Origin of the sequence: Allopusillimonas ginsengisoli (assembly GCF_004153455.1) — a bacterium.
GTDB classification, from domain to species: Bacteria; Pseudomonadota; Gammaproteobacteria; order Burkholderiales; family Burkholderiaceae_B; genus Allopusillimonas; species Allopusillimonas ginsengisoli.
In genome coordinates this window covers 624,501-669,692 of sequence record NZ_SDQE01000002.1, presented here as the reverse complement: position 1 = coordinate 669,692, position 45,192 = coordinate 624,501, and the positions used below count along the sequence as shown (strand labels likewise).

Annotated in this window: 38 protein-coding genes and 1 pseudogene (1 of these 39 cut by a window edge); 21 read left to right on the top strand and 18 right to left on the bottom strand. The window is 56.5% G+C overall.

Translation table 11 applies throughout. From position 1 onward, the window contains the following. Nucleotides 1-409: 409 nt before the first annotated feature. Nucleotides 410-1,954, top strand: coding sequence for a Fic family protein (locus tag ERE07_RS08145; RefSeq protein ID WP_130008276.1), 1,545 nt, complete (start codon nt 410-412; stop codon nt 1,952-1,954). A 263-nt stretch (nt 1,955-2,217) separates the two neighbouring features. Here ERE07_RS08145 and ERE07_RS22345 read toward each other — a convergent pair whose 3' ends face one another. Continuing rightward, a complete protein-coding gene (locus ERE07_RS22345; RefSeq protein ID WP_167670775.1) occupies nt 2,218-2,493 on the bottom strand; it encodes a LysE family transporter in 276 nt (91 codons plus the stop codon). Nucleotides 2,494-2,496: 3 nt separating this feature from the next. On the opposite strand from ERE07_RS22345, the gene ERE07_RS08135 reads away from it, so the two are divergent. Next, nucleotides 2,497-3,066: a DUF2799 domain-containing protein gene (locus ERE07_RS08135; RefSeq protein WP_130008274.1), complete on the top strand. Its 570-nt coding sequence runs from the start codon at nt 2,497-2,499 to the stop codon at nt 3,064-3,066. A gap of 12 nt (nt 3,067-3,078) precedes the next feature. On the opposite strand, the gene ERE07_RS08130 is transcribed toward ERE07_RS08135, so the two are convergent. The 5 genes from ERE07_RS08130 to ERE07_RS08110 all read right to left on the bottom strand — a co-directional run bounded on the left by ERE07_RS08130 (nt 3,079) and on the right by ERE07_RS08110 (nt 8,469). Further along, a complete protein-coding gene (locus tag ERE07_RS08130) occupies nt 3,079-4,842 on the bottom strand; it encodes a vWA domain-containing protein (protein WP_130008273.1) in 1,764 nt (587 codons plus the stop codon). A 28-nt stretch (nt 4,843-4,870) separates the two neighbouring features. Then, the gene (locus ERE07_RS08125; RefSeq protein ID WP_130008272.1) at nt 4,871-5,563 is read right to left on the bottom strand and encodes a hypothetical protein; all 693 of its coding nucleotides are present in this window, start codon (nt 5,561-5,563) and stop codon (nt 4,871-4,873) included. A 44-nt stretch (nt 5,564-5,607) separates the two neighbouring features. Continuing rightward, nucleotides 5,608-6,309 carry a hypothetical protein gene (locus ERE07_RS08120; RefSeq protein WP_130008271.1) on the bottom strand — a complete coding sequence of 234 codons (702 nt, stop codon included), beginning with the start codon at nt 6,307-6,309 and terminating at the stop codon, nt 5,608-5,610. Between the two features lie 190 nt (nt 6,310-6,499). Further along, the gene (locus tag ERE07_RS08115; RefSeq protein WP_130008270.1) at nt 6,500-7,471 is read right to left on the bottom strand and encodes a hypothetical protein; all 972 of its coding nucleotides are present in this window, start codon (nt 7,469-7,471) and stop codon (nt 6,500-6,502) included. Continuing rightward, entirely contained in the window at nt 7,468-8,469 is a 1,002-nt protein-coding gene (locus ERE07_RS08110) for a hypothetical protein (protein ID WP_130008269.1), read from the bottom strand. Before ERE07_RS08110 ends, ERE07_RS08115 begins: the two co-directional genes overlap by 4 nt. A 248-nt stretch (nt 8,470-8,717) precedes the next feature. Between ERE07_RS08110 and ERE07_RS08105 the strand changes: the two genes are divergently transcribed. From ERE07_RS08105 to ERE07_RS08090, 4 genes are all read left to right on the top strand, one after another. Beyond that, nucleotides 8,718-13,469 carry an autotransporter domain-containing protein gene (locus tag ERE07_RS08105; protein ID WP_167670785.1) on the top strand — a complete coding sequence of 1,584 codons (4,752 nt, stop codon included), beginning with the start codon at nt 8,718-8,720 and terminating at the stop codon, nt 13,467-13,469. Between the two features lie 118 nt (nt 13,470-13,587). Beyond that, nucleotides 13,588-14,130, top strand: coding sequence for a putative pterin-binding protein (locus ERE07_RS08100; RefSeq protein ID WP_245153537.1), 543 nt, complete (start codon nt 13,588-13,590; stop codon nt 14,128-14,130). Continuing rightward, a complete protein-coding gene (locus tag ERE07_RS08095; protein ID WP_130008267.1) occupies nt 14,127-15,950 on the top strand; it encodes a sensor histidine kinase in 1,824 nt (607 codons plus the stop codon). Before ERE07_RS08100 ends, ERE07_RS08095 begins: the two co-directional genes overlap by 4 nt. Further along, the gene (locus ERE07_RS08090; protein ID WP_130008266.1) at nt 15,947-16,609 is read left to right on the top strand and encodes a response regulator; all 663 of its coding nucleotides are present in this window, start codon (nt 15,947-15,949) and stop codon (nt 16,607-16,609) included. Before ERE07_RS08095 ends, ERE07_RS08090 begins: the two co-directional genes overlap by 4 nt. A gap of 34 nt (nt 16,610-16,643) precedes the next feature. Here ERE07_RS08090 and ERE07_RS08085 read toward each other — a convergent pair whose 3' ends face one another. Both ERE07_RS08085 and ERE07_RS21650 read right to left on the bottom strand, forming a co-directional pair. Next, on the bottom strand, nt 16,644-23,156 hold the full coding sequence (locus ERE07_RS08085) for an autotransporter domain-containing protein (protein ID WP_130008265.1): 6,513 nt from the start codon (nt 23,154-23,156) through the stop codon (nt 16,644-16,646). Between the two features lie 105 nt (nt 23,157-23,261). Then, nucleotides 23,262-23,408, bottom strand: coding sequence for a hypothetical protein (locus ERE07_RS21650; protein ID WP_167670774.1), 147 nt, complete (start codon nt 23,406-23,408; stop codon nt 23,262-23,264). A gap of 481 nt (nt 23,409-23,889) precedes the next feature. Between ERE07_RS21650 and ERE07_RS08080 the strand changes: the two genes are divergently transcribed. The 7 genes and pseudogenes from ERE07_RS08080 to ERE07_RS08050 form a co-directional block, all read left to right on the top strand. Next, nucleotides 23,890-24,423, top strand: a complete 534-nt coding sequence (locus tag ERE07_RS08080; RefSeq protein ID WP_130008326.1) for a JAB domain-containing protein — start codon at nt 23,890-23,892, stop codon at nt 24,421-24,423. Nucleotides 24,424-24,723: 300 nt separating this feature from the next. Further along, nucleotides 24,724-25,257 (top strand): hypothetical protein, encoded by a 534-nt coding sequence (locus ERE07_RS08075; RefSeq protein WP_130008264.1) that lies wholly within the window; start codon nt 24,724-24,726, stop codon nt 25,255-25,257. A gap of 212 nt (nt 25,258-25,469) precedes the next feature. Next, entirely contained in the window at nt 25,470-26,270 is an 801-nt protein-coding gene (locus ERE07_RS08070) for a hypothetical protein (RefSeq protein WP_130008263.1), read from the top strand. Between the two features lie 206 nt (nt 26,271-26,476). Beyond that, nucleotides 26,477-27,760: an ISL3 family transposase gene (locus ERE07_RS08065; protein WP_342366237.1), complete on the top strand. Its 1,284-nt coding sequence runs from the start codon at nt 26,477-26,479 to the stop codon at nt 27,758-27,760. A 303-nt stretch (nt 27,761-28,063) separates the two neighbouring features. Further along, nucleotides 28,064-28,345 carry a type II toxin-antitoxin system TacA family antitoxin gene (locus ERE07_RS08060; protein WP_130008261.1) on the top strand — a complete coding sequence of 94 codons (282 nt, stop codon included), beginning with the start codon at nt 28,064-28,066 and terminating at the stop codon, nt 28,343-28,345. A 5-nt stretch (nt 28,346-28,350) separates the two neighbouring features. Then, nucleotides 28,351-28,863 carry a GNAT family N-acetyltransferase gene (locus ERE07_RS08055; protein ID WP_425330959.1) on the top strand — a complete coding sequence of 171 codons (513 nt, stop codon included), beginning with the start codon at nt 28,351-28,353 and terminating at the stop codon, nt 28,861-28,863. A 157-nt stretch (nt 28,864-29,020) separates the two neighbouring features. Further along, nucleotides 29,021-29,215: pseudogene (locus ERE07_RS08050) on the top strand (IS3 family transposase); the annotation flags it as partial. A gap of 239 nt (nt 29,216-29,454) precedes the next feature. Here the strand turns inward: ERE07_RS08050 and ERE07_RS08045 are convergent. The 4 genes from ERE07_RS08045 to ERE07_RS08030 all read right to left on the bottom strand — a co-directional run bounded on the left by ERE07_RS08045 (nt 29,455) and on the right by ERE07_RS08030 (nt 32,606). Next, nucleotides 29,455-30,501, bottom strand: coding sequence for a nucleotidyl transferase AbiEii/AbiGii toxin family protein (locus tag ERE07_RS08045; RefSeq protein WP_130008259.1), 1,047 nt, complete (start codon nt 30,499-30,501; stop codon nt 29,455-29,457). After that, entirely contained in the window at nt 30,498-31,196 is a 699-nt protein-coding gene (locus ERE07_RS08040; RefSeq protein ID WP_130008258.1) for a DUF6088 family protein, read from the bottom strand. Before ERE07_RS08040 ends, ERE07_RS08045 begins: the two co-directional genes overlap by 4 nt. 118 nt (nt 31,197-31,314) lie before the next feature. Continuing rightward, nucleotides 31,315-31,566: a helix-turn-helix transcriptional regulator gene (locus ERE07_RS08035; RefSeq protein ID WP_129968255.1), complete on the bottom strand. Its 252-nt coding sequence runs from the start codon at nt 31,564-31,566 to the stop codon at nt 31,315-31,317. A gap of 677 nt (nt 31,567-32,243) precedes the next feature. Continuing rightward, a complete protein-coding gene (locus ERE07_RS08030) occupies nt 32,244-32,606 on the bottom strand; it encodes a helix-turn-helix domain-containing protein (protein WP_130008257.1) in 363 nt (120 codons plus the stop codon). A gap of 337 nt (nt 32,607-32,943) precedes the next feature. Between ERE07_RS08030 and ERE07_RS08025 the strand changes: the two genes are divergently transcribed. The 8 genes from ERE07_RS08025 to phnE (ERE07_RS07990) all read left to right on the top strand — a co-directional run bounded on the left by ERE07_RS08025 (nt 32,944) and on the right by phnE (ERE07_RS07990) (nt 40,858). Further along, complete coding sequence (locus tag ERE07_RS08025) at nt 32,944-33,438, top strand: MarR family winged helix-turn-helix transcriptional regulator (protein ID WP_130008256.1); 495 nt, start codon at nt 32,944-32,946, stop codon at nt 33,436-33,438. Between the two features lie 120 nt (nt 33,439-33,558). Further along, nucleotides 33,559-34,875 carry an NAD(P)-binding domain-containing protein gene (locus ERE07_RS08020; protein ID WP_130008255.1) on the top strand — a complete coding sequence of 439 codons (1,317 nt, stop codon included), beginning with the start codon at nt 33,559-33,561 and terminating at the stop codon, nt 34,873-34,875. A gap of 13 nt (nt 34,876-34,888) precedes the next feature. After that, a complete protein-coding gene (locus tag ERE07_RS08015; protein ID WP_130008254.1) occupies nt 34,889-36,010 on the top strand; it encodes an ArsO family NAD(P)H-dependent flavin-containing monooxygenase in 1,122 nt (373 codons plus the stop codon). Between the two features lie 13 nt (nt 36,011-36,023). Next, nucleotides 36,024-37,289: an MFS transporter gene (locus tag ERE07_RS08010; protein ID WP_245153536.1), complete on the top strand. Its 1,266-nt coding sequence runs from the start codon at nt 36,024-36,026 to the stop codon at nt 37,287-37,289. A gap of 112 nt (nt 37,290-37,401) precedes the next feature. Further along, the gene (phnD, locus tag ERE07_RS08005) at nt 37,402-38,406 is read left to right on the top strand and encodes a phosphate/phosphite/phosphonate ABC transporter substrate-binding protein (protein ID WP_130008253.1); all 1,005 of its coding nucleotides are present in this window, start codon (nt 37,402-37,404) and stop codon (nt 38,404-38,406) included. A gap of 12 nt (nt 38,407-38,418) precedes the next feature. Next, on the top strand, nt 38,419-39,249 hold the full coding sequence (gene phnC / locus ERE07_RS08000) for a phosphonate ABC transporter ATP-binding protein (RefSeq protein ID WP_130008252.1): 831 nt from the start codon (nt 38,419-38,421) through the stop codon (nt 39,247-39,249). A gap of 11 nt (nt 39,250-39,260) precedes the next feature. Then, nucleotides 39,261-40,073 (top strand): phosphonate ABC transporter, permease protein PhnE, encoded by an 813-nt coding sequence (gene phnE, locus ERE07_RS07995; protein WP_130008251.1) that lies wholly within the window; start codon nt 39,261-39,263, stop codon nt 40,071-40,073. Between the two features lie 35 nt (nt 40,074-40,108). Further along, entirely contained in the window at nt 40,109-40,858 is a 750-nt protein-coding gene (gene phnE, locus ERE07_RS07990; RefSeq protein ID WP_245153534.1) for a phosphonate ABC transporter, permease protein PhnE, read from the top strand. 57 nt (nt 40,859-40,915) lie between these two features. Here phnE (ERE07_RS07990) and chrA read toward each other — a convergent pair whose 3' ends face one another. From chrA to ERE07_RS07960, 6 genes are all read right to left on the bottom strand, one after another. Beyond that, nucleotides 40,916-42,121 carry a chromate efflux transporter gene (gene chrA / locus ERE07_RS07985; protein ID WP_130008249.1) on the bottom strand — a complete coding sequence of 402 codons (1,206 nt, stop codon included), beginning with the start codon at nt 42,119-42,121 and terminating at the stop codon, nt 40,916-40,918. A 42-nt stretch (nt 42,122-42,163) separates the two neighbouring features. Continuing rightward, complete coding sequence (locus ERE07_RS07980) at nt 42,164-43,450, bottom strand: arsenic transporter (protein ID WP_130008248.1); 1,287 nt, start codon at nt 43,448-43,450, stop codon at nt 42,164-42,166. 97 nt (nt 43,451-43,547) lie between these two features. Continuing rightward, a complete protein-coding gene (locus tag ERE07_RS07975) occupies nt 43,548-44,027 on the bottom strand; it encodes an arsenate reductase ArsC (RefSeq protein ID WP_130008247.1) in 480 nt (159 codons plus the stop codon). A gap of 104 nt (nt 44,028-44,131) precedes the next feature. Further along, entirely contained in the window at nt 44,132-44,653 is a 522-nt protein-coding gene (locus tag ERE07_RS07970) for an arsenate reductase ArsC (protein WP_130008246.1), read from the bottom strand. Between the two features lie 60 nt (nt 44,654-44,713). Further along, the gene (locus ERE07_RS07965) at nt 44,714-45,055 is read right to left on the bottom strand and encodes an ArsR/SmtB family transcription factor (protein WP_113933170.1); all 342 of its coding nucleotides are present in this window, start codon (nt 45,053-45,055) and stop codon (nt 44,714-44,716) included. Nucleotides 45,056-45,133: 78 nt separating this feature from the next. Next, nucleotides 45,134-45,192, bottom strand: partial view of a phosphate signaling complex PhoU family protein gene (locus ERE07_RS07960; protein WP_130008245.1) — the final stretch only. 634 nt of this gene lie beyond the right edge of the window; only the last 59 of its 693 coding nucleotides appear in the window; its start codon lies off the right edge, out of view — the gene reads right to left on this strand; its stop codon occupies nt 45,134-45,136.

The window sequence follows — 45,192 nt, the reverse complement described above, 5'->3', positions numbered from 1 at the left end:
ACCGGCTCAAACAACAACGCAAGGCCGGACACTTCCCGTCCATAGCTAAATAATCACTGGTTCAAATTTACTTTGCGCAATCCTGCGCGAAGTGGCTCAAATTCCAAATGCGTTTGACACCCGCTACCAGCTTGGTTTAGGTCGTGCTCCCTGGTAGGGCTTATGGGCCGTGAAATTGGGCGGTTGCTTGCTCGGCACTCCGGAAGCCATCAATGCCTGGGCCCGCCTGCCCCAGGCTCTAGGGCAAGTGCCCCATTGGTACTTTAGGATTTTATCGTTTTCGGCATAAATAGCCGGTTTGCTATCAAACTCAAGCAGGTGTTAGCATTTTTGCACCCACTGAATTATCATTTTCACGTATTATTCCTTCCTGAGTATCATTTTTTGGCTCTCATTAGGGAATTCGACAATGCAAGTAGGCTTCAAGGCACTCGCCGACCGCTACGGTATCGTACTTGCACAACCCCTGCGCGTCGAATCAGTGATCGGCACGACACGCGTGAGTCGCGAGAGCGACGGATATGTCGAGAACAAGTACCCCGCCAGCTACCAGCCAACGGATGACTTCACGGGACATTTCGAGTTTGGACTCAAGTACGAAGAAATTCATCTTGAGTTTTTCGCCCGTCTGTTTGCGGCTATTGGCCCGGAGTCCATCGAGGCCTGGTGCCGACAAGCGCCTTTCGGCCAATATGCCCGCCGCACCGGATTCCTGTACGAGTGGCTCACGGGGCGGCATCTGGATGTGCCAGATGTTACCAATGGCGGCTACGTCGATGCCATTTCGTCGCAGCAGTACCTGACCCGCGTTAAGCCACTGCGGATACGGCGCTGGCGCATCAACGACAACTTTCCTGGCGTGCCGGGGTTTTGCCCCATGGTTCGCCGTACCGAGGCCGTACAGGAAGCGCTGCAATTTGACTTGGATGCCGCACTGCGCGAGCTGAACCAGGCCTTTGGCGCCGACATCCTGATGCGCACGGCCAGTTGGCTGACGTTCAAGGAATCGCGTGCGAGCTTTCTCATCGAGAAAGAAGCAGACAAGGCCGACAGAATCCAGCGGTTTGCCCATGTGATCGCCAAGTACTGTGGCCATATCGAAGATCCGCTGAGCCATGACAGCCTGCACACCTTGCAAGCAGGTATTTTGGGCCATGATGCCGTCGGACTGGGCCTGCGGCGCTCACCCGTCTTCGTGGGGCAGGCGACCATGCACGAGGATATCGTGCACTACATTGCCCCGCAATATGAGACGCTGCCGCAACTGCTCGATGGTCTGAAAGCATTCGAGTTGGCAACACGGGGCGCCGAGCCATTGGCTCGAGCCGCGGTACTTGCCTTCGCGTTTGTTTATATACATCCCATGCGAGATGGCAATGGCCGGATCCATCGCTTCCTGATCAACGACACCCTGATCCGCGATAAGGCGGTACCGGATGGCGTGATCCTGCCGGTGTCGGCCACCATCACGAGTTCGATCGATTTTCGGGCGCGCTATGACCGTACGCTGGAAGTGTTTTCGCGGTCATTCATGCAACGCTACGCCACGTCCTACCGATTTGGTGAGCTCGTTGTCTACGAGGATGGTACCCAGAGCAATCTGGCCTTCGATAACTACGACGACGCGCAATTTGCATGGCGCTATCCCGACTTGACCGAACACGTCCTGTACACGGCGCAGGTCGTTGCGCATACGGTTCGCACCGAAATGGCGGATGAGGCCCGTGTGCTGACCATCTTTCAACGGGCTCAGGAGCGGCTCAAAGAGGTGCTGGAAATGTCGGATCAGGATGCGAGCCGCGTCATTCGCTCGCTCAAGGAAAACGGCTGGCAGGTATCTGGCAAGCTGAAGAAAGCGTATCCACAGCTGGACAACGCCCATCGGGCAGAACGTGTTGTGGAAGCTGTGCGCTCCGCATTCGAAGAACGGGCAGCGGGTGCCGACGAAGAGTGATGTTCGATTTCGCGCTGACTCCAGGCCCAGTATCCGGTTTAATCTGAATTAATGCAGGTAGGCCGATAGGCACGCTTTATCTCTTGCTGAAGATCAGCTAACTGTTTGTGCTTACTGAACTTGGTATCGAGCCAAATATCACCCCGCCTGGTGCTGGACAGGCATGCTGCTGCTTGCAACCTCATCCAGATAATCTGCCCAAATCTGCCTCAACTTTGATTTCACCCAAAGAATGTCATTAGCTTGTCCGCTATACAGCTCCATCAAGAAGCGGCAACTTTAACGGCCAAGCCAATGAGAAGGGCGCCAACCGCGCGATCAAACCATTGCAGATGACCGCGAAGCCACTTGATGACCTGAGGAGAAGAAAACATAGCGGCGACCAAGCTGAACCAAAGCAAGGATTCATTTACAAGAAAAGCCCATGACGCGAATATATGGTTAACGCTTGACAGGGCTTTCCCCCCTTCATTTGCAGGGTGCCTGCAAGCGGGATTTCTTATAGCATGGGGCAAGACCGATCTTGATGGCTTGCGCATCTCATGCATTCGTTTACACGTACACATTGCCGCTCATTCAGGGTGTTTGGGCTGAGCCTGGGCATCATGGCCCTCTTTGCCTTGTCGGGTTGCGCCACCATGTCCGAAGGCGAATGCCTGACCGCAAACTGGCTCGACCGAGGGTATAAGGATGGCCGCCGGGGTTATCCGGCATCGCGTGTGGTGGATCACCGCGAGGCTTGCTCCGGCGTGGGCGTCGCACCCGATATCACGCAATACCGCAAGGGATACAGCCAGGGTATTGCGCAATACTGTACGCCTGCCAATGCGGTTGCTGAAGGCAGGGCCGGGCGTTCTTACGGCCATGTTTGCCCGGCGAGGCTGGAAGGTCGATTTCTTACTTATTACCGCCAAGGGCGGGTTGCCTACGACGCGCAGCAGCGGGTGGAGCGACTCAATCGGCAATCTCGTGAGCTGCAGCGCGAGCTGGACGACGAAAAAGAGAAGGATGCGCGCCGGCGCTTGCGTAACGAGCTTCGGGATCTGGATCGTCGCCTGAGCCGGGCACGCGATGAACTGGCTGAGTTCGACCGACGCCTGCCTTATCGCTGAACGCTGGCCTGGTTAGCGCACTTTGATAATGGCTCGACCCAGCACGGCGCGTTGACTGACGTCCAGGTAGCGTACCTCGTAGTCGCCCGGCTCTTCCGGCATATTGAACTCAAGCGCCTTTGCCTCGTTGATCTTCTTGGCATCGATCCAGGTGAAGTCGGCCTGATCCTTCGAGGCCAGCGCCACGCGCTGATCCTTGCTGTCGGAACCGCCCGTCCAGGACATCGTGACGGCCTGGCTGGGCGAGGCCTGCGCCGGAACTGTCAGCACAGCGCCAGAGCTCAGCGCGGAATCGGCGGCAACGACTTCAAGGTTGTGTCGGGCCTGTACGCTGCCGTCTTGGTCGAGCACATAGCGAATTTCATACAAACCAGGCTGCCTGGGCGCTTTCAAACTGATTTTCAATCGGCTGTCGACGCGCTTCCTGCCGTCCAGCGTTTTGTCCGGAGAGCCAGCCGGGGCGATGACGACCATGTCACGAGGATTGATGGCCGTGGTCCAGGACACGTCCACAGCCGCGTCCGCCCGCACGACATCGGGTCCGGTGATGGCCTGTTGGGCCGTCGTCACTTCCGCTGGCGCAGTGGCCAATGTTTTGCCGCCCTGGCTGAGCACATAACGCACTTCGTACAGGCCGGGCTTGCCAGGAGCGGTCAGTTGTCCCTTCAGCGCACTGTCTACGCGGATATAGTTGGTGAGTTTGCCCTCGGGAGACCCAGCGGGCACGATCTGTACCCAGTCGCGGCTGTTCAGGGCCGATGTCCAGGAGACTTCGAAGCGGGCGCCGGCAGTAAGCTGACCGGGTGCGCTGATGCCCATTTCGGCTTCGACCACTTCCACCGGGGCACTGGCCAATGTCTTGCCGCCCTGACTGAGCACATAGCGTACCTCGTACAGACCGGGTTCACCGGGAGCGGTCAGTTGTCCCTTCAGCGCGTTCTCCACGCGGATATAGCTGGTTAGCTCGCCCTCGGGCGTGTCGACCGGCACGATCTGTACCCAGTCACGGCTGTTCAGGGCCTTGGTCCACGACACATCAAAGCGCGTGCCCGTGATGGCCTGTTCCGGCGCGTTGACCTGCACGGTGTATTCGGGTTCCGCCGCCGGCGGCTCGGGAGCCGGCTCGGGCTCTGCCTTTTTTTGCGTTACCTTGGCCTGCACTTGCCGCAGTGCGTCTTGCAGTTCGTCCGCATTACTGGCCGGTACAAAGATGCCGCCCGTGTTCTTGGCTATGCAGGAGAGCGCTTCGTTGCCTTCTTGATCCAGGTCGAAGCCCACCACGTGGGCCTTGAAGTCCACGCCTTTTTCTTTCAGCTCGGCGGCGACGGCACATGGGTCGCCGTGGCAGGACTCCAGCCCGTCGGAGATCAACACCACGGTGGCGTTGTGGTCGCGGTATTGCAGCACGTCGGCGGCCTGCTTGAGCGAGGCCGAAATGGGCGTCTTGCCCTTGGGTGTGATGGCGTTGACGGTGTTGATGAAAGCAACGCGATCGACTCGCTGCGGTTCAATCATGGTTTCGATGTCGCTGCAACTGCCCGCGCTGCGGTGGCCGTAGGCGATGAGTCCCAGGTTGGTTTCTTCGGGCCAACTCTTGACTAGTTCGCCCATGACCTTGCGCGCCGTGACGATCTTGTTGACGCCATCGACCTGGCCCCACATGGAGCCCGAGGCGTCGTAGACGATCAGTACGTCGTCGGCGGCTTGCGCGGCCGATAGCGGCAATGTACTGGCGGCAACGCCAGCGGCAAGGAGCAAGGCAGGCAGTCGATTCATGGAGCGACTCCGGGTGGCGAGTATGGGCTTACTGCGACTGCTTCATGAGTTGCTTCATCATGTCGCCCATGTTCACGGGCTTGGCCGGTAACTCAAATGCAGCGGGAGCGGGTGGGGTGTCGGCGATGGATTGCACTACCATGTCGTCGCCCATCCGCAGCAAACCTCTCTTGTCTTTTGGTAAGGCGTTTTTGAATTCAGCCACCCTCTCGGCGCCTACCATGGCTTCCGAGAGGGCAAGATACGCCGCGGTCATTTCAACGGCTAGTGGATCACTGGTGAACACGGCCTGTACGGTCTGGCTTTTGCCCTTGTTGTCGGTGGACGTCAACTCATACACATCGCCGTCTAGGCCGGCCACGGTTTCTTTTTTTCCGGTTGCTTCGATGGATGTGATGCGCATCGCCAGCGGCGAGGCCTTGCCGCCTTCCTCGCTGTTAGCCATTTCGCCAAAACCCTGCATCATGCCGCCGATTTCCATCACCGGCGGCATGCCTCCTGCCGCTTCAGTGCTCACCATGTACGCTTTGCCATCACGCGCGATCATGTAACTGCCGTCGGTCGAGGGCATGTCAAAGCGTATGGTGTTGCTGTTCAGCCAAGACATGGTGTTGCTTTCGCCGTCGGTGGTTATCGTTGCCGTGCCGGCGGCCCAGGCGCAAAGCGGGCCAAGCGCGATCGTCAGCAGTGCGGCGTGCAGGGCCAGGGATAGATGGTTCATAGGTGGCTCCGTGGGGCAATTGAATATAAAACGGCAGTTTCCATTTACTTCAGACGCTTGAAGAGGGTCTCGGCCAACTGCAGCGTCTGTTGTTTGCGAGCGGGCATGGTGTCTTGTCTCCATTCCCGATCGGCTTTGATCATGGACTTCACATCACGCTTGCTGGGTATTGGCATGCCAGGGCCGGAATAAGCCTCGATCGTAATGATCGCGGCCCCCTGGCGTGCGACCAGCTTGCCTTCGCCCAAGTCAAATCGTGCTTCGTCGCCCATGGCATCCACGTCTTCAAACTCGATAGGCGTCTGACTGGCGGCACCAATGATCGAGTTTTCAGTCCGTTTGGCGCTGTCGGATTTTTGCGATTTATTGGTCTTGTCGGCGGCGTCCATTTTGTCACGCAGTATTTGCGCGGCTGCGGCCATTTCTTCACGGCTGGCGGATCGCGTCCGCGACTTGAATCTTTTGGCCGCCTTTTCCTGGCTGTCCATAATCTCTATCCGGGCTTCCGTGAAAACGGCGTGATCGGCGCCAGACCATTTGGTCGTGCACATCTGCCGCCGCTTCATCTTCAGTTCGCGTTGCTTGATCTCGGCCTCGGGTACGTCGAACAATTCAGCCACGGTAGCGCCGGGCGTCATCAGGCAAGGGTCGTCGGCCAGCGTCTCCAGATCAATGGCCGTCGCAGGTAGCGCCAGCATAGCCAGTACATATCCCGCCAATGTAGTGCGGATTGTGGTTGTTTGCATGATCGATTTCCCTTGTTGCCACGCCTTGAAAAAAACGTTTAATGCGGCTTTCGCAAGCATGAGTCGAAGCGCGAGCCTTGTCCCCCTTCAAATGAATAGGTTTGGCGAAAGAGTTGGTTGACGCTAATCGTTCTGAGGTCAGACTGTTTGTGCTCCATTGCCTGGCGTGCGGTCGGCGTCACTTCGTCCTTTATTGCCGCCCGGCTCTGTGCACCACTTTCCGGCGCCATTCCGGCCCGGATCCGAGGGAGAGGTGCAGCAACGTCCAGAGCTCTGACACGGCATCATCCATCAGCCCTCGGTGGTGCAGCAGGCCGGTGACACCGCTGTCCTGGCCCGAGACGTTCTTCGATATCCGAAAAACCATCTCGGGTTGCCTGATTGAGGCGCTCTCGCTGGGCTCGGCCTGCCCGCTGCCGCCCGTAGCGTTCAGGAACAGCATCTGTGCCACACGGGGCGGGCCCGGCAGGCCTGCATCATTGGGCTCGCGAAACGCCGCAGCACTCAGCGCCGGTGGCGTGAAAGCATGCCAGGCATCCGATGGGTCAGTGGGGCTGTAGGCGGACAGGCAAGGCTCCCCCAGGCAATCCCGCTTTGAGGCATCAGTTTGATTGAGCTCAGCACGGCTGGCCCGCTCGACATGGGCCCGGTTGCCCTGGACGGAGCCGAACACAAAGCGCCACGCCAGGTTTGGGCCCACGCCAAAAATGCTTTCGGGCGGCCAGAATTCCCGCTCCACATGCCGGATGACATCCTGATAGCGCTGGGGGCCGAGATTGGAGCGCAGCACCTCGATATACTCGCGCGGTGCAGCACTCGCTTGCGACACAGGGGCCAGGTGGTAGCGGATCAGATAGCGGGCATGCGGTAAAGGGCCCTCAGCGCAATCGACCAGCAGGACCGCTTTGGCCAACGCATCCAGATCCGCATCCGGCCGAAAGGCCGATTTGCCCAACTGAGGAAAACGCTGCCGGGTGTAGAAGGCGGCTTCGCTGCAAGACCGGTTGATGTCCGCTTCGATAAAACCGGCGGCCTCGATGAAGGCTGTCGACTGTTGTGCGTGGGCCTGTTGAGCCTCAGGCGGCAGGACCGCAGCGAATCCTTGGCCCGGCACTGTGGCCAGCGCGGCAGCGGCAAGCAGCAGGGTTACAAGCGGGTTCATGATGTTTGGGAGGTCGTCGTTTGTTCTAGATCGCCGGGCGCTTTGCCGGCGGCGCGCATGGCATCATGGGCCTGTTCCTTGAGCGCGCGGAATTTGCCGGACATTTGTTCCAGCCGGGCTTCCCACTCCTGGTCGGGCTGCTGCCCTTCGATGGTCTTGAAATAGACATCCATCAGGCAGGTAATGGCAAAGGGTTCCAACAGCGCGGCCTTGATGCTCCAGGCAAACAGCAGCGCAAAGACAAACGCGCCGGCAGACCAGGCGCCCGGCATCCAATACACCACCAAGGAGGCCGGCGCCAGCATGATCAGAAACACCAGAAAGCTGAACAGGTAGACCATGGCCGCCACCCATGCCGCGTTTTTCAGCATGACCTTGTAGTTTTGGCCATAGAGAATCACAGAGTCCTTTGCTGTCACCCAGGGGTTGGTCGATGCTGTGCGTATCGTGCGGGCCAGAATGACTTCATCGACAAAGCCCACCGCCACCCGCAAAAAAGCATGCAGGATGCCGGATAGCTGTTGCGCGCCAGGCAACGACACAATGGATAAGGCGCCGCGCACCAGGCCGGTAAGCGCTTTGATCACGCCTTTGATGAGTTGGTCCATGGCAAACAGGATGCTGGTTTGGGCGAACCGGGCCTTGACCGCTTCGGACCCATAGCGTATTTGCGATGTGCCTTGCGGTAGCGTTTGGCCGTCCAGCAGAATCACCAGAATGGCGATATGACCAGCTTTGACGAGATACAGCAGGTATTCGCGCGCCCAGTACATGAAAACGCCAAAAACGCCAAAGCCGATAATGCCGCCCCATACGGCGGCGCTTGATTGCGTGCCGGGCCCGCTTAACGCGGCCAGGCCGTAACCCATGCCCGCACCCATGCCGGTCACCAGCACATAGCCCAACGCCACACCGAAATAAACCAGCAGGCGCAAGCCTAGAAACGGCAAAGTATGCATCATGAGTTTGAAGGTTTTCCCGATACTGAAATCCCACATGCCGCTCTCCCCTTAGCTGCGCAAATTCAGGCCAGTCTATTGAGTTTTAGCGCTCAACGCGCCCTTCGTTTGAATGGGGGGCAACCACCAAAACCGCAAACAGAGAAATAGCCTGCCTGAATAATTGTCTTTCCCCCTTCAAATGGATGGGGCCGTGTGAGTTCGTTTGCGGTAGTTTAAATAAGAAACCATGTGTGACCACGCACGCCTGTCTGCCATTTGAAAAATATTCTCTGGGGAAATGCTTGATGAACAAAATCTATTGCAAAGTGTGGAGCAAGGTCCGCAACGCCATGGTGGTCGCTTCAGAACTGGCCCGTGGCGCGGGCAAGGGCAAAAATGGCAGCGTTCGGACATCGGCACGATCCAGGAGCCTGAATACCGTCATTTTGGCGATGGCCCTGGGCGGCGCCGCCGGTATGGCGCAAGCCGCCGACGTGACGGTGGATGCCGACGGCACCACTGAAACATTGAACTCCACAGACACGTATATCAAGATTACAGCCAGCAATGGCGGCATAGTGGACGCCAATGGCAACGCCGCGATGATTTTGGGCAACGACCCATCCAGTGACGGCAGCGCCGTGGTGGTTCTGGAAAGCGGCGCGAAGTTGGTGCTGGACGGCGGCGGTACACTGGGCAATATCAATACGACCAGCGGCTCTCATGGTGTTGACGCGCAAGGGACCAACACCCAGGCAACGCTAAACGGTGTGGCGATATCGACGAAGGGCGACAACAGTCACGCGTTGCGAGTATTGCTGGGTGTGGCAATGAGTGTGACTGACGGTACTGTCTTGACCGAGGGCGAAAACGGGAATGGTTATCAGGTATTGGGGGGCGCGGTAGAAATAACCGGTGGCACGGTTACCACCCAGGGGAAGTCCGCTAGCGGTGTTGTGGCTGATGGTGATGGCATCGTGACGCTGAAGGATGGTGTGGCTATTAAGACTCAAGGCGAGAGCGGCACCGGACTCGTCGCCCGAGGACACAGCGCCATCGATATGTCAGGCGGCAGCATCACCACGGTTGAAAGGGCAGCAATGGGTGTGGAGGCAGATGAGAATTCCATGATCAAGCTGACCGACGGTGTCAATATAACAACCGCAGGCGATTCAGCCACTGGCATCCATGCTCATGGCAGCTCCGCCGTTACATTAAACGATGCAGCTATATCGACCGGAGGTGCTTTTGCATCTGGAATCTTCGCCTACGATGCCGCTGTAGTAACCATGTCTGACGGAGATATCAGCACCATCGGTAATAATGCCTACGGCATCACCACCAAAGACAACGCACAAGCCACCATGACCGGCGGCACGATCACGACAACAGGCCAGGAGAGCCACGGTATCTTGGCTGAGAATGATTCAACTGTCACCCTGACAGATAACGTGGTGATATCAACGACCGATGACGACAGCAGTGGCGTTTGGGTTGCTGATTCTGCAGTGATCAATATCGCAGGAGGAAGCATCAACACAAAGGGAGTGCGCTCCTATGGCGCCTCTGCTGGCGTTGCTGCGGGTAGCGTTCCGATAATTTCCGGTGGAAAAATCATACTTTCCGATGGCGTGGACATCACAACCGAGGGTAACAATGGGTTTGGACTCTACACTCGAGGGCAAGGCATAATCGACATGTCGGGCGGAAGCATCACTACTGATGGACACTATGGTGTTGGTGCATTCTCCAGAGGTAATGGCACTGCCAGGCTGAGCGGTGTCACGATAACAACCACTGGTGCGGCTGCGAAGGGTATCGAGGCTACTCAGAGCTCTACCGTTACGTTAAATGATGTTGAGATATCGACCGAAGAAAACGCTGCGCAGGGAATCATGACCCGTTTGGGCGCCAGCAGCGTGACGATGTCGGGCGGGAGCATCGCGACGCAGGGGAACGGGTCTATCGCCATTGAAATAACCGATGATTCCGTCGTGCAACTGAGCAATAACGTGGCTCTCTCGACCCAAGGAAATAACGCGAGCGGTATCAGCCTGCACAAGAAAGCCGACGTCACCATGACCGGAGGCAGCATCAGCACCCTGGGCAGCAATGCGCACGGAGTGGATGCCATCAACGATTCGGTTGTCGCGCTGACAGGCGTCGACATTGAGACCAGCGGTGATCAGGCCAACGGCATCAGCACCAACTACAACGCGCAAGCCACCATGACAGGCGGCACGATCACGACAACAGGTCGCGGGGCCGACGGGGTTTGGGCTACGAGCAATGCACAGGTGACCCTGAATCACGGCGTTGTGATCAGGGCAGAGGAGGAAAGTGGGCGCGGGATCTATGCGGGATCAAATGCACAGGTAGTCATGACCGGCGGCAGCATCACCACCTTGAAAGACTATGGCGAAGGCCTGCGTCTGCTCAGCAACGGCCACATTACGTTGGAGGACGGTGTAGCGATCCATACCCAAGGCGAAGAGGCCAACGGAGCTCATCTGACGCAGAGCAGCATTCTGGATATGGCTGGCGGCAGCATCACTACCGAAGGCCAGGAGAGCCACGGCATCCTTGCCAAGAACGATTCAACCGTCACGCTAACCGATAACGTGGCGATCAGCACAGAAGGCACACAGGCGGTGGGCATTCGCGCAGCCGACAATGCCAGCGTCACCATGTCCGGCGGCAGTGTAAGCACTCAGGGCGCGCTCTTTTACGACGCTGTCAACGTGACCGACGCCGCCAGCGTGGTATTGAACGATGGCGTGGCCATCTCCACGGAGGGCGATTTTGCGGTGGGCATTTCGTCCAGGGACGACAGTACCGTGACCATGACAGGCGGCAGCATTTCTACAATGGGTGCTCTTGCAGCCGGGACCATGTCTGACAGCAACAGTACGATGACCCTGAACGATGTTGCCATCACGACGGTGGGCGACAGCGCGTATGGCGCATTGGTCAATGATGCTGCGCAGTTGGCGTTGAACGATACCTCCATCACGACCAGCGGCGCCGACGCAACAGGTGTTGTCGCGGTGCAGTTCGCTCAGTTGGCGCTGAGTAACGCCTCTATCACGACCGCCGGCGCGGACGCTATGGGTCTGTCGGTCGAGAACGACGCAAGCGTTCATCTGAATCAAGTCACAATGGATACCGTCGGTGCGTCCATTGGTCGTAATCTGTATTCCAGCGGCCTGACTCCACAACCCATCATCATTGAGAACTCCAATCTGACGCAAAACAATGGTGTGCTCTTGGCGGTGACCGGCAGCAATTTGATCGACCCCACTGTGTTGCAACTTACGAACGGCACGCTGGCCATGGGAGACATTACCGATGTGTCGACCACGAACCGTAACACCCTGGCGCTCTCCAGCGGCTCGCAATGGACCGGCGTCTCGCGTCTTGACGGCAATCTGACGCTCACCGATGCCGGCACGGCCACCCACGGCGGTACGGTGGCGGCGCCGATTCAGATTTCAGGGGACGTCACGGTCAACAATGGCGCGGCCCTGGGCGGCAACCTGAACGTGGGCGGCATGCTCAGCGGCAGCAGCGGCACTCTGCGCCCGGGCAACTCCATCGGCACGCAAACCTTTGCCAGTGCCGGCAGCTTTACGGGCGACTACCACGCCGAGGTCAACGCTGCAGGCCAGTCCGACTTGATCACCGTCACTAGCGGCAATTTTGATTTGACGGGCACGAATCTGTATGTGGACGAAGCCGATGGCAATGGCGGCTACAAATTGGATCACGACTACACCATTGTTAAAACGGGCGACGCCACCGGGATTTCCGGCGTGGCCAACAACGAATTCGCCAATGGCGGTGAGCTGGAGGGCAGTCTGGCCGCGTCCCTGGTGAAGCTCGACCCCGTCATCTACGGCGATGACGTCGTCAAAATCCGCCTGTCCGTGGACGAAGCCAAGCAGTTGACCCTGACGCACAACCAGAATGCGGTCGTGGAAGCGGCGCAAACCAACCCGGCGGTCCAAAAGGCAGTTCAAATGGCCAACTACGCCGATGCCCTGGATCACCTGTCGGGCGAAATTCACGCCAGCACTCAGACCGCCTTGCTGGACACCGGCAATTTGATGCAGCGCACCTTGGTCAATCGCATGCGCGGCAATAGCGGATCGCCTTCCTGCGTGAATACAGAGGGGCCGGATCAGGACGGAGAGCGCAAGGACGCAGCCTGCGGCCTGGATTATCCGCTCTGGGCTCAGGTCGTGGGCAGCTGGAACCATCATGATGGCGACAGCAACACGGCGTCCACCCGCTACCGGCTGGGCGGCCTGTACCTGGGCGGCGACAAGACCTTTGACAACGGCTGGCGCGTCGGCGGGGCGCTAGGCTTTACCGATGGCAAGATCGACGCCGATGACCGCGACTCCAAGGCCGATGTAAAGAGCTACACCGCTGCGCTGTATGGGGGTAAAGGCTGGGCGCTGTCCAAAGGGCAGCTCAACCTGCTGGTGGGTGCGGGCTACACCTACCACGACATTGATACTGACCGCCACACTGATGTGCTGGGCAGCCAGAACCTGAGCGCGGGCTATCATGCCAACAGCACCCAGCTCTTTGCCGAGCTGGGCTATGCCTTGCCGGTATCTGATGCCACTTACGTGGAGCCTTACCTGAATCTGGGCTGGGCCGACCTGCGCACCAAGGGTTTCTCGGAGTCGGGCGGATCGACCGCGTTGCAGGCCGATAGTGATCACAACCAGATCTTCACGCAAACCCTGGGTTTGCGTGGCGGAACTGCGTTCACCGCCGGCAAGACGGATATCAGCCTGCTGGCGGGCCTGGGGTGGCGTCACGCAAGCGGCGACCTGGACGCGACGCGCACCATGGCGTTCAGCCAGGGCGGGGGCAAAAGCTTCGAGATCAAGGGCGCCCCGATCGCGAAGAACGCGGCGGTGCTGGATTTGGGGGCCGAGGCCCGGCTGGGGGAAAACACTGCGCTTGGGCTGTCCTACTCCGGCCAGTTCAGTAGTCAAGGCAACGACAATACAGGATCGCTGTACCTGCGCATGAAGTTCTAGCTTGAGCTCCTGCAAGCGCCCTCGGGTAGCGCCGGGGGCTTGTATGGAGTATGGTGCCCTATATAAGGCGGTCTAGTCTTCGGACTCGCCCGCGCATAATAAATAATGGGAGACAATCATGGTTTTAGTAATGATTGGGAGAGTAGCACTGCGAGCCTGTAGTGCATGGGTGGCCATGTTTTGGCTGGGTATGCCCGCCCAAGCTCTTGCGGAAAATTCCAACGTGCTGCCCGTGGCCAAAGGCAAAATTGTTCTAGAGGTTTATGGCGCCATCCGCAGTACCAATGCCGACGAGGTCGCTCAGTACGACTGGGCTATGCTCCAAGCTTTCCCGCGCGTGCAGATAGAAACACATACGTCCGTCACCGATGGCGTGCATACGTTCGATGGTTTCTTGGTGCGCGATCTGCTTGAGCAAGTGGGCGCTTCCGGGGCTGTCGTGGTGGCGACGGCCTTGAATTATTACGAGATCGAGATTCCCATCGAAGACTTCAATGACTATGACGTTATCCTGGCTTATGCCATGGATGGGAAACGGTTGCGGTCCCGCGAAAAGGGGCCGTTGTGGGTGGTGTATCCGCGTGATGACCACCCGGAGTTGCAGGATATTCGCTACGATTATCGCTGGGTCTGGCAAGTTTTCCGCCTGAATGTCCTATGAAACGGCCACTGCGGCCGCTGTTTGGTGTGGGCTTGCCGCTGCTTGCGATTGTGAGTTTCTTTGTGCTGCTGGCTTATTCGTTGTCGCATCTTTTTGCGATCCAGGCTCGTATGCGGCTCGAAGCCCCCCACAATATGTTGTGGGTCATTTCGCGGGCGCAAGTGGCCAGCTTTCGCCTGGCCAACACAGTGGGCGATCGTGCGACAGGGCAGGTCGACGCAGATGAATTGCAACGCCAGTATCATGTGTTCCTGAGCCGTCTGCATTTGCTCAGACAGGGCCCGCAGCGGCGTCAGGTGGAAGCGTTCGGTTATGCCGACAAACTCGATAGCCTTGCCCAAGGGTTGCCGGAACTGCAAGCGCGCATTGCAGCGTTGCGAGTGCACAGCGATGGCGCTAATGCGCGGGCAGTCGAGCAGCTGCTGGCGCCTTACATTGTTATCCTGGGTCAGGCCGCGACCAAGGCCATGGTGGCCGGATGGGACGGCCTGGGCGGCAAGTTGGATGATGCCCGCGATAAGCTCTGGTGGGTCATCGGCTCGCTGGCCGGTATTCTGCTGGCGGGGATTGCGCTCATCATCCATGCCTTGCTGGCGATACGCCACGCTCACGAACGTACACGGCTGTTGAATCAGGAAAAGGCATTTTCCCAATTGGTGATTGGTTCCAGCGGTGAAAATATTATCGCTGTGGATCTGGAGCGCCGATGCACGGTGTGGAATGCGGCGGCGGAACAGCTGTTTCAGTGCTCGGTCGATATGGCTCAGGGGCGCATGCTGGGCGATGCATCCAGCTTCTTTGAGGTGGAACGTGTTCGACTGGCTGTTGACGAGGCGCTGGTCGGCCATAAGGCCGAGCTGCTCGATCAGCCCTTTTTTTGTGATTCGCACAGCGAAGCTCGTTATGTGGATCTGCGTTGCTTTGCCCTGTATGAAAGAGAGCATATTATCGGCGCAATTCTGCTGATTTTCGATGTGACCGAACGGCACGCCGCGCAACGTGAAATCGCCATGCATCGCGATCATCTGGAAGAGCTGGTGCATGCCCGTACGCAGGAACTCGATGCCGCGCTTGAGCGTGAGCGTGCCGCGGCGGAGCTATATCGAAATTTTGGCACCATGGTGTCGCATCAATTCCGCACCCCCTTGGCGGTTGTGGATTCTTCCCTGCAGCGATTGATACGGCGTGGCGAAAAATTGTCACTGGCCGAGGTGCGCGAGCGCAGCGGCAGGGCGCGCGAGGCCATCAAACGCATGACCAAGCTGATTGAATGCACGCTGGATGCGGGCCGGCTCGATGCCGGGCAGGTCGAAGTTCATAACGAGCTTTGCGATCTGACGTTGTTGGCTACAAGCATCTGTGAGCAGCAGCGCGCCGCCACCTCGGACCAGGTCATTGAACTTACGCTGCCTGAAGAGGGTGTTCCATTCGTCAATTGCGATCCGACTCATGTGGAGCATATTCTTAATAACTTGCTGGCCAATGCCATCAAGTATTCGGATGCGGGAAGCCCTGTGCGTATGGATGTCCGCTGCACTGACGATAAGGTCGAGTGCGCGGTGACCAATCAAGGGACGCTTGCGGGCATTGACGAGGGCGGGCCGGACATGTTGTTTACCCGTTACTTTCGGGGCGACAACGCCAAAGGCCACGCCGGTATTGGCATTGGTTTATATATGGCCAGGGCGTTGGCGCGCTTGCAAGACGGCGATGTACGGTTGGTGCAAGACAGGGACGGGTTCATTACCTTTATTCTATGTTTGCCGCGTGTGGCTGCGCCGTACGCGGCACTGTCTGATAGGACGGAGAAAAGAGCATGAAATTCGCGTCTACGGTGAAACGAAAGCCTGTCATCCTGTGCGTGGAAGACGAGTCGGATTTATTGCGTGACACCGCCGAGGAACTGAGTGAGGCAGGTTATACGCCGCTGCTGGCCAGCAATGGCCACGAAGCCCTGGAACAGTTGCGTACGATACGCCCTGACCTGATCCTGTGCGATATATCCATGCGGGGCATAGATGGTTTTGGCTTGCTGCGTGCGGTACAAGGCATGGCGCCGGACTACGCGGGCATTCCCTTCGTGTTTTTGACGGCGCTTTCCGACCCGCGCGAAGTCGTCGAGGGCAAGCGCCTGGGGGCTGACGATTATCTGGTCAAGCCCATCGACTACGATCTGTTGCTGGCAACGATACAGGCTCGTCTGCGACAAGTCACGCGCATTCATACCGCGCAGCGGGCAAGCATGGCCCACATCGACGCCGACATGCTCGTCGCACGTTTTGGCCTGACCCAGACTGAAGCGCGTGTTGCCGTTGCATTGACCGAAAATAAACAACCGGCCCAGATCGCCGCCGAGTTTGACATTTCGCGCACGACAGTCACTTTCCATCTGAAGAATATCTTCGGCAAAACCGGCGCCACCCGCCAGGCGGAACTGGTGGCGCTTTTGCTCAGATCAGCGGTGGCCGACGCGCCGTAAAGGGCCTGCTGTCATCCCCGCTGTCCGCCTGCCTTTAGAACTTGATTGCAAGATTCGCCTTGACGCCATGATCCCGTGCTGATCCGGCGATCTGTCCGATATATGACAGGCCGAAGGTGGCGTTCGGCGTCAGGTTCAGATCCACGCCGGCTTCAAGCACCGCACTGTCCTTGGCAATGGGCACCCCGGCCACGGTGAATGCGTCGCCAGCCGAGAAGGCGTGGGTGCTTTCAGGTGTGGTGTCGCCAAAGGCATGACGCCAGCCCAGTGTGCCGCGCACGGTAGCCTCTGTGGCGCCCAGGCTCAGACTATGCTCGGCGCGCAGACCCAGCGTCGTAAAGGTGACATCCATGTTCTCGCTGCGGCCTGAAAGCGCCGCAGCACCGCCATCCTCGCTATACCCATCCGTGTGCATAGCCACGTAGGCCAGATTGGCAAATGGCTCTAGGCGGGTATCACCCAGCTCGATGCCGTAGCCCAATTCTCCGAAGACTTGGAAGGTGTTGGCCTTGTAGTCGGCCGATAGGCGATCGCTCAAGCCGGGCATGGAGACTGAACGTTGAGTATCGATGTCGTGCCGGCTATAGGCCGCCCCGGCGCGCACGGCCAGCTTGTCCCAGGTCGTGGCGCCATACAGTCCCAGATGGTAGCTATCGCTCTTGGCCGAGGATTCACGGTCGTGCGCTTTGAAGCTCGAGTGGCTGTACCCCGCCATTACACCCAAGCGCCAGTCGCCCATCTGCCGGTCCGCGCCGATCAGAAAGCCGCCAATGTCGCGATCCAGCGATGCGGCATTGCCGTCACTATCGGTTTTTCCCCAGGAGCCAAAGGCGTGGCTCCAGACCACAGGCCCGGCATGATCTGGGGCCACGGACGTGGACGTACCGTCTGGCCCGGCCGCCCGTACCAGCGCACCGGATGCACCCGGGGCGGCAAAGGCTCCGCGCAGGCGATCAGTGGCCGCATTGCGGATGAACCGGCTGTCTTCGATAAGCGCCGTCTTGACCGAGGCATGGATTTCGCCTGAGAGCGCATCGAAGCTGGCCTGGATCAGAGCGGGATCGTTGGGCAGTTTAGCGATGGCGTCGTAAACGGCATGGCCCGCACCCACGCCGATACTCTCAATCCCCTTGGCTGTGGCTTTCTGGTTATCCGTTATCGCGGCCGAGGCGAAATCACGCTTGTTGCGCTCCAACTCCAGATCGACCGTGCCAGCGCCATAGTTGTAGCTCAGGCCTGGCGTCAGGAATGCGAAATTCGAACTTACATCGTCAAATGCACCGGTGAGCGTGCCGCCTGCCGTCAAAATCGTGTAGCTTGAGTTCAGCTTGTAGTCGCCGGCGTTCCCAACATGGACCACCGAGCCGCCGTTCAGGGTAGCATCGCCGGTGACCTCGATCCGATCACTGTCGGCGCCTTGCGGATCGACCTCGACTTCAAAGCGTGAGCCGGGTTCGAAGACCAGGTCGCCAGCAATCGTCAGTGTGCCGATCGAGTTGCCTGGCGCCAGCGTGCCGCCCGATGCGAGCGTGATCAGCGAGCCCGCACCCGACCCGACGGTGCCCGAACCACCCAGAATCGCGCCGTTCAATACATCGAGCGAACCGCCCAACGCGCCGTTGCCACCGGAGTCGCCGACAATAAGCTTACCGTTTGTAAAGGTTGTGGTGCCGGCAAAGCCGGAGCTATCGCCCGTCAGTTGCAACTGGCCCGTGCCGTTAAAGTCGAACTGGCCATTACCGGAGAGCACTCCACCATAAACCGCATTGCCCGCATCGGCGAAGGACAGCGTCGTTGCGGCGCCATCAAGATGCGCATTGCCTGTAAAACGGACCGCTTCCGTCTGAAGCCCCCCTTGGGCAATTGTCCAGTCCAAAGACGACGTGCCACCCAGCGTGAGCGTACCCGCGCCGTCCTTGGTCATCGTTCCGTTGGCGCCGCCCAGACCGCCGATATCGCCGGCAAAGACCGCATCGCTTGCCTGATCAAAGCTGACCATGCCCGCATTGGCGATGTGGCCCGAGATCGAGGACGTATTGCCAATGAGCGTACCGGCCTCGACTCGTGTATTGCCATAGGCATTGGCACCCGATAGCCTAAGCGTGCCATCTCCTTGCTTGGTCAAGTCACCCGGTCCGGCAACATGACCGGTTAGTGCAAGCTCCGTTGCCGAGGCCACATCGAAGGGGCCGACCGCATTCAGGGTGATGGCCCGATCGCTCACGAAGCTGGCCGTTGTAGCCAGCGTGCCGCCGTTGAACGTGAGCGTACCGCTTGGGGCGCCCAAGCTGGCATTGCTGGACACCGACAGCACGCCAGCATCAATGCGCGTGCCGCCGGTGTAGCTGTTGTCGCCCTGCAGCACCAGCGTGCCTAGATCGCTCTTGACCAACGTAGATGCACCGGTTAGCTCGGAAGCAATGGTGGCCGTCATATTCGACGTCGTACCGTCGCCCACGCGGATGAAGCTTTCGCCGCCCACGCCTTGCAGGGCGATGGCATCGCCTTCGACCCGGAAGCCGTCTGCGGCAAACTGCATGTCGGTAACGCCGATTGCACCGGCCGAATCATCGACCGTGACAAGGCCAGCCGCGCCTTGGAAGACAGCAAAGGACGGGTTGGGGCTATAGCTGCCATTGGCCGAACCATCCACGAGCGTCCAGTTGTTGTCGCCACTGGCCTGCCAGCTTCCCGTACCGCCATCGATGACATGGTTGTTATGCAGGGTTGTATTGCCCCCGTCCCAAAAGCGTAGCTCGCCGGCCGCCGCGCTGCTTACCAGGTTTACCTGATTGGCAACGGAGGTTTGAACCGTCAGGTCAGACTGGTTCACACCGGCAGGGGTCGTACCGATGTCCAGACCGTTGTCGGTCAGTGCACCGGCATAATCGAATACGCGATAGACGCCTGCGCCAAAGCCGCCCGCATTGGCCACGTTAAGCGCGCCGTCCAGGGTCAGGGCGCCGCCCACATCGAATAGGCCACTGGCCGATGGGCTGCCCAACGCGACATTGACGTGGCTGGTGGCATCCATGGCCACATCGCCATCGATCCGTAGTTGCTTGCCTTGTTCACCGGCCAGCACGCCGCCGCCCATGAAAGCGGCATTGCCCGTCAAGGTGCCGTCTCCCGACACCGCGCCGCTGGTTTGCGCGCTAATATCGCCGCCCAGGATGCCGTCAACAATCAGTGTGCCACTCGAAACCGTTGTGGCGCCGGTAAAGCTGGAACTATCACCCGTCAGTTGCAACGTACCCGTACCGTTCAAAGCAAACTGGCCATCACCTGAGAGCTCACCGTCGTAGGCGGCATTGCCCGCATCGACAAAGGTCAGTGCCGTCGCGGCGCCATCAAGATACGCATCGCCAAAGAAGCGGTCCGCTTTGGCTTGAAGCTCGCCTTGGGAAATGGTCCAGTCCAGAGAGGAGGTGTACGGGTAGTGAGCGCCATCCAGCGTGAGCGTGCCCACTCCTTCCTTGACCATCACCCCGTCGGTGCCCAGATCACCCTTGATGTCGCCGGTAAAGGTCGCATCGCTGCTCTGGTCGAAAACGACAGTGCCCGCATTGCTGATATTGCCCGCGATCGAGGACACATTGCCGATCAACGTGCCTTCCACGACTCGTGTGCCGCCATAGTCATTGATGCCTGATAGCCTCAACGTGCCGTCACCGTACTTGCCCAGATTCCCGGACCCGGCGCCCGGACTGGCGATATCGCCGGCCAATTCCAGTTCCGTTCCCGAAGCCACATCGAAACGAGCAGCAAGCGGCATCACAATGTCCCGACTGCTAACAAAGCTGGCCGTTGTGGCCAGCGTGCCGCCGTCTAAAGTGAGCGCACCGCTTGGGTCGCCCAAGTTGGCGTCGCTGGACACCGACAGCACACCGCCTTCAATGCGCGTGCCGCCGGTGTAGCTGTTGTCGCCCTGCAGCACCAGCGTGCCGAAATCGCTCTTGACCAGCGTGGACGCGCCGGTCAGCTCGGAAGCAATGGTGGCCGTCATGCTCGACGCCGTACCGTCGCCCACGCGGATGATGCTTTCGCCGCCCACGCCTGCCAGAGCGATGGCATCGCCTTCGATCCGGTAGCCGTCTGTAGCAAACTGCATGTCGGTAACGCCAAGTGCACCAGCCGAATCGTCGACCGTGACCGTACCCGCCGCCCCCTGGAACACGGCGAAGGACGGGTTGGGGTTATAGCTGCCATTGGCCGAGCCATCCAGGCTCGTCCAGTTCTCGCCGTTGGCCAGCCAGTTTCCGTTGCCGCCATCGACGCTATTGTTGTTATGCAACGTTGTATCGCCTCCATCCCAGAAACGCAGCTCGCCGGTTGCCGCGGCGCTGCTTACCAGGTTTACCTGATTGGTAACGGAGGTTTGAACCGTCAGGTCAGACTGGTTCACACCGGCAGGGGTTGTGCCGATGTCCAGGCCGTTGTCGGTCAGTGCACCGGCATAATCGAATACGCGATAGACGCCTGCGCCAAAGCCGCCCGCATCGGCCACATTAAGCGCGCCGTCCAGCGTCAGGGCGCCGCCCACATCGAACAGGCCATTGGCCGACGGACTGCCCAGCGCGACGTTGACCTGGCTGGTGGCATCCATGGTCACGTCGCCATCGACCCGCAGTTGCTTGCCTTGCTCTCCGGCCAGCACCCCGTTATCTGTAAAGTCCGCGTTATGTGTAAGTTTGCCATCCCCCGTCACCACACCGGCGGTTTTCGCATAGACATTGTCGCCCAGGACGCCATCGACAATCAGCGTACCGCCCGAAACGGTTGTGGTGCCTCTAAAGCCAGAGCTGTCACCGGTTAGCGTGGTGGTGCCGGCCAAATGCTTGACGGCGCGCGTTCCTCCGGAGGGGTTTCCTCCTTTTGTCAGCGCACTGGAGAACTCATAATTCGTATCAGTGTGATTGAAGACGAGCGTGGAGGTACTTATCCAGAATTCAAGTTTTGGGGTGTCCAGGATACCCGCCGCTGTGGCGACATCACCCTCCGCCGCACCAATATTGATCGTGGCTTGCTTGCTGCTGCTCAAGTCTCCGATGCGGATTTCTGGACTGGAGACCCTCCCTCCATCGGCAATGGTCAGCGTGGCTGTTTTTCCGCCACCGATCCCGAGCACGTTGTCAAGGTTCTCCCATACCGATCCGGCACCGGTTACCGTGACCACGCCGGTGGCTAAGCCGGATGAAACACTACCACCATGACTAGTTACCTTGCCGCCGTCCGCAATAACCAGTGTACCCGTACCTGTCCGTCCGACATGCAGGCGGCCCGTATTGTGCCACTCTGATCCCGTGCCGGTAACGGTGACGCTGCCCCTTGTCGCATTGATATCGAAGCCGTGGCTGGTCAGATTTTCGATATCTGAGATATAACCATTATTACTAGAGACCTTACCGCCATTCGCAATCGTTAGCGTACCCTTGCCGGCAGTGCCGACATACAGGTTTTTTTCGTTGTGCCACTCTGATCCCGCACCGCTAACGATGACCTCGCTCTCGCTTTTGTCTCGATATGCGATATAACTGTTAAGGCCGTCAGCTCCCGAGAATACTTTGCCGCCATCCTCAATAGTGAGTGTGGCCTTGCCGTCCCTGCCAATGATAGTCAATTCCGTGTTGTGCCATTCCGAGCCAACGCCGCTCACAATGACCTGGCTTTCGCTGCCTTCCCCGCTTGCCATCAAGCCTGAGGTATTGACAACCTTGCCGCCGCCGTCAATGGTCAACGTGCCATTACCGAGGCTACCGACAGAAAGTTCCCCCCCAAGCGTCCATTTTGAGCTCGGACCGCTAACAGTGACTTCGCTTTCGCTGCTGTCCCAGTTTGCGATTAGACTGCCAGTCGTGATGGAAACGCTAGCGCCATCCGTGATAGTGAGCGTGCCATTGCCGCGATGGCCGACAGTGATGTCGTAGGCGTCAAATTTTGATCCGCTTCCGGTAACAATGACCTCGCCTGTGCTGTCGAGCGCGGACGCAATTGTTATCGCGCCGGTGGCGTCAACGAAACCACCATCCTTAATGGTCAGCTCGCCTGTGCCTTTGGAGCCGACACCAATACTACCTACGTTCCACTTAGAGCCGGTACCTGTAACGATAACCTTGCCATAAGAGCCCTCTTCACGTCCGAGCGTACTGCTTTGATCTACCTGAAGCGTACCGCCATTGGCAACGGTTATCGAGCCACTGCCTGAGTCGCCAACATACAGGTAATAAGGGAACGCCACATGCCACGTGGGCGCACTGGGGAGGTCCGGTTCTGGATTGACATCACCCGCAACGGTTACCGACTGGGCGTGAACAGGTTGCATGCATGCGCTTGCCAGCGTCATGCCCGCCGCCAGTAGCGTAGCCGCCCCGCCCGTAAACCGGGTTGGAGCCATGGCTGTTTTGGATACGCTTGTGCAGGCGCCCCGGCCAGTCGCGCGGCGTTCGCTTCGAGCCCCACCGCCAGACGTTCGCGAACCTGCCAGCTCCGAAACGACAACGAACGCATTGCTGCAGCAGCTCCAGATCACCTTATGAATTTTATTCACGGCCTTATCCCTTTTGACGACATCGGGATATCCTAGGTGAGTGCGTGCTATCTGTCGCCCTCTGTTTGGAGGGGTTTCTTTATGTTGCTGAAAGCTTAATATCGATCATGTCTGAAGCCGACCATCCGTGGGCAGTTTTACCGTCTGTACATGGTGATAGGCATCTATAGCCGCACGATCGTCGGTTGTGAGATCCATCACGACGAATACGCTGAACACATCCTCACGCTCTTTACCAAGGTGTGTTTGCATTATCGCGTGCGACAAGATGGGCTGCCTCTGCATACAGATAACGGCTCGCAGATGAAACGCGCCACGATGCGGGCAACCCATGAACGAAGTGGGGTTGAGTCCGCTTAGTTAGACCGCTCATAGGGCGGTAGGGCCGCTCGCCGCGCGGGCCAGCCTTCGCAATCAGTGCATAGCGGGCCGTCTGTTGCCATTGCCATGAGTGCGTCGCCCAAAACACCGACTGTACCGCCATCCGTTGCCGCTGCCCTGGCTTTCGCGGCATAAACGGTTTCCTCCCCGCCAGGCGGGTCCCCTCCATATATTCCACGGTCCTGTTCATCAGCCCCGGCCAGCGGTTCAGAACGGCAAGGCGACGAACTCACGGTAACGGCGGCAACCCCGCAGGAACCGTATTACTGCGAACGCTGAAAACCTACGATCAGGCTCGGAATCTTCGGCCCCGGTCAGCAGGAAAATCAACCGGCTTTTGAAGGAACAGGAAATGGAACACGTTAACGAGAATGCAGCTTTGGGCTATGACAACATGAACGCAGGGCAGACGCTGTATGTGCGTAGCACATCGGGCCGGTATCGTACCGCGACCGATTCACACGTATTGGCTGCCGCACGGATCGCCGCCAAAAGCTTGATTGGTGATCGGCTAGACATGGGAAATCCGAACGCCGTTAAACGGTACTTTCAGGCCAAGCTGTCGGGTATGGGGCACGAGGTTGCCGCTGTGCTGTACTTGAACAGCCAGTTCAAGGTGATTCGTTATATGGAAATGAGTCATGGAACGCTGACGCAGGCTAGCGTATACCCCCGCGAAATCGTAAAAACCGGGCTACGCCTTGATGCGGCAGCAATCATCATGTCGCATAACCACCCCAGCGGAATAGCCGAACCCTGCGAGGCCGATCTGGCACTGACGCGGCACTTAAAACATGCATTGGCGCTAGTTGATGTTCGTTTGCTGGATCACATCATCGTGACAGGGCAGAACACGACTTCGTTAGCGGAACGAGGTCAGGTGTAAATCAGGAAGCAGCAGGCGGGTGGGAGCCCGCCTAGCCATGTGGTCGCGCGCTTTGCTGCGCAAGTTGGACTTGTACTGTCGCACAATTAGTTATTCGCTTTCTTTCTTCTCAAAAAGGTAGCCCGTGTGCGCCAGGATGAGCAATAGCGGCTTGCCAGTCCAAGTAGAATACAAGGTTATCAGGGGGCATAGACTGCTTACAGAGAATGATCGTTTTTCTTCCGGCTATGTTGATGAAATATTCCGCCGTTAACTTAACGGTCAAAGGCTAGGCGATTACATCTCACACTGGGGTTAGGCATGAGTAAACCAGATTTGACACTGTCTAGTAAAGCGTTGGAAACGAGTTTTAGGAGCTTATTATGCATCCCAAGCAGCCCATTTCACGAATTCATTGACTATAGAAAGCTCTTCTTTTCATCGGTCTTTGAGCAGACGTGGATGTTTGCCGCTCAGAAGTACGAAAACTCAGGCGATTCAGGCTTTATGGTTAAATTGATAAACTTCTTGCCGGATATCAATCAGAAACTGTTTTTATCTGGATATGCTTGTGAACGATATGCTCTACAAGCTAGCTGCGATGATAGAAAAACGATTGAGTTACGTAAGAGAAAAAAGCAACATCAACCCAATGTAGACCTCCGTTTTTCTAACTGTCTTGCTGAGTTTAAGGCTAGTCGCATAAATATTGAAAAATATAAGAATGGGGCATATGCGTTTTTGAAAGGTATAAATGACAAGCCAGAAAAGAAAAAGGTACCCACAAGAAGTACAGACCTCTTGGACAGTTGGCTAATGCTGCCGGGTAGCTTTGGAAGTGGGCAACGTCGTTAGACGTGGTGACCTGGAGATCGCTTAGCGCGTCGGTACGATTAATCTGCCGCTCTGAACAGTTGTCGAACCGATGTCTTGAAGGATGTTTGTGTGGCAGACTTGAGCTTTTGGATACGCAAAAAACGATATCCCACCTGCATCATATAAAACTTAAAAATAAGAGTTGACATAGCTTTGCGGCACGTAATCAACACCCGGCTTGGAGGAAATGAATGCTCAATCCAACACATACGAGCAGTCCGACAGACGCGCTGTTCAAGTATGCTCGGCTTTACCGCCGTGGGAATCCTGCCAATTACACAGCTGCGGAAGCTGATTTTATAAATACGGTGCTTGGAAAGTATGAGAAGCGAGGTATTGGTGCAGCTTTGCTAAAGGTGCTGGGGCTCGATGAACAGTTGGCTATTCGCTATGATCCATTTGATGTAGTGGATAGGACGGCCCTACGTCGGGACAGTATAAAAGATGGCAATATGTTCTTGTATTTTGATTTGTACGAAATACTGCTTTTGATCGTTAAGTCCGAGCTTACAGTACACAACGGTTCTAAATCGTTTTCCTATCAAGCGTTTGCTGCGTTACCAATAGCTCCGATATATGTGTATGCACCCAGTAGCACGTTAGAAGAAACACTAGCCGATTTCGAGAGCTATCGTCAAAATTGGGTGGAGGTAATTCCCGAATTGTTAGTGCCTGGAATGTCAACTAACTCAGCGGCCATGCATCAGCCAATTGAGGGCTTTAGTCAGATGCCTGGAGCCGGAATAATTTGTTGTCTGGATTGCTGCTATAAGCAGCATATTGTCTCTTTTACCCACGGAGCTAAGTTGAGTGATTGCGCGTCTGGGTACCAGTGTCAGTCTTGCGGGATTTTAACGAAGCGTGGTGGATGTCTGGATGAGGTTATTGAGGGTGGATGTGAGTGCGGAGGGACACTCTCCCGGGAGCATACTATCTTCTGCCCAAAGTGTAGATCGAAGGAAGTGATTTATCAGATGGAGTATATTACTTGAAACGTTGCATGTGGATTCTGCGCATCGTCCCAACGAGAAAATGTATATTCAAATTGGTCGAAAATTAAGTAATCCATGCGCCACAGCGGAGCTCCGAAGAAACGGGGCTTCTTATCTTGCAATTGACTAAAAGCGGCGGTATCCAAGAATTTGAAAGCGAGGCCAACTAACCGTTAAGCGCGAGCGAAAACCATAGAACGTAGAGTATGCGTTTGCCCTGGCTCTCCATCATTAAAGGGGGACAGCGACATTCATTAAACTTGTTTTTGCGAAGAACGAGCTTAATGGAAGGAATGCCGATGTCCCCAGTCGATTCTATCTTAGGAATCCAAGATTTAGTAGTTGAGCATGTCCAGCGAGGCCCAGAGATTCATGTCTGGGCCAGGCCGGCCAAGCGAATGGCGTGCGTACATTGCCAGCAGGCGTCGGTGCGCATTAAGGCCACGTACCACAGGACGCTCAAGCACACCCGCCAGGGCAACCAGTTGATGGTGCTGCACCTGGCTGTCCCCAAGTATCACTGCACCGATTGCAATCGCTATTTTCGCCACCGCTTTGCCGGTATCCGGCCACGACGTCGGGCCACCGAGGCCTATCGGCTGGAGGTCTTCGAGGCCCATGACGGGGGCGTGAGCCAGCGGCAGCTGACGCGCACGCATCGGATCGGTAGCGCCACAGTCGAACGCTGGTACCAGTCCTTTATCGGGCAACGGGTCTCGGAACTGTCGGGCCGGCAGTGCCCGCAGGTGCTGGGCATCGATGAGCACTTCTTCAGTCGCAAGAAGGGCTATGCAACGACGCTGGTCGATTTGAAGCACCACAAGGTGTTCGATGTGGTGCTGGGGCGCTCAGAAGCGAGCCTGCGCAGCTATTTAAAGCGTTTACCAGGGCGTGAGCACGTGCGGGTCATTGTGATGGACCTGTCCGAGACCTATCGGCGCATTGCCCAGCAGTACTTTCCCAATGCCATGATCGTGGCTGACCGTTTTCATGTTGTGCGGTTGGTGAACCAGCACTTTCTGAAGCTATGGCAGCAGCATGACCCGGAAGGACGCAAGAACCGGGGGCTGCTCAGCCTGATGCGCCGCCATCACTGGAAGCTATCGTCGGTGCAGAAGCAGCGCCTGCGCCAGTACCTGGCCCAGGAGCCCGTACTGCAGGCGCTTTACTTTGCCAAGCAGCAGTTGAATGGGTTTCTGGTCATGAAGAGTATGAAGGCCAAGCGGGCCAAGCAGATGCTGCCCAAGTTTCTGGCCTTGATTCGCCAGTTTGAACACAGTCCGGCCAAGGCGCTGGCCGCGACGTTAACCTCGTGGCTCGAGCCCATCGTACGCATGTGGCGATTTACCAAATCGAACGGGATTACCGAAGGGTTCCACACCAAGGTGGAGATGCTCTCACGCCGAGCATATGGGTTCAGGAATTTTGAGAATTACCGCATGAGAGTCTTGGCTCAATGCGGTTGGAATGATGTGATTAACCGAGTTTGACGGATGCGCTAATCCCCCGTGGGGTAGAGCCAAGAGCCTGAAGAGCCAACAAAAAACCCTTGCGTCCATCTGGACGCAAGGGCTCGGGAATTCTGGTGCTGGGGCACGATCCCAAAACGGGCGTAAGCCAGCATGAATAAAGGGCCTTTTCAGAAATGACGAAGTTTGAGGGAACAGTGTGGGTAACAGTTCCCATAGATGCAAACATTGGGCCTTTAGCACCTAGGCGTCAACGACTAAAGCACATCTTTGGCTGTACTCCATTTGGAAGTACAATTGTTGCTCTGTTCCGAGAGGTTTGCCATGTCCATCACAGTAGAAGCAAAAGATGATCGGCTTCAGGTACGCCTGAACGCTGAGGCCAAGACCGTGCTTCAACGCGCGGCGAACTACCGTCATAAGACGGTGAGTCAGTTCGTGCTGGCGACGGCTTTGGCCGAAGCCGAAAAGGTCATTCGCGAGAACGAAGCCGTAGCGCTGTCGGCGGCGGACTGGAAGGTGTTTTACGACGCTTTGAGTAATCCTTCCGCACCCAATGCCGCGTTGCGCAAAGCGTTTGCCAAGTATCAGAAGTCGGCAGGATGACCGTCATGCCATCAACATGGCAGGTCTTGGCGTTTGATGGCAAGGTACATGACCGCGCCGCTTTCTCTTGCGGTGCAGCAGAACTTGACCGCTATCTTCGAGAGCATGCATCGCAGGACATCAAGCGAGATATTGCTCGCGTCTTTGTAGCAGTGCGGCCGGGAACCACGACGATCTGCGGTTATTACAGCCTGAGTGCGACGAGTTTCCAGCGCGATGAACTGCCTGCGGAACAGGTCAGGAAGCTGCCGCGCTATCCTGTTCCAGCTGTCCTGCTTGGCCGCCTGGCTGTTGATCGCGATGCTCAGGGATCGGGTTTGGGTGAGTTCCTTCTGATGGATGCGATGTACCGTACGTTGCTCGCGACACAGGTGATGGCCGTCCACGCCATGGTTGTCGATGCAAAAGACGCCTCTGCCGCCAAGTTCTATCGTAAATACGGGTTTATTGCTTTTCCGAACAATGCTCTGCGGTTATTCCTGGCGATGGCGACGATACGTCAGTTGCAGGAGTCTTGAGCGCATAACACACGGGAACTAGGCCAAGCGTCTACAGCATTGCGTGCGTTTCGCTACTTGTCACCATAGAGATCATCTGGACTGGATGTCAACGCCGGTTGAAAATTGACCAGGGGAGGGGGCGGACAAAATCTTGAACTACTTTTTGGAGTAGTTCATGTATTCATACGAGGATCGACTGCGAGCCGTTAGGCTCAACTTGAAACTGGAGCCCCGGATCAATGCCACGCTCTGGCAGCTTGGATATCTGACCAAGAATTCACTGAAATCCTGGTGTACAGAATTTGAACGGAATCAGGATCTTCGCCAAGGCTACCAACGGACAAAGCGACAGTACACTGATGAGCAAAAGCTGGAAGAGCCTAACAAAAAGCCCCTGAATCAATAATGAATCAAGGGCTTGCATTTGGTGGCCTGGGGCGGAATCTAATTGAAGCGGTTGAAGCCAGTACCCATGCGTTTTTCCTATCGAGGGAGAACGGAGGGGTACAAGCTGGGGTACAGGTGTCAAAAAACAACAAAAGTGGCCCGTGGTTCGATTCCAATATGCCCATAACGGTGAGTGCAGTTGATGTCGCGCTCATAAACTGCTTATGTGAGATTCGTATTTAAGCGCTGCTCCAGTTCAGCGACAACGTGAAGCACTTCATCGAGGGCAGGAAATGGCCCGAAGATCATGCCGCTCATCGCTTGGTAATCTCGGGTCAGTGCGTCGTGCATGGCATCCGATGGCGATAGGGTAAAAGAACCATGTGTTGCCATGTCCAGACGCAGGTCAGTGCTGCCGAAGAATAGCCGGGCATGTTGCGCGCAGTCCTGTGCAAGGAGGCGATCTGCCATCCATACGTTTGCGTCGGGATGCTGAAGGAGCCGGTGGACATCGTAATAATGTCGGGACACGCGTTGGCCGCCTTGGCGCAATAGGCCTCTGCGATCATGCCATTGGCGCAGGCCGTGCAGAATGATGATCTTATCCCAGAAGGTGCGTTCGGGCTTAACGGTCGTCACGTTGGGTACAGCCATACTCAAGTCGGGCAGGTCGTTAGCAACGTAGGGAGACACCACGACCGTTTCATGTGGATCCAGAGCCGATTTGGCCCCCGCTTCGATCTTCACGGCGGAACGAATGTAGTCGCCAGGTGCAGCTGTCACGGCGGGGTACCAGAACAGCAAAGTCTGCTGGTCTGGGTCGTCCGGGTCCAGTTCCAAGCGGAATTGATCGGTAGCTATGGTGTTAGCTGCGATTGCGTGGATCTGCGTCGTCATGCTATCAGCAACATAGTGCTGGCATGCGGTGCGGATGCGTTCCAGGCGGATGCGCCGTTGCTTGCCGCTCAAGGCGTCCAATTCCGCAGTTTCAGCGGGTTCGCCGATGTCTTCGCGGAATACGGTGATGTCGATGTCCTCTGAGAATCTGGAAATCAGGCCGTATGATTTGGACAATGATGTGCCGCCCTTGAATAGCAGGCGGGGGCCGTCTTGCGGCAGGCCATTGAACAGCGCGTCCAGAGTCCAGCATACCCAGAAGTCCTTTTCAACATTCTGGACAGCTGTGCCCAGGCGAGCAGCAGTCGTCAGGAACAGCCCGCGCCGTTCATCGTCAGCGGCCTGAATGATGGTATGGAAATTTGGATTCATGCAAAAGTGTCAATGTGCATCCGATGGTCGGTGGTACCGGGGAGCGATGTAGAGGCTTCGGCGTCCGGTACAGCGCAGCCCGGCAGTTCGCGCACGATGGCCTGCATCCATGCTGGCAACGTGTTGAAGCCCGTCAACAAGTCCCGGTGTATCGCTTCTCCTTGTTCGGGGTCATCCAGCAGCTCGGACAGCCGCTTAACGATGCGGGGCTGGTCTGCGGGCAGGGTGTCCTTCAGCCAGTACAGTGCTTGGACCACACGCATAGCGGGCCGTCCAGCCCAATATAGGCGACTGGGCGCCGTGAGCTTAAACGTGATCGTCAGGTTGCCGAGTTGAATGGTGCGCCGGCGTGCATCGGTGTGGATGGTAACGTTGGCTGGCACGGCGTCCGTTAGGCCTAAGTCGTTGGCGGCAGTCATGCCATCGACGAGCAGGCGCAGTTGGTCGCGACGTGCGATGGCATCCACGACGGCGCGGTAGTCTGGGGCTGTTGCCTTTTTGGTCAGACTGTTTAGTTTGGGTCGGTCATACAGCCCACGGTCGATGCGGCGCAACTGGCCCGCCGTAACCAAGCGTTGAAGCGCTTTGTCCACGGCGTCTCTGCTGCCATATTGGGAAAAGTCGGCTGGGACCCACACTTGGCCAGGCAGCGCTTCATCGATTTGAGCCATGATCCGAGTCTTGAGATCGTTCATAGTGGCACCTTTGTCCGATATTTGTAGCTTTTTTTCGGACAAAATGCAAATTTGTCCGAAGTTTGTGGTTCTTTTTCGGACTAAATTAGTGAGGCTGAGCCACTAATGGCGTGCTCGCCTAACTGGCAAGTGCCTTGTTTCGCTCAATAAGAGCATGGAGGCTGGCTGCGGTGATGCCACTGGAGCGTTTGCCAATCTTAATAAGTACTAACTCGCCTTCATTGACCAGTCGATAGATGGTTGATCGTGACACCCCGAGTTTCGCCTCAGCTATGTGAATCCGATACAGAAGTGCTTGGTCAGGTTGCTGCGGGGTCTGGTGTCTAGTTGATGAGTAGCCAAAGATGTTTGGCAGGGACTGTTCCTTCATTACTTCCTCCATAAAACCTTGGTAAGCACCCTGAGGGTATGGCCCAAGATGCTTGCCAAAGCAGGCGCGGTCAGCGCCTTCGTGACTGGTCCGCCAAGATGCCACGATGGGGACCAATTGCTTGGATCATTTTCGGTAGAGCCCGCCGCTGGCCCACTATTGTGGTTCGTCGGGATGCTGAAAACTGCGGTCTTTGCCGCTGTCATCAATGGATTACGCGCCATCCATCGAGCTTGGCCTGCCTTTGGCAGTACCGGCGTCCGTTGTCACGGAACGTCATCTACTTCCCTCGGTATCTGCCAGTCGCTACCGGCCCAAGAGAGCAATGATTTTTCACCTGCTTTACTCCTACCCAGGTGCTTGTCGCCCCGCTTAATGCTGGCGTAACGGGTAGCCGCGCACTCACACCGCCCGTTGCCGGACAGGGCGCGGTATTTATCGGTGTTGTGTTGTTAAAGAGCGGGATTGCTGTAATCATTACGTATCCACTTTCTGGAGTCAATATTCAAGTAATAAATAAAAGTTATGTGGAAGGAAAAAACTGCAAAATCTGCCATGGAATGACACTAAAAGAATCGCCCTGGTTCACTGTGGAACACAGGGCGATCCGGGTATTTTTATTGTGTTTTTTTGTATCTTGGCCAATAGCTGAGGATAATCCAGCCGATTGTTGAAACTTAATCGTACTCTTCGGAATGTCGGGCTTGTTGGGCGATCTTCATTTTTATGTAGTCACCGATATCTTCCAGTACGGGGGGAGGCAGCTCCTCAAGCGTATACCTAGGAGTATCCGGCCATGGCCATTCCATCTCGAACATTTCACCTTTTCCCGTAACCAGCCATTCAGCGCGAACGTGGAGCGCCGCTGCAATCCATACGATGTGACGGGAAGTCTCATTGCGGCCGATTTCAATATGGGCTATGGCGCTTTGGCTTATGGGGGGATTGAGGAGTTTGGCCAATGCTTCTTGCGATAGGCCGCGCTTCTTACGTGCGGCAAGTAAGCGTGCGCCAATGCTGTTTATAGGACTCGGGTTCATGGAGTTCTTCAATTGGTGGGTACGTAACAAGTAAGTATTTTGTAAGTATATATATACTTATAGAACATTGCTTATCTATTGGCAATTATGGAGATCACTAATGGATAAGTAATTGTAGTGGGCCATTGTGGCATTTAATGAGACGGTGTGAGAAACAAATATTGTCAAGAATATGACTTTTCGATCATTAGATGCCAGGTGCTGACCTTTTGTTTGTAATCATAGTGGTGTGCGTAACAGTACGTCAGCGCGCTATTTGACTGCCCGGCCTTCCGCTTATTGTCTTGAGCAGAAAATTCACATATAGTTGTTAGTACCAATTATATGTGAGAGCACCATGTCGACTCAGGATTTACTAACACGCGATGCGGAGAGCTTATATGAGGCACTCAATGATCTCGTGCGTGTTTATCAATTTCGAGATCGCGGCTATATTTGTTGCTACGACGTTTCAGTGACCCAATGTTATGCGTTAGAAATGCTGGTCAAGCAAGGTTCGATGCGGCTTCAATCACTAGCTGAAAGGATGTATCTGGATAAGAGCACAGCAAGCCGAGTCGTTAACGCCTTAGAGCGTAAGGAGTATGTCGTTCGCGTCGAGGATGATGATGACCGCAGAGCGATCCGGATCCAAGCGACTGCAGCAGGGCAAGAGTTATATAAAACGATCCGCTCAGATTTGATCGCAGAGGAGCGAGCGATGATTGAAGGCCTCTCTCCAGAAGTACGTCAGGCCTCGCTTGCGCTGTTAAGGCGGCTTACGCGGGCAGCCGAGGCGCGATACGGCGAACGGCCTCACAGTTTGCTTGAAACAGCCACAGAGCTAGCATGACGAGCCGCTGTCCTTTTTGACGGACGCAGCCAAGTATTTTTTTATCATATATGTTGTCACTACCAACTTAAATGTGAAGCCGGCAGCAGAAAGGCTTTTATATCAACGTAAGGAGCGTTCATGGACAAGAACAAGTATCCCATCGCCATTATTGGTGCAGGTCCTGTTGGACTTGCTGCCGCGGCGCATTTGCTAAGCAGAGGCCTTACCCCACTGATCTTGGAAGCGGGGAAGCAGGCCGGAGCCAGTATTAATGAATGGGGGCACGTCAAGATGTTCTCTCCGTGGCGCTTTAATATCGACAAGGGGGCAGAGCGCTTATTGGCAAGCAATGGTTGGACGGCGCCGCAACCGGATGTCTACCCAACCGGCCAAGCGTTACTGGGTCAGTATATTCAGCCGCTGTCTAAGCTACCTGAAATCGAACCGCATTTACACTTGAACAGCCGTGTCCTGGCAGTAAGCAGGGCGGAACACGACGTCATGAAAACTCAAGGCCGTAACTCGGCTCCCTTTTTATTGCGCGTTGCCGGCCCCAATGGCGAGCGTGACGTATGGGCCAGTGCGGTGATCGACGCGTCGGGGACCTACGCCACACCTAACTGGATGGGAGCAAATGGTATTCCAGCATTAGGCGAGAAAGAAAATAGTGCACACATTGCCTACGGCATTCCCGATATCTTGGGGAGTGCACGTCAACGCTATAGCGATCGGCACGTCTTGGTGGTGGGCGCAGGGCACTCTGCGTTTAACGCCCTTCAGGATTTGGTTGCGCTTGCGCGCATTGCGCCAGGCACCCGCGTGTTGTGGGCCATCCGAGGTACTTCATTAGAACGTATCTTGGGCGGAGGCAAGAATGATCAACTGGAACAGCGCGGCAAGCTCGGCTTGAAAATACGTCAGCTTCTGGATGAGGGCGCTATTGCGCTTCATCAAGGCATCAGGATCGATAAGATTACGTCTTCCCCAAAGGGCCTCATCGTTCACAGTATGGAGCAGGCTTTGCCTCCAGTGGATGAAATTGTCGTGGCCACTGGCTTTCGACCAAATCTTGAACTACTGGCCGAGTTACGTCTGGCGCTCGACCCGGCGACAGGCAGCCCCGTTAAGCTAGCGCCTTTGATTGATCCTAATGAGCACAGTTGCGGTACTGTGCGCCCTCATGGCGTTCAAGAGTTGGCACATCCTGATGAGGGCGTGTTCATTGCCGGCATGAAAAGCTATGGCAGGGCGCCTACGTTCCTGATGCTGACTGGCTACGAACAGGTACGCTCAATAGTGGCGGCCTTAGTAGGCGACTGGGATTCTGCACGAAGATCTGAACTGGTTTTGCCCGAAACCGGTGTGTGCAGTACGCAATTTGCCGCCCAGATCGAGGAGCCTGCGTGTTTCCGAGCAGCCACTTCTTGTGGCTCTGTAACTACTGAAGAAGCATAAGGGAAAAACGGTCATGGCAGAACAAGGGCACCATTTTCGTACGGAAAACGTAATCGCGGGTACAAGCGAGCAAACATTCGATGTCGTGATTGTTGGCGGCGGCCAGTCTGCCCTGGCTATCGCGTATTTTCTAAGGCGCACTTCTTTAAGCTTTGTAATACTGGATAATGGGCACGTACCGGGTGGCGCATGGGTCCACGGCTGGGAATCCTTGCATCTGTTTTCTCCTGCGCAGTGGAGTTCCTTGCCCGGTTGGGGTATGCCGGTTGTGTCTGGCTATCCAGAGCGCGATGACGTCGTGAAGTATTTGGCGCAGTATGAAAAGCGGTACGATTTCTCGATAGAACGGCCGGTATCGGTGACGAACGTTCTTCGAGGCGAAGATGGCTTTGTTGTGCATACGGATCGCGGCGTATGGCATGCCCGCGCAGTCATCAGCGCGACGGGAACCTGGAGCCACCCCTTTATTCCGGCCTATCCCAATCATCTCTCTTATACCGGACTGCAAATACACTCAGCACGCTATCGCAGCGCGGCGCCATTTGCCGGCAAGACGGTGCTTGTAGTTGGAGGCGGAAATTCGGGCGCTCAGATTCTGGCCGAGGTGTCGCGTGTGGCCAAGACCACATGGGTTACACAAACGGAACCGATTTTCTTGTCGGACGATGTGGATGGCCGTGTCCTGTTCGAACGGGCAACCGCCAAATGGAAGGCGCAGCAAGAAGGGCGCATATTACAAGATCCGCCTGGTGGCTTAGGCGACGTGGTCATGGTGGAGTCAGTCAAAGCTGCGCGCGACCGTGGTGCTTTGCATTCAGTACGTCCATTTCGTGAGTTCACGGACAGGGGCGTGATCTGGCAAGATGGGTCGCACACGGTAGCCGATGCAGTCATTTGGTGCACCGGGTTTCGGCCGGCATTGGAACACCTGAAATCGCTGGGCGCTGTTGGCGTTGATGGAAAAATAGCCCTGTCCGGAACTCAGTCTGTAGACGTGCCTGGTTTATGGTTGGTAGGTTATGGCGAATGGACTGGTTTCGCTTCGGCAACACTGGTCGGCGTAATGCGTTATGCCAAAGCCACGGCTCTTGAAGTGGCCCAGGTGCTGGAAACCCAAGCGTTTATACAATCCTAGAACAAACGCGATCATGTCCAATACTGATGTAGAGATGCAGGATTTGTCCAGGCCGTCAGGTTCAACGCAGAGTCCGGACGCACTGATCACGGCGCTGGGGATCGGACAAATCTGCGCATGGGGGTCGTTGTACTACAGCTTCCCCTTGATTGCTGAGGCCATGATGGCCGAGCTGGGCTGGTCCAAGACAGACGTGTATGGTGCCGCAACGATAGGACTGGTGATCGCCGGATTTCTCGCCTACCCAGTCGGTGTTGCCGTCGATAAGGGGCACGGCCGGGCGCTTATGGGTGGTGCATCGCTCATGGCGGCGGTGCTTTTGGCCCTTTGGTCGCAGGTCGATAGTCTGATCGGGTTTTATTTGCTTATTGCCGGTATCGGTGGCTTGCAGGCAGCGGCGTTATACGAACCCGCTTTTGCCGTAATTGCCCGACGCGTCGGAGCGGGCAGGGCTCGAGCAGGCATTACGGCCATAACATTGTGGGGTGGTTTTGCCAGCACTGTATTTATACCCCTAGTGCAGTTCTTGTTGGACCATTGGGGCTGGCGTGAGGCCCTGCTGGTGTTAGCCCTTATCAATGGGCTGGTTTGCGCGGTGGCACATTTCGGATTTATTCGGTCCGAAAAAGATGCTGTGCACTTTAATCAATCCCACCATGAGAGCCCGCTTGCCACCGATAAGCAAGCAGTCAGGGCAGCGTTTCATACGCCGGTTTTTTGGCTGTTGATGCTGGCACTTACCGCTTACGCCGGCGCGTTCACAGCGTTCACCTTTCACATGTATCCGCTGCTGCTTGAAGGGGGGCTGTCGACCAGCAATGTGGTCTGGGCCATTGCCACCATAGGGCCGGCCCAAGTGGCGGGCCGGGTCCTGATCAGCATCTTTGGCTCCGGAACATCCATGCGGCGTATCGGAACCTTTGTCGTTGCGGTATTCCCCTTGGTGTTTATCGTTTTAGCGATTGGGCCTTCAAGCATGTGGGTTATTACCGCGGCATGCGTTGTATACGGCGCATGCAACGGTATTTTTACCATTGTGCGGGGCTTGGTAGTGCCTGAAATGCTCAGCCGCAGGGCCTATGGCGCAATTAATGGCCTATTGACCTTTCCCAGCACGCTGGCCAGAGCCGTAGCGCCCCTAGTGGCCGCATGGCTTTGGTCGAGGACAATGTCCTATGACGTCTTAGTGTGGTCTATTGCCGCCTGCGCCGCACTCCTTACCTTGAGTTTTTGGCTGGCGGCATGGGCCAGTCGTGTCAAATTGCCGCATTCCCCATAACTCAATAAAGCCACGCGTATCTGCTCCGGCCGCAATCTCGGTTATGTAGTCATTAGTCACACGCCTGAAACAAACCATTCATATAGTGTCGGCATTGCAAACGGAGATAACCATGAATGCCGCCCTTAAATTGAAGCCCGCCGCTTCACATACAAGTTCCTTTGTGCCACACAAGTTGTTTACCGCTATCGCCCTGGCGGCTGCGGCATTGCTAGGCAGTGCCGCGCATGCGATGGACGCTCGCTACCAGGACAAAGATGGCGATCTGGTCGCTGATGCACCTACCGATTCCAAAGAGTGGGTGGATCCCAGCACATTAGTGTTTGCTTATACCCCCGTGGAAGATCCGGCGGTTTATGCCAAGGTGTGGGACGGTTTTATCCAGCATATGTCCAAGGTCACCGGTAAAAAAGTTCAGTTTTTCCCGGTTCAGAGCAACGCGGCTCAACTGGAAGCCATGCGCGCCGGCCGTCTGCATGTAGCCGGCTTCAATACAGGCTCCAACCCGCTGGCGGTGAATTGTGCAGGTTTCGTTCCTTTTACGATGATGGTGTCCAAGGATGATAAGTTCGGCTACGAGATGGAAATCATCACCCATCCCGGCAGCGGCATCGAGAAGGTCGAAGATATCCGGGGAAAGCGCATGGCTTTCACATCGGAAACATCCAACTCCGGCTACAAGGCGCCTTCGGCCCTGCTGCGCGACCAATTCAAGATGGAAGCGGACAAAGACTACACGCCGGTGTTCTCGGGCAAGCATGACAACTCCATTCTAGGTGTTGCCAACAAGGATTATCCGGCTGCCGCAGTGGCCAATTCGGTCAAGCAACGCATGGAAGCGCGCGGTACCGTCAAGCCTGAACAGTTCAATATTATCTACAAGTCGCAAACCTTCCCGACAACCGGATATGGTTATGCACACAACCTGAAGCCGGAACTGGCGGAAAAAGTCAAAGAAGCCTTTTTTACATTTGAATGGGAAGGGTCGGACCTGGCCAAGGAGTTCAACACCGCCCAGCCGCCACAAGAAAAATTCATGCCTATCACCTACAAGGAATACTGGCAGGTGGTGCGCGATATCGATCGTGCGATGGGTGTGACCTATACCTGCAATTAAAGCGCCGATACCGTGCTGGAAATCAAAGAGCTACATAAACGCTATCCAACGGGCGACCCCGCTTTGCGTGGGGTCAGCCTGTCGGTTCCCGCAGGGCAAGTGCTGGGCTTGATCGGCCCTTCAGGGGCGGGTAAATCTACACTAATACGCTGTATAAACAGATTGGTTGAGCCGACACAAGGCCAGGTGTTATTGGATGGCCAGGATCTGGCTCATGCCGGACGGCCGGGCCTGCGCATGGCCCGACGTCAAATTGGCATGATCTTTCAGGAATATGCACTGGTAGAACGCTTGACGGTCATGGAAAACCTGCTGTCGGGGCGATTGGGTTACATCCGGTTCTGGCCAAGCTGGTTCAGGCGGTTTCCCTCGGAAGATATCCAGCTGGCTTATTCTCTACTTGAACGCGTAGGTCTGGCGGGTATGGAAAACAAGCGTGCCGACGCGCTCTCTGGCGGGCAGCGCCAGCGCGTCGGCATTGCCAGAGCCTTGATGCAACGGCCCGCCTTCTTGTTGATCGACGAGCCCACGGCCAGCCTGGATCCGAAAACATCCCGGCAGATTATGCGGTTGATCTTGACATTGTGCGCCGAGCATAAGCTTGCTGCCATCATCAACATACACGATGTCGTGCTGGCCACGGAGTTTCTGCCCAGAATAGTTGGCTTGCGACAGGGCATGATGGTCTATGACGGTCCTGCCACGCAGGTGGATCACAAGGTGTTGACCGACATCTATGGAGACGAAGACTGGTCCAGCATCACGGATCGTCTGGCTGGCAACACCAGCACCAGCGCCAACGATTTTGACGATCAAATGGCGTCGCTGGCCGCTGTCGGCTAGACGTTTACATCATGCCTGCCTTGAACTCATCAACATTGCCGGACACTTGGCGCAAGCCGCCATTCATCGCCCGCGCCTGGCTGCGCCATAGCTTGCTACTGGGCGCCATGTGTTATCTGACCCTGGCCATCCTTTCATTGGAAGTCAATTGGGCGCGGGTTTCGGAAGGGTTGGTGCGTGGCGGGAAATTCATCGCCGCCTTTGTAAAGCCTGATTTCGTGTCGCGATATTCGGACATTTTGCTGGGCTTTCAGGAAAGCCTGACCATGGCGGTCACTGCGACGGCGCTGGGGATTGCACTGTCCATACCGTTTGCCCTGGGCGCCGCCCGCAATATAGCGCCCGCTGGGATATACCTGTTCTGCCGAGGATTCATTGCGATTTCCCGGACACTGAACGAGATCATCGTGGCCATACTGCTGGTCGCCATGTTCGGTTTCGGTCCTTTCGCGGGCTTCCTGACACTCACGTTCGCCACCATCGGTTTTCTGGCCAAGTTGCTGGCCGAAGACATTGAGGAAGTGCAGGGGGCTCAGTTGGAAGCTCTGCGCGCAACCGGTGCGTCGACCGCGCAAGTGCTGGATTTTGCGGTGCTGTCGCAAATTATGCCGCGCTTGGTGGGCTTGTCGCTTTATCGCCTGGATATCAACTTTCGCGAATCGTCAGTCATTGGCATTGTTGGGGCAGGGGGTATAGGCGCCACGCTCAATACCGCCATGGATCGCTACGAGTTCGATACCGCCGCCGCTATTCTTATCGTCATAATCGCCATTGTCATGCTCGCTGAGTACGGATCGGGATGGATACGCAAAAAAATACTCTAACGTGGCGCGTGCGCAGCCCTAGGCAGGATCTGCTCGTGTTTGCCGCCTGGGTCCTGGGACTGGCCTTGGTATCGTGGGCCTTTCAAGTCATGACCCAAGACACCATCTGGTCTTTTGTGTCTGACGCGCCTAAGCAGGCCGCTGATATTGGCGCCCGGATGCTCCCTCCCGACTGGCACTACACCCGGGAACTGCTGTGGCCGCTGTGGGAAACATTGAATATTGCAACCTTAGGCACATTGCTGGGTACGCTCATCGCTGTCCCTATTGCCTTTCTTGCGGCGCGAAATACCACACCCAGCACGGCCTGGGTCAGGCCCTTTGCCTTACTGGCTATTGTTGCGTCGCGCTCGATCAACTCCTTGATCTGGGCCTTGCTGCTGGTGGCTATTCTGGGGCCGGGCGTATTGGCCGGGGTGATCGCCATTGCCCTGCGCTCCATCGGCTTCATCGGTAAACTGCTTTACGAGGCGATAGAAGAGATCGATACCCAGCAAGTGGAAGCCATTACCGCCACAGGAGCTGGTTCTGCACAGGTCATGGCCTGGGGTGTCTTTCCGCAAATTGCGCCAACCCTGGCAGGGGTGACCGTATTCCGTTGGGACATCAACATACGGGAATCCACAGTACTGGGGCTGGTCGGCGCCGGCGGTCTCGGGGTCAAGCTGGAATCGGCGCTAGGCACACTGGCCTGGCCGAAAGTATTCATGTTGCTGATCGTGATCTTCGCCACCGTTGTGGTCAGCGAATGGGTCACCGCAAAAGTACGCCAGCGGCTTATTTGAACAGCAGGCTAGCTGTTCACAAATAAGCCGCCTGGCTCTGATGGGCTATTCGAACCCTCATAGAACCACGCTTAGCAACCAGCCCGCGACACCACTGCCGATCACAAGCAACCATGGGGGCAGCTTCCAGAACATGAGTGCGACCAGCGCCACAAGGGCCAAGCCAAAGTCTTGCGGCGCATGAATCGCGCTCGTCCATACAGGCTGATAAAGGGCAGCCAGCAGTAGACCAACCACGGCAGCATTAACGCCTAAAAGCGCAGCCTGCGTGCGGACGTTACGGCGAATGTGCTCCCAGAACGGCAATGCCCCCACCACGAGCAGAAAGGATGGTGCGAAGATCGCCAACAGGCAAATCAGACCCCCCAACCAGCCGGAAGGCGTGCTGCTCATCGAGGCGCCGAGAAAAGCCGCGAATGTGAACAAAGGGCCGGGGACTGCCTGCGCGGCACCGTAGCCCGCCAAAAAAGATTCATTGCCAACCCAGCCGACGGGCACGACTTCGGCTTGCAATAGCGGCAATACAACATGCCCGCCGCCAAATACCAGTGACCCCGCGCGGTAGAAAGCATCCACCATCGACAGCGCCTGGCTCGATGATACGGCCGACAGCAACGGCAATCCTATCAACAGCGCAAAAAACAATGCCAGCCATAGCAGCCCAGTTCGGCGCTTGATTAAAATCGGCAGAGGGTCGTGCTCTGAACCTTGCTGAGGTTTGAAAAACAGAAGGCCGATGATCGCAGCAATGATGATGACGCCCACTTGAGCCCATGCGGACGGCACCAGAAGAACAAGGCAGGCCGCGAACGCCATGATGGTAACGCGCGATGCATCAGGACAAAGCTTGCGGGCCATCCCCCATACCGCTTGAGCCACGACAGCCACAGCGACCACCTTCAGGCCGTGCAGCACACCGGGCGGCATGGCGTCCCCGTAACTGGCCATGCCCAGCGCAAACAGGATCAGGGCAATCGCTGAAGGTAAAGTGAAGCCCGCCCACGCGGCCAACGCTCCGGCATAGCCGGAGCGGGACAGCCCCACTGCGATCCCGACCTGGCTGCTGGCCGGCCCCGGCAGAAATTGGCAGAGCGCCACTAAATCCGCATAGCTGCGCTCGCTCAACCACTGCCGTCGCGTCACGAACTCATCGTGGAAGTAACCCAAATGCGCAACCGGGCCACCGAAAGAGGTAAGACCCAGTCGAAGAAAGATCAGAAAGACAGCCCAAGGGCTACGGTCAGTTCCTGCGGTATCGGGCATGATCGCTCTTAATATTATGCAGACATCAGTCAAGGAGCGACTTTATAACGCACCCAGGCGTACAACAAGTGCTGCCAGGGTAACGAGCAACACCGGCAAGGTCAGCACAATACCCACTTTGAAGTAATAAGCCCAGGTGATCACCATGCCCTTGCGTGCCAGGACGTGCAGCCACAGGAGTGTGGCCAGGCTGCCTATGGGGGTGATTTTGGGACCCAGGTCGCTGCCAATGACATTGGCATAGACCATGGCCTCTTTGACTACGCCTGTGGCCTGGCTGGCGTCGATAGATAGCGCGCCGACCAAAACGGTTGGCATGTTGTTCATAATGGAAGATAGCAGGGCGGTCAGCACGCCCGTGCCCAGCGTAGCCGCCCACAAGCCATGACTGGCGAAATAATCCAGTAAGCTGGCGATCATGTCCGTCAGCCCGGCATTGCGCAGGCCATAAACGACCAAGTACATGCCCAGCGAGAAAATCACGATAGGCCAAGGCGCCTCACGCACGACTTTGAGGGTGCTGATTTTATGCCCGCGTCCGGCAACGATAAGCAGCACCAGCGCTCCCAGGGCTGCAATGGCGCTGACAGGCACACCGAAGCCTTCAAGGGTGAAAAAGCTGACCAGCAACAATCCTAGCACCACCCAACCGGCGCGAAAGGTCGCCAGATCGCGAATCGCCTCTTTCGGTTCCTTGAGCTGGCTATCGTCGTAGCGAACCGGAATACTGCGGTGAAAATACAGCAACAAAATCAGCAAAGTGGCGGCAACTGAAACAACGTTGACCGGAACCATGACTGCGGCGTATCGCGCAAAGCTGATATCGAAGAAATCCGCCGAAACGATATTGACCAGGTTGGACACGATGAGCGGCAGGCTGGCCGTATCGGCAATAAAGCCTGCCGCCATGACGAAAGCCAGCGTTGCGGCGGGCGTGAAACCTAAGGCTAACAACATGGCCATGACGATGGGCGTCAGGATCAAGGCTGCACCGTCATTGGCAAAGAACGCCGACACCACGGCCCCCAGCAAGACAATCAGTGCGAATAATCGCCGGCCGTGACCACCTCCCCACCTGGCCACATGCAGCGCCGTCCATTCAAAAAAGCCTGCTTCATCCAGCAGCAGGCTGATGATAATGATGGCCACAAATGTGCCGGTCGCGTTCCATACGATCTGCCAGACGACGGGAATATCGCTCAAGCTGACCACGCCGAAAACCAGCGCGAGCAAGGCGCCGATTGAAGCGCTCCAGCCTATGTTCAAGCCGCGTGGCTGCCAGATGACCAGGACGATGGTGACAATAAAAATCAATAGCGCAGCAAGCACGTGGAGTCTCTCTTTACGGCAAAAGGGAAGGCGCCCCGGGGAGGGACATTGAGAATCAAAGCGTCAATTCGCAAACGCTCGCGGCGATGCATTAAGATTAAGGAAGAAGCTCGCCGATGCGATCCATTTCGGTTTTCAAGCGTACCGGGTCACTTTTCAAATCTGTAAGTGGCAAAGCCAGGAATGCTTCAATACGGCAGCGCAAAATGCGATACGCCGTATTGAACGCCGCGTCGATTTCTGCGTCGGTACCGGTGGCGTAGGCAGGGTCTTCGACGCCCCAATGAGTACGTATGACCGGTCCCAGATACGCAGGGCAGGTTTCGCCTGCTGCACTGGCACAGACGGTGACGACCACGTCGGGCGTCAGCGGCAGATTATCCCAAGACTTGCTGAAATAGCCGTCTGTTGAAATACCTTCGCGCGCAAGCAACGCCAAAGACCTAGGGTGTACTTGGCCTGTGGGCTGGCTACCAGCACTCATGGCCTTCCAGCCAGCGGGGGCAAGATGATTGAAAGTGGCTTCGGCCAGGATAGAGCGGCACGAATTACCCGTGCATAGGAAAAGGACGTTCATATGTGCAGTACAAAAGAGGTGGGGAAGGTGTTTCTGACAAGAGACTCAGGCCCGCCGCTAAAGGGCGGTCACGTTGAAGGGCCCTTTTCACGCGCATAGAGTCATTAAGGAGCGATGGTGCTTGTTTGCATTACCCGATCGCCCAGTGCGTCGAGCTCGCGCTTAATCGCCACACGATCCAGCTTTGTCAATGGCAAGCTATTGAAAATCTTGATGCGATTTGCAATTTGACGAAAGATTTTGTCGAAGAATTCACGCTTTTCTTGGGCTGTTCCTTCAAAAGCCGATGGGTCTTCAAACCCCCAATGCGCGGTAATCGGTTGGCCCGGCCACACAGGGCATACTTCTCCGGCTGCACTATCACAAAGGGTGATAACAAAGTCCAGTTGAGGCGCCCCTGGTCGAGCAAACTCGTCCCAACTTTTACTGCATAAGCCTTCTACTTGCAGACGAGTCGACTGAAGGACTTCAAGAGTAAGGGGATTCACCTGGGCGCCGGGGTGGCTGCCAGCGCTGTACGCCCTAAAACGATCCCGGCCTAGATGATTAAGCAACACTTCTGCCATGATGCTGCGCGCTGAGTTGCCTGTGCAAAGGAAGAGGGTGTTATAGATTTTGTCCGACATAATAATACTTCCACGACTAGATTAACTGGACCGTTGACTTTGTGGAACCAGCGGTGATGTTTATTGCGTTGCGTCTTGGGTATTGGCGCACATGTCGTTTCGGACGGACGTACACGGGTTGCCACCACAGCAGTTTTCGGTTAGGTACGCCAACAGACTTGTCATCGAGTTGTACTTAACTGAATAAAAAACGAATCGTCCCTCTTGGCGCGAGGTTAAAAGATCGGCATTAACGAGTTCTTTCAGGTGAAAGGACAACGAAGAGGGTGCAATCCCCATCATCTCAGCCAATTGACCAGCCGGCAGTCCCTCTGGGCCGGCCTGCATGAGGGTGCGGTAGGCGGCCAAGCGGGATTCGTGCGCGATGGCGGCAAGCGCTTTAACAGCGAATTTAGTTTCCATGAAACTATATTAATTGAATTGTCGAAATAACACCAGCCAAGCAACCCGAGAGCGAGAGGAGGCAAACCCAAGTATGCATTAGGGCTCCGTTGGAGCGTGGTGCTTCACATGCTCCGGTAAAGCACCTGTCAATGCCA

Excerpts from the sequence above, each read along its gene's own strand:
- ERE07_RS08145 (WP_130008276.1), top strand. The coding sequence starts at position 410 with ATGCAAGTAGGCTTCAAGGCACTCGCCGACCGCTACGGTATCGTACTT.
- ERE07_RS22345 (WP_167670775.1), bottom strand. The coding sequence starts at position 2,493 with ATGCGCAAGCCATCAAGATCGGTCTTGCCCCATGCTATAAGAAATCCC.
- ERE07_RS08135 (WP_130008274.1), top strand. The coding sequence starts at position 2,497 with ATGCATTCGTTTACACGTACACATTGCCGCTCATTCAGGGTGTTTGGG.
- ERE07_RS08130 (WP_130008273.1), bottom strand. The coding sequence starts at position 4,842 with ATGAATCGACTGCCTGCCTTGCTCCTTGCCGCTGGCGTTGCCGCCAGT.
- ERE07_RS08125 (WP_130008272.1), bottom strand. The coding sequence starts at position 5,563 with ATGAACCATCTATCCCTGGCCCTGCACGCCGCACTGCTGACGATCGCG.
- ERE07_RS08120 (WP_130008271.1), bottom strand. The coding sequence starts at position 6,309 with ATGCAAACAACCACAATCCGCACTACATTGGCGGGATATGTACTGGCT.
- ERE07_RS08115 (WP_130008270.1), bottom strand. The coding sequence starts at position 7,471 with ATGAACCCGCTTGTAACCCTGCTGCTTGCCGCTGCCGCGCTGGCCACA.
- ERE07_RS08110 (WP_130008269.1), bottom strand. The coding sequence starts at position 8,469 with ATGTGGGATTTCAGTATCGGGAAAACCTTCAAACTCATGATGCATACT.
- ERE07_RS08105 (WP_167670785.1), top strand. The coding sequence starts at position 8,718 with ATGAACAAAATCTATTGCAAAGTGTGGAGCAAGGTCCGCAACGCCATG.
- ERE07_RS08100 (WP_245153537.1), top strand. The coding sequence starts at position 13,588 with ATGGTTTTAGTAATGATTGGGAGAGTAGCACTGCGAGCCTGTAGTGCA.
- ERE07_RS08095 (WP_130008267.1), top strand. The coding sequence starts at position 14,127 with ATGAAACGGCCACTGCGGCCGCTGTTTGGTGTGGGCTTGCCGCTGCTT.
- ERE07_RS08090 (WP_130008266.1), top strand. The coding sequence starts at position 15,947 with ATGAAATTCGCGTCTACGGTGAAACGAAAGCCTGTCATCCTGTGCGTG.
- ERE07_RS21650 (WP_167670774.1), bottom strand. The coding sequence starts at position 23,408 with ATGCAAACACACCTTGGTAAAGAGCGTGAGGATGTGTTCAGCGTATTC.
- ERE07_RS08080 (WP_130008326.1), top strand. The coding sequence starts at position 23,890 with ATGGAACACGTTAACGAGAATGCAGCTTTGGGCTATGACAACATGAAC.
- ERE07_RS08075 (WP_130008264.1), top strand. The coding sequence starts at position 24,724 with ATGAGTAAACCAGATTTGACACTGTCTAGTAAAGCGTTGGAAACGAGT.
- ERE07_RS08070 (WP_130008263.1), top strand. The coding sequence starts at position 25,470 with ATGCTCAATCCAACACATACGAGCAGTCCGACAGACGCGCTGTTCAAG.
- ERE07_RS08065 (WP_342366237.1), top strand. The coding sequence starts at position 26,477 with ATGCGTTTGCCCTGGCTCTCCATCATTAAAGGGGGACAGCGACATTCA.
- ERE07_RS08060 (WP_130008261.1), top strand. The coding sequence starts at position 28,064 with ATGTCCATCACAGTAGAAGCAAAAGATGATCGGCTTCAGGTACGCCTG.
- ERE07_RS08055 (WP_425330959.1), top strand. The coding sequence starts at position 28,351 with ATGCCATCAACATGGCAGGTCTTGGCGTTTGATGGCAAGGTACATGAC.
- ERE07_RS08045 (WP_130008259.1), bottom strand. The coding sequence starts at position 30,501 with ATGAATCCAAATTTCCATACCATCATTCAGGCCGCTGACGATGAACGG.
- ERE07_RS08040 (WP_130008258.1), bottom strand. The coding sequence starts at position 31,196 with ATGAACGATCTCAAGACTCGGATCATGGCTCAAATCGATGAAGCGCTG.
- ERE07_RS08035 (WP_129968255.1), bottom strand. The coding sequence starts at position 31,566 with ATGAAGGAACAGTCCCTGCCAAACATCTTTGGCTACTCATCAACTAGA.
- ERE07_RS08030 (WP_130008257.1), bottom strand. The coding sequence starts at position 32,606 with ATGAACCCGAGTCCTATAAACAGCATTGGCGCACGCTTACTTGCCGCA.
- ERE07_RS08025 (WP_130008256.1), top strand. The coding sequence starts at position 32,944 with ATGTCGACTCAGGATTTACTAACACGCGATGCGGAGAGCTTATATGAG.
- ERE07_RS08020 (WP_130008255.1), top strand. The coding sequence starts at position 33,559 with ATGGACAAGAACAAGTATCCCATCGCCATTATTGGTGCAGGTCCTGTT.
- ERE07_RS08015 (WP_130008254.1), top strand. The coding sequence starts at position 34,889 with ATGGCAGAACAAGGGCACCATTTTCGTACGGAAAACGTAATCGCGGGT.
- ERE07_RS08010 (WP_245153536.1), top strand. The coding sequence starts at position 36,024 with ATGTCCAATACTGATGTAGAGATGCAGGATTTGTCCAGGCCGTCAGGT.
- phnD (WP_130008253.1), top strand. The coding sequence starts at position 37,402 with ATGAATGCCGCCCTTAAATTGAAGCCCGCCGCTTCACATACAAGTTCC.
- phnE (WP_130008251.1), top strand. The coding sequence starts at position 39,261 with ATGCCTGCCTTGAACTCATCAACATTGCCGGACACTTGGCGCAAGCCG.
- chrA (WP_130008249.1), bottom strand. The coding sequence starts at position 42,121 with ATGCCCGATACCGCAGGAACTGACCGTAGCCCTTGGGCTGTCTTTCTG.
- ERE07_RS07975 (WP_130008247.1), bottom strand. The coding sequence starts at position 44,027 with ATGAACGTCCTTTTCCTATGCACGGGTAATTCGTGCCGCTCTATCCTG.
- ERE07_RS07970 (WP_130008246.1), bottom strand. The coding sequence starts at position 44,653 with ATGTCGGACAAAATCTATAACACCCTCTTCCTTTGCACAGGCAACTCA.
- ERE07_RS07965 (WP_113933170.1), bottom strand. The coding sequence starts at position 45,055 with ATGGAAACTAAATTCGCTGTTAAAGCGCTTGCCGCCATCGCGCACGAA.